Here is a 57,671-nt window from a genome sequence, read left to right on the forward strand (position 1 = left end):
AGTCATCGCGGCGAACAAGGTGCCGTTGATCGAGAAACCGATGGCGCGTACGTTCGAGGAATGCCAAGCGATACTGGATGCGGCCGAAGAGAAGGGCTTGCCGGTATTCGTCAGCTTCTACCGCCGAGCGCTCGGAAAATTCCAGAAAATAAAGGAACTGTTGGACGAAGGAGCCATTGGGCAACCGCAATTGGTGGAAATCCGCCAATACCAGCAGCCGGCGCCGGAAGACTTCATCAAGGACAATTTGCCTTGGCGTCTGTTGCCGGCCGCTGGAGGCGGAAAGGACTTGGATATCCAAGTGCATGTGCTGGATTACTTGGCTTATTATTTCGGTAATATCACCGCGATGACCGGCATCGTCGAGAACCGAGGCGGGCTCTATGAAGTGGAGGACACCGTCTCGGCATCCTTCCGCTTCAAAAACGGTGTGGTCGGATCGGCCGCCTGGTGCTATGTCGCGGCCTTCGATCTGGATGAGGTGACGATCATCGGTTCGGAAGGGTCTTTGGTCTTCGAAGGGACGAGCTTCGAATGGATCCGCCTCATCAAGGACGGGAAAACAACGACCTTCACTTTCGAAACGCCGGAGCATGTCGCCATGCCGTTTATCCAAACCGTCGTCGACGAATTGAACGGAAAAGGCAAGAGCCCCGCCGATGCCGCCAGCGCAGCGAACGGTATCCGGATGTTCGATGTGTTGCTGAAGGATTATCGCGAAAGATACGAGAGCTGACCTTCGTACCGGAAGCTGTTACGCTGAAAAGGATGCCGAAACGTAACGAACGGCACGTCCGCCGTGAGCTTCTTTCGATTGTGTGAAGCAATAAAAAGAATCGAATCCTGCCGCAATAGGGTAACGTTCCCTTCAAAGAAATACAAAAATAAGCTTCTTGGCCTATGTGCCGACGGCCCTCAGTAAGCTCTCAAATTGTGACAGAAACCGTACAATTCCAATCATGGGGGCAAGAGAACGGCCGTGGATTCATTGACACTGTATTTATTCGACCGTATGATAAGAATATTGAATCAGTACTGCTTTATCGATGCTGTTTTGTCCGCTTCTATGCGAGGGGACAAAACAGCTTCGCAGATAAGCCTTCTGATTTACGCAAAGAGAAATACTACTAACAGGAGGTTTTTATTGATGAAAGATCAAAATTGTGCTTATTGTATGGAAGGCGAACTAGTTGCAGCATTCGGCTACCCATGCTGCGAATTGGATTACAGCAAGGTCTATATCTTCAAGGAACAAAGCCACAAAGGCCGCGTCATCGTTGCCTACAAAGATCACGTGAGCGAATTGGTGAACATCACTGACGAAGAACGCAACGGCTACTTCGCAGACATCGCAAAAGTGGCGAACGCTTTGCACAAAGCTTTCAATCCTGAAAAAGTGAACTACGGTGCTTACGGAGACACTGGTAAACACCTTCACTTCCACCTTGTGCCGAAGTACAAAGAGGATGCCTTCGAATGGGGATCAACGTTCGACATGAACCCGGGCCGCGTGACATTGACGGACGCTGAATACGAAGCATTGGCTGAACAAATCCGCACAAACATGTAATACAAGCATTGCTGATCCTGATACAGGTGGAGCAACCCGCTGTATGAAAATCCACGCAGAAAATTGTAGAAAATATGAATAACAGAGAGTTTTCTTCGTCCAATCATGACTACCTTCAAAGGCGGCCGTGAGCGGACGGCGAAAGCTCTTTTTTGATGTCAGGAAATAGTTGCTGCATTATCGAGCGGTTAGGCAATAATCCATCCAAACTGACGGTGGCACGAATGATAAATCTGTAAAACATCTTTTGTGGCGGAATAAAGACGAATACCCGGAATGTTTACGATTGAATGCGCCTTCATTTGCAATATACGGAAATAATTGTAAAGAGTGTGTAATTATTGAGGTATTATCGATATTTTTGGTGCAAATTGCAATTTAATAGTGGTATCATTATAAAAGCTTTAAGATTTTTTTAATTCTTTGCAAATTTTAATATAAAAAAAAGAAATATGATTCGAAAATGCGCTGTGGAATAGCAAGAAACAGGAAATGTGATTGCTTTTTGTTTACGGATATTTCAAGCGTATGACGGTCTAAGCTGCTTATGTAAGAAGATAGGACTGCAGGAGCTTGTTACTTATTTCGTTTAAAGGGTTGTTCTAAATTGCTGAGGGGGCTGTGGGATGTACAAGGTCGCAACGAGTGCTTGGGTGAAACATTTTGATTTTACGGTTATTGATATTTTAAGTTTGGAATTGGCATTTATACTTTCATTTATATTGCGTTTTGGTTGGGTCTCGCCGTACTCAATCCAGATTTATGCAGTTCTGGGAGTCATTATGCCTATTTTGCATATCTTCATCGTCTTCTTCACGGAAGAGTATTCCGGCATCTTGAGAAGGGGCTATCTGAAGGAGTTCAAGGCCGTGCTGCAGCATAACTGCATCCTGTTGGCGTTGATCGTCTTCTATATGTTCATGACGCAGCGTTCGGGGGATTACTCCCGTAGTGTGCTGTTCACGATGTGGGGCTTGAATTGTATCCTGATGTGGGGCGCGCGGGTCTTGTTGAAGAAAGCCCTGTTCCGCGCCTATGCGCAGGAAAAGAATCAGTCGTACATGCTAGTCGTCACCTCACAGTCATCGGTTGAGAATACGATTGAACAACTACAGACGGCGACGTACAGCGATTATGTCGTGAAAGGCATAGCGGTCGTCGATGCCGACATGGAAAATGAAACGGTGAAGGGTGTCCCGGTGGTGGCCAGTCAGGCTACGCTAGCGGAGTATCTCCGGACCAACACCGTCGATGGCGTGTTCATCAATGCACGCCATTCGGATGAAGAAATCGAGCGGATCACAGACGTCTTAGTGGATATGGGCATCACCGTCCATATCTCCTTGGACCACATATCCAGCGACATGCCGAATAAAGTGGTGGAAGAAATCAACGGGTATACGGTGCTGACCACCAGCATCAAGATGGCGACGACGCGCCAGTTGTTCTTCAAAAGAGTGATCGACATCTTCGGCGGCTTGGTCGGCTGTCTGGCGATGATCGTAGCCTTCATCATCTTCGCGCCGGTCATCTACATCCAATCGCCCGGTCCGATCTTCTTCTCGCAGGAGAGGGTAGGCCGGAACGGCAGACGCTTCCGCATCTACAAATTCCGTTCCATGTATATGGATGCCGAAGAACGCAAGAAAGAACTGATGGCCCAAAACAAGATGGATGGCCTGATGTTCAAGATGGACAACGATCCACGGATTATGCCGATAGGAGCCTGCATCCGTCGCCTGTCGATTGACGAATTGCCGCAAAGCATCAATATCCTAAAAGGGGATATGAGTCTTGTCGGAACAAGACCACCGACAGTGGACGAATATGAAAACTATAAGCTGCATCATAAGCGCAGACTAGCAGCAAAACCGGGTCTAACGGGTATGTGGCAGGTGAGCGGCAGAAGTGATATCACAGACTTTGAGGAAGTCGTGAAACTGGATACAGAATATATCAGCAATTTTTCTTTGGGGTTATATCTGAAGATCCTATTTAAAACGGTGGGAGTTGTATTGGGCAGAAAAGGGTCTGTATAAAATAATATGTTTTATGACATTCATATGTGGTATAGAATACTTCATCAGGGGGCGGGATCCTTCATCCTTACGTTTAGCAAAACTTCCGCAACTGTTTAATGTACTGAAGAGTAATCTTGTAATTAAAAGATTACCCATGGTAGATAAGTATGTGAAACATAAGCTTCATCACGGGAAAAGTTTGGCAACAAGTCCTAGGCTGACAGAAATGTTAAGGGTGAGTGGCTGTAGTGATATAGGGACTATGAAAAGGTTGTATATTTAGATATCAAGTATCTCGAGGGATAGAATATTACCTCATTTATATAGAATAAATTGAATTTAGAGAGGGAGAGAATTTGTAATTATGGAAAACAAGAAATTAAAAATTGCTGTTGCTGGTACAGGCTATGTGGGTTTAAGCAATGCTATTCTGTTTGCGCAGCAAAACAAAGTATATGCAGTAGATATCATCCCGGAAAAGGTCGAGATGATTAATAATAAAAAATCTCCTATCGTGGACAAGGAAATAGAGGAATATCTAGCCACAAAAGACTTGGACTTAATTGCAACGCTGGATGCAATGGAAGCATACAGCGATGCTGATTTTGTTGTTATAGCTGCTCCTACGAACTACGACAGTAAGCGCAATTACTTTGACACATCTGCTGTTGAGACGGTAATTAGGCTGGTGATGGAGTATAACCCAAATGCGATTATGGTCATCAAGTCCACAATCCCAGTGGGTTACACACAATCAATTCGTGAGAAGACTGGGAGTAAGAACATCATCTTCAGTCCAGAGTTCCTGCGTGAGGGTAAGGCTCTATATGACAATCTGTATCCTTCTAGAATTATTGTCGGCACGGATATGGAAGATGAGCGTCTCATAGAATCTGCACATACATTTGCTGGTCTGTTGCAGGAAGGTGCTGTTAAGGAGAATATCGATACTCTATTTATGGGATTTACTGAAGCAGAGGCTGTGAAGTTGTTTGCAAACACATATCTCGCATTACGAGTTAGTTACTTCAATGAGTTGGATACCTACGCAGAGATAAAGGAATTGAATACCAAACAGATTATTGCTGGTGTTTGTCTTGATCCTCGTATTGGTAGTCACTACAATAATCCGTCTTTTGGCTACGGGGGCTACTGTTTGCCGAAAGACACAAAGCAACTGCTAGCTAACTATCAAGACGTTCCTGAGAATCTTATTGAGGCAATCGTTGAGGCAAACCGCACAAGAAAAAATTTTATTGCGGATCGTGTGCTACAAATGGCAGGATATTACGCTTACTGTGAGCACAACTCGTATGACAGTTCACAAGAGAAACCTGTGACGATTGGAGTATTTAGATTGACGATGAAGGCAGATAGTGATAATTTTCGTCAGAGTAGCATTCAAGGCGTTATGAAGCGTGTTAAGGCAAAAGGCGCGACAGTTATCGTGTATGAACCGAATTTGGAAAATGGTAGTACATTCTTTGGTAGCAAGGTAGTCAATGATTTGGAAGAATTCAAGAAAAAATCTGATGCCATTATTGCGAACCGTTATGATAGTGTTTTGGATGATATGGAAGATAAGGTTTATACGCGTGATTTGTTTAGGCGTGATTAATAATTAAGAAAGGAGTTTCATGTATGCGTGTAAAAACAAAAAAGAAAAAATTATGTCTTGCTGCGTCTTCTGGTGGACATTATGAACAGTTAATGATGTTAAAACCGTTGTTAGATGAATATGATGGTTTTGTACTGACAGAGAGAATGGCTTACGCGGCTGATGCCAAAGGAATAAGAACTTATCATATAATGCAAGTTAACCGAGAGGAAAAAAGCTGTATTTTTCGGATGACTATTAATGCATTTATGTCTTTGTACATATTTTTTAAGGAACGGCCAACTTTTGTGATTTGCACTGGTGTTTTGTCAATGATTCCAATGTGCTTACTAGTAAAACTGTTTGGTGGAAAACTGATTTATATTGAGTCGTTTGCAAAGGTGACATCGCCGACAAAAACAGGAAGATTGATGTATAGGTTTGCTGATCGCTTCTATATTCAATGGTCACAAATGAAAGAAGTCTATCCGGATGCTATTTATCTTGGAGGAATATATTGAGGTGTAAAAATGATTTTTGTTACGTTAGGTTCGCAGAAGTTTCAATTCAATCGTCTTTTAAAAAAGGTTGATGAGTTGATTGGGCAAGGTGAAATCACTGAGGAAGTATTTGCACAAATTGGTGCAAGCGATTATGAGCCGAAGAATTACGAGTACAAAGCTTTTTTGGATAGAAAAACGTTTGAGGAGATTATGAGTCGATGTGATATGGTGATTACACATGGAGGAACAGGTGCTATTATCGGCGCTGTTAAACAGGGAAAAAAAGTTGTAGCAATACCTAGGTTGAAAAGATTTAATGAACATGTCGATGATCATCAATTACAATTAATTACGCAGTTTAAAGAACTTAATTTGATTTGTGATTGTTTGGATGTAGAATGTCTCGGAAGTGCAATTAATGGGGCGAAATCCCTTGTATATAATGAATATGAATCAAATACTTTATGTTTTTTAGAGTCGTTGAAAGAATATATTAATTCCTAAAATTAAGGATGGATTGTTGTGAAAAAGATTGAAAAATATATAGAGTACGCCACAACAAAGGCTTTGCTAGCATTTAAACAAAAAACATTTGTTTCTTCCAAAAGAATAAATATAAGATATTTGTTTCAAGCAGATAAGTCCTCTGATGCGCTTACAGTTGTATTTAGCGCATGTACACGCGCAGGAATAAAAGCTAGATATAATTATGTTCGAACTCTAAAGGATACAAAAACAAATAAATTGTTCATTTTAGATGATTATAGTACCGATGGTAGAGGGAGCTATTATCTTGGTAATTGGCCAACCCTTGATGTGGAGGAGGCTATTAAAGAATTAATAGATTGTTTTTTGGTAAAACTTACTCCTAGAAAAGTGATTTTTTGTGGAACAAGTAAGGGAGCATATGCTTCACTTTATTATGGGCTACAATTCGATGATGTTAATATAGTGATTGGTTCTCCGCAATATTTTTTAGGTAATTATCTTGATTGCGAGGCAAATAAAGTTACCTTTGATTATATTCGAAATGGAACTGATAAACAGGAAATAAGAGAATTTTTGAATGAACTTTTACCTGAAACTATTAGAAAAAGCTTAAAGCCACGAAGAATATATCTACATTATTCGGATCTAGAGCATACTTACAAAGAACATATTCAATTTCTTATTCAAGATTTAAAGGAAAATAGATTTGAGATAGTTGAAGATGTAGCGCATTATACAGATCACTGGGATGTCAGCTATCATTTTCCAAAATTCTTAAAAGAAATATTAGGGAAGGAAATGATATGAAAGTTCTGATGATAGGAAATGATTCTTCTGTAAAAGGTGGAATTACAAGCGTAATAAATCAATTACGTGAGCATGATTGGAAAAATGAAAACGTGGAATTACATTTTATTCCGACGTATATTGAAACAAATGCAATAAATAAAATACTCTTTTTTGGAGTTGCTTATTTTAAGATTATTTGGGCGCTTTTAACTTTTGGTCCAGATGTGATACATATTCATATGTCTTATCGGGGTAGTTTTCAACGTACATATTTGATTCATAAGCTGTGTCTTATTTTTGGAGTGCAAGATGTCATTCATCTTCATGGATCTGAATTTAAAAAATGGTATGATGAATCAAAAAGTTATAAACAGAAAAAAATACGGAGTTTATTGCGCGAATGCAGTGCTATGATTGTGCTGGGTGATGAATGGAAACGCCGAATTAAAGAGATAGAGCCAAAAACAAATACGATTGTTGTCAGTAATACAGTTAGCATCCCCATTGAAATTGTAAAATGGAATGACTCTCGTTTTCAGGTGCTTTTCTTGGGAGTACTGATTAAGCGAAAAGGAGTTGATATCCTTCTTGAAGCAGTCTCTTTATTACATAGTAAAGGGAATTTGGATCATGTACAGTTTGTGATTGCTGGGACAGGGGAAGAAGAAATATTTTTAAAAGGAAAGAGTGCCTTATTAGGTTTGGAAGATAAAGTTCGTTTTCTGGGTTGGACAGAAGGCGAGGTCAAGCGTCAACTAATGAAGGAAAGCCAAATGTTGGTATTGCCTTCATACAATGAAGGACTGCCAATGGCGGTATTGGAAGCAATAAGTTACGGAGTACCTGTTGTTGCTACTGAAGTTGGTGATATGAAGGCTGCTATATTGGATGACCAAAATGGTTATCTAGTTCAACCGGGTGATGCAAAAATACTCGCAATTGCAATGGAGAAAATCTTTAGAAGTGATAAAAAAGCATGGGAAACTTATAGTTACCACTCTCGTAATATAGCGCAAACAAAATTTTCAGAGAAAAATTATTTTTGCACACTTTTAAACCTTTATCACTCAGTTGTTGATTCAAAAGTAAATTAATAAATCTATTAAAGCTTTAAGATATAATTTTGAAAATTTTACAAAGATTCCTAAAAGGTTTAATGTGATAAAATTTTGATAGCTATATCAGTAGGATTTTGTTCTAATTGAATGATAGTTAATCGTGTTTATAAAATGTATATCTGGTACAATGGTTAATCCCATCAGAAATATAATAGAATAGCTTATTCAATATACCGCTTCTAAAATAAAATTTATCAAGTAAATAAATCTGTTAATTTGTCGACAGTCACAAAGTATATAAATAGAGAGGTAAAGGTAAGGATGGACAAAATCAGTGTAATTATTCCAGTTTATAACGTTGAAGAATATTTGTCTGAATGTGTTAATAGTGTATTTAATCAAACATATTCGAATCTTGAAATTATCCTTGTGGATGATGGTTCTCCTGATAATTGTGGGAAAATCTGTGATGAATATGCCAAAAAAGATACTCGAATCAAGGTAGTCCACAAGAAGAATGGTGGTTTGGGGTATGCACGTAACACAGGCCTTAATATTGCTACCGGTGATTATGTGATGTTTTTAGATTCAGATGACAAGTTGGATACAAATGCCATTAAGGATTTGTATGATTCATTGAATAAGCATCAAGCCGACATTTCTCGGGGTAATTTTGTAAAATGGTTTCCAAAAGAACGAAAAATGGTGCATGAAGATATGATTAAGAAAGAACAATCTTTCGTAGGTGAAGAAAAAAATATTTTTTTATCAAAATTTATTTGTGGCAAAGCTGCTGATTCTAAAGATTATGAAATACGGGTGGGTGCAACTGCAAATTTATATTCTTTAGCATTGTTGAATCAATATGGTATACGGTTTGAATCTGAGAGAGAATATCTTTCTGAAGATATAATATTCAACTTATATGCATATTATCATGCAAAAAAAATAGTTCAAGTGCCGATAGGGTTGTACTATTATCGACATAATGATAATTCGCTGACGACAATATATAAGGATAGCCAATTAGATGGAGCTTGTAATCTATACCATAAGGTTCGATCGATTGAAGAAGAGCTAGGAATTAAAGACGTAGAATGGCGTGTGGAACGGCTTTTTCTGAGTAAAATTCGACAGGTTTCTCAATTGTTTGTTTTCAGTGATAATACCTTAGATCAGAAATCTGAATTCATGCGTAGTATTGTAAATAATGAAGATGTAGTCCGTATATTAAATTGTTATCCGATAAAAAAAATGCCCATCCATCAGGGAATTTCCGCACTATTGATGAAAAGAAAGTGGGCGGTTCTTGTTATCATATATTTAAAGCTCTATACGATTCTGAGAAAATCAATTTTTTGAATGATAATTATCTGTAAATAATCATTAACAAGAGCCACATCATTGATAGCAAGTGAATAAAAATGATTAATACAAAGAGAGATTTGCAAAAAAAAAATTGGAATTAGAAAAAGATATATCTATAGTAAACGTTACTTCAAAATTGGAAAATATTATATATTGTTCATTGATAGGATAATATTAAAAAATCTAGATACCGAGAAAAATATTAAACAAGATGAGTATATGTGATTGTGTCATTAAAATACTCCTATACGTTCTAATTGATGGTTATCTGTGAATGAAAAGTGTAACAATATCTTTTTCTCAATGAAATGTTACACTGGTAAGTGCTTATACGATCCATGAATATTGGACGAGAAAATCATGTTAGAAGCTGTTTAAAAGGATGCTGATTATATGAAAAATATTATTGTTCTGTTTAATTTTTGGAGATTGATATTTCCTGTGCTGTTGTATGCATTTTGTCTTGATGTAAGATTGACAGTCCGCCAGGATTTGAAGATGATTCTGTATTGTGTTCCTGGTAAAGGGGGAGTCTTAAGTTTATGCTATGCTTTGATTTGGAATAAACCGTTTCGAGGAGTATTCTACTATCGCATTAGAAAATATAAGGTTTTATTGGGTATCCAGCAAATCTTGCTTCCGAATAGCCGTGAAATTGAAATAAGTGGAAATATTAGTGGTGGATTAGTTATATATCATGGACAAGCAACTATTTTGCACTGTTTTTCAGCAGGTAAGAATTTGTCAGTTTATCAGTCTGTTACTATTGGAAAGAATAATGGCCATAAATTTGGTGATAGAGATAAGCCGATTATTGGAGATAATGTAAACATATATACAGGTGCAATTGTTGCTGGGGGGATTAAAATTGGGAATAATGTTGATATTGGGGCAGGCAGCGTAGTTTTGAAGGATGTACCGGATAATTGTGTGGTAACTGGAAATCCAGCTAAAATTGTAAAAGAAAATGGGTACAGAGTAAATCAACTGCTTTGATAGAGGAGTTTTGTAGTGAATATTGTTATTAAAAAAATACCATTAAGAGGCACATCAAAAATGGCATCATTGACCTTGATGGTTTTGTGGTGGTATATGCTAATTAGCCCAATCCTTATATATTGGATGCAAATGCCAAGAGTGTTGCTTTATATAGGTGATGTAATAAACTTTTTTGTGTTCCTCTTGGCTTTAGTATCCTACAATAAGATATCAGTAAAGAGATTTCATGCGGAAAAAATTCTACTTTTGATGTTGTTATTTTCGTTTGTTGGAATTTTAAGTGCAATAATAAATCAAATCAGTGTAATAACATTGATTTGGGGTATACGGAGCCAATTACGTTTTTTTGCATTTTTCTTTTCTTGTATAGTGTTTTTAAAAATGAAAGATGTGAACATCGTTTTAAATGTAGTAAAGTTGTTATTTTGGATTTCGCTACCTCTCACTATTATTGAAGCATACTTTGTTACATATCCAGCAGGAACAATCATTGGAGACATGGTCGGAGGGTTTTATTATAATTTTTCAGGAAGTAATTTGCCATTAAACGCTATTTTATTGGTAGAAGTTACCGGTGTAACTATAAAATATTTCACTAAGAATATAAAAATATCGACTTTTTTACTTACGTGTGCAGCAGCAATGGTTATGGCAACAATGGCAGAGTTAAAAGTGTATTTTATAGAATTTGCAGTAATAATCATCTTGTGTGCTATCTGGTCAAAAGTTTTATTAAAAGGTGTTATAACAATTGCTTTGAGTTTTGTAATCATAATAGTTACAGCTACAATGTTTACTACCTTTAATGGAAATGGATCATCTTCTTATAATGAAGTTATGACCGTACAAGGATTTATTGAATATGCAACAAGAGATAGTGGTTATGATGGAGTGGGAGATCTTAACCGTTTAACCGGAATACGGACTCTTCGAGAAAACTTGTTTAGAGATAGTGCAATTACAAGAGCAATCGGCATCGGCATGGGTGGAGGAGAATATACCAACTTCTTTGTAAGTGATTTTTACAAACAATATAATTGGTTACATTATCAATGGTTTCAAGCAATATGGACATATGTTGAAACTGGAACAGTTGGAATAGTTGTTTTTGTAATGATTTTTTTTGTTGCATTTCGAAAAAGCCGCAAGGATACAATGGATTTTTCGATTAGTAACTTTGTTTCTGTGATGATCATAGAGATGGTTGTATTATTTTTTTACAACACTTCTCTTCGTGCCGAAACAGCCGGTTTTTTACTTTACTTAATAATAGCTATACCATACATTTATGAGAAAGAGCAACAACCTAGTATAAATAAATTAACAAATAGCATTTTTTGATGTAGTAATTATTTAGAAAAAGTATCTAAGATATATTAAAAGAATTCATATTTTTAGTAGTGATTTAATATAAGTTTTAAGCAAGTCAAGTACAAGTACTACCATTAGTATCTACACTAGAGTTATTCTTTGAGAAATTGGTAATTGTAGAGAAGTTAGAATATTGCAAAATATTTAATTGAGGTTAAAATATGTTGAAAAGAATAAAAACAATAATCGGAAATGGTAGTATACTTAAAACGATATATTACAACTTTAAGTATTTACCATTAACAGAGGCATTAAAATTACCTATTTTAATTGCAGGTAATACAAGAATTGTGGGTAAAGGTAAAATAATATTGAATGGTCAAGAAGATTTAAAAGTATATATAGGACAAAAGGCACTCAATTGGTTGGACGAAAAAAAAGAAACTACGTTAATTCATCTCGAAGAAGGTGGGAGGTTAGTATTTTTAGGTAATGCTTTTTTGGGATTAGGTTCAAATATTGAAGTAGAAAAAAATGCAACGTTGACATTTGGAGATAATTTTAATATTACTGGGAAATCCCAAGTTATTTGTAGAAACGCCATTGTTTTCGGAAATGATAATTTGATCTCATGGGATACTTTATTCATGGATTCGGATGCACATACTGTTATTTATGAAAATGGAAAGACAAATAAAGATGGTGTCATTATTATCAAAAATCATGTATGGATTGGTTGTAGAACAACTATAAAAAAAAATACTATTATATCTAGTAATACGGTAATTTCCAGTAATAGTGTTGTTGCTGGAAAGTTTTTAGAAGAGAATATTATCATAGGCGGGAATATGGCTAAAGTGATTAAGAAAAAGATCAATTGGTCTATTGATCCCCCTAAAATTGAAAGTGAGGAGTAATGGTTATTTTAACCATGAAAAAAAATATGATCCCAAAAATTATTCATTATTGTTGGTTTGGTGGAAAAACAATTCCAGAGAAAGACAAAAATTGTATTGCAAGTTGGAAAAAATATTGTCCAGATTACGAGATAAAGGAATGGAATGAAAGTAATTATGATTTGAAAAAAAACAAATATATGTATCAAGCTTATCAAAATAATAAATGGGGCTTTGTACCCGATTATGCTCGGTTGGATATTATTTATAATAATGGTGGGATATATCTTGATACTGATGTCGAATTGAAGCGAAATCTAGATGAGTTGCTGATAAATCGTGCATTTTTTGGATTTGAGTCAAATGAGTATGTTAATTTAGGACAGGGATTCGGAGGAGAAAAAAACAACGTTTTAATCAAGTCACTGCGTGATATGTACGAAGATATAAACTTTTTCAATGAGGATGGAAGTTTTAATTTACTGCCTAGTCCGGCATATAGTACAAAAGGTTTGATAAATGCGGGATTTACTATGAATGGTAAGCAACAAACAATTAATGATCACGCTATATTTACGGCAGAATATTTTTGCCCGAAAAATTATTATACAGGAAAACTAAGAGTTACTGATAATACTTATAGCATTCATTGGTTTAATTCATCTTGGCAAACACCACATCAGAAGAGAATGTTAATGATTCGTAGAGTCATTGGTAAAAAAAGTTTTGACAGATTAGTTAATTTGAAGAATATGTTAATAAAACGAAAGTAGGAAATGATCTTGAGTGGAAATTCCAAAAGAATTTGCTTTTGTAGTGGCGCTATTTCTAGATCTGGCGGGACAGAAAGAGTTGGAACTATAATTGCGAACGAATTGTGTCAAAGAGGTTATGAAGTTTACATCTTAAGTTTCTGGGATCATGGAAAATCATATTTTGAAATCGATAAAAGAATAGAGATATCTTATTTATTGAAGCCGAGGGAGGGTAAATTATATAGAACATATATTTACCCAATTGTAAAGCTTCATAATTTTATTAAAAAAAAGAAGATAGACGTTTTTATTGACATAGATACTACGTTAACTGCATATTCAGCACATGCAGTTAAAGGTACGAGATGCAAATTAATTTCCTGGGAACACTTTAATTACTGGACAATGATGGAGGATCGTAAAAGAATAAAAGCTAAACTACTAGCTAAGAAATATGCTGATAAAATAGTGGTATTAACAAAAACTGATTTGCAAAAGCATACAGATTCAATGAATATTAGTAAGGATAAAATTTGTAATATATATAATCCAAGCCCATTTAAATTTAATTCAAATTATAACTATAACAGTAAACAATTCATTTCAGTTGGTAGATTGACCCATCAAAAAGGATATGATTTACTTTTGGAGGCCTGGAGTATATTTGAGAAAGAAAATAAACAGTGGCACTTAAATCTAGTCGGAAATGGAGAGGACGAAATTAAATTAAAGGAAAAATGTAAAGAATTAAGTCTTCAAAATTTTATATTTGTTGGTGAAACAAAAAATGTTAAAGAATATTATCAAAATTCTTCCTGTTACTTGTTATCTTCGAGATATGAAGGATTTCCAATGGTTATACTCGAAGCTCAATCGTTTGGTTTGCCAGTTATAGCATTTAACTGTAAAACAGGACCAGCTGAAATGATTGAGAATGAGGTCAATGGTTATCTAGTGGAGGAACTAAATGTAAACGAATTGGCGCGGAAAATGATCGACTTTGCAGAACAAAGAGAACGGGCAGAACGAATGTCTATTGAGGCAACAAAAAGCGTAGCTAACTTATCAATTGAAAAAATTGGTGTACAGTGGGAAGATTTGATTGAAAGTTTATTTGAATAGAGGAAAATGATATATGAGGATACAAAGAACAAAGAATGCAGGAAGAAATATTCTATTTGGAATTATTCTTAAAATTTATCAGGTTATCATGCCTTTTATAATGCGAACTGTTATGATTTATCATATGGGCATACTCTATGCGGGTTTAAATAGTTTATTTTCATCGGTGCTACAGGTCTTAAACCTTGCAGAGTTAGGTATTGGTGCTGCTATGATTTATAGTATGTATGAACCTATAGCTAATGATGATAAGGATAAGATATGCAAATTATTGAATTTATATAGGAAATTATTTCGGTACATAGGGATTGTCGTCTTATGTATTGGATTAGTTCTATTACCGTTTATTCCTAAAGTAATATCTGGTAAAATACCGGGTGAGTTAAATGTCTTTGTCCTTTATATGATGTATTTGGGAGTAACGATTTTATCATATTGGCTTTTTGCATATAAAAATAGTTTGTTATATGCGCATCAAAGGACGGACATCAGTAGCAAGGTAATACTGATTACAAATACTTTTCAGTATATACTGCAATTAATCACCTTACTCATTTTTAAAAATTATTATTATTATTTAGCTGTATCGATCATAACACAGGTTACGACTAATATGGCGACTGCAATAATAGTGAACAAGATGTATCCGGAATATAAGGCGAGAGGTAAGGTAGATAAGAGTACTTTACAGGAAATTAAAAAGAGTATTCAAGGGCTTGTAACAAATAAGATAGGCGGAACAATACTTAATTCTGCTGATACAATTGTTATATCTGCTTTTTTAGGACTTTCTGCTCTGGCAATTTATCAGAACTACTATTTTATAATATCGGCTGTTATTAGTATTGTATATATTATTTATCAGGCATCTTTGGCTGGGATTGGAAATAGCTTGATAATTGAAAACTCAGAAAAAAATTATGCGGATTTTAAAACTATGACCTTTATAATATTTTGGATTGTTAGTTTTTGTAGTAGTGCTATGTTGGTCTTACTTCAGCCTTTTATGAAGATATGGATGGGAGAGAAAAACTTAATAGATTATTCACTGGTAGTTTGTATGGTAATTTATTTTTTTGTATATGAAATTGATCAACTCATTGGTACATATAAAGATGCAGCGGGAATATGGTATAAAGATAGATATAGACCTTTGTTTACTGCGTTACTCAACTTATGCTTAAATCTAATATTAGTTCAATTTATAGGACTTTATGGTGTATTGTTTTCTACTATAATAAGTATGCTAGTTATAGGAATACCTTGGTTAATTAAGAATTTATTTAATTCTGTTTTTCAAAAAGAAAGCCCGTGGCTCTATACACTGATTATATTCAAATATGCAATTTTAGCAGTGCTAACAAATGCTACTACGTTTTTTATATGTTCAATTATAAGTGATGAAGGGATTTTATCGCTTTTGTCTAAATTAATATTATGCATTCTTATACACACAATTTTGAATCTTTGCATTTTTTACAAGAACCCAGAATTTAAAAGAACGTGTGTATTGATTAATAAGATGTCTGGTAACAGATTAAGCGTAAGCGCCAAGTGATCCGATATATACTACAATATGAATAGCCCTGCTACAATATGGATATCATATCGTAGTAGGGTTATTTACAGTTTGCTTTAATTTCTGGATTTCAGGGCAAATAATCCTGGAGAAGTTCTGGTTCCTCCTGCGCTGATTATGGATCCTGGCTTCTTAGCGAATGGTCGTTCATTGAATTTTTTTAGTTTCTTTCCAATTTCATGATTTAAATCTTCAATAGTAAAACGTAAGCCCGCATTCAAAAGACGCATATAAATGATCTGCACCTCCTGGTACGATAAGCGTATCAATTTAAGGAGGTGCTTTTGTCAGCGTCAAGTAGAATTGAACAGTGAACGCCAATTAATTTTGAACACTTTTGCTAATAAACATGCTCCGTCGATGCTTCATACGGTAGCTGGCTTCATTCATGTGAACGACTTCAGCTCGATGCAGAATACGGTCTAGGATGGCCATTGCGACACTCCCTCATCCCCCAATAACTCTCCCCATTGGTCGGGACTCTTATTTGAGGTCAAGATAATCGAACTCCGTTCATACAGATGATGGATCAAATGAAAAAACAGGGTAGCTTCCCTTTGGTCCATTGCCATATACATCAAATCATCAATGATTACTAAATCAGACGCTCGGATCCGATTGAGTTGGACCTGCGCTTTTCGCGTGAATTCTTCAGTTTTCAGGAGGGAGAGTAGTTCTCCCATTGTCACGAACGTCACCTGAAAACCCTTTTGGATGGCTTTCATGCCTAAGGTGTCAACACCGATTCAAAAATGTTGTTTTTCACCGGTTTAAAAAATGTCGTTTTTCAGCGGTAAGCTGATGTTGGATTTCACCGGCTTCAGCCGAAAAACAACGGGTTTATGTCTTTTTTCACCGGTCGATCAATGTGAATCGTCCGGTGTTTTTTTCTTGGAGCGCTGTTCGCGTTCAAGTTTGTAATCTTTCATGCGATAAGAGTTCCCGGTAATCTGGAATACTCTGGAGTGATGGATCAAGCGGTCAAGAATGGCCGCTGTCACCGCACTGTCCTGGAAGACATCTCCCCATTTGGAAAAGGGAATGTTGGTCGTCAGGATGGTAGAATGCACCTCGTGCCTTAGCCGGATCAGTTGGAAGAGGAGGCTGGCCTCTTGTTTGGCAATAGGCAGATAACCTATCTCATCGATGATGAGAAGTTCATAGTTCGCATACCGCTTCAAAACCCGTTCGAGTGTCCCTTTTTCATAAGCCGATTGGAGCTTTTGAATCAGTTCATGACAGTTGATGAAGATGGATTTAATGCCTTGATGGCATGCTTCCACGCCGAGGGCAGTCGCCAGATGTGTTTTCCCGACGCCCGAATTTCCGATGAATATAATATTTTCTGCTTTCTCAAGAAAACCCATGTGCTGAAGATCCAGAATTTCCTGTCGATTGATGCTTGGCTGAAAATAGAAATCAAAGTCTTTAAGTGATCGGGTAATCGGAAAGCGCGCATTTTCTATAGCACGTTCCACTTTGCGTTCGGATCGAAATGCCAACTCTCGATTGGTCAATTCCAGAAGGGCTTCAGTGAAGGGAATTGCTTCACGGTTCACTACTTCCTGGTAGTTGGGGAAGTATTCACGCATTCGAAGTAAGCCGAGTTTCTCAAAATTATTGAGGAGTTGGACATGGTTACTCATTGCAGCACCTCCTACACGTCATCATACTGCGCCAATGAATTTTCAATGAACGCATAGATTTCTTCGTCCTCTTTATGCTTAAACACATCAGACTTCAAGATTTCATAGGCGTCATTTGTATCGTAAGTATAGGAACGCTTTTTTTCACTAATCGGATGCGTTTGAATCATTTCTCCATTATAATAAATGTGTATGAATGCGGTAGTGAGTCGAATTTCGACTTCCTCACCGATATATTTAATGGGAACGGAGTACTTACTCGTTCGAAATTGGACCATGGATTCAGTGCTGACGATACGGCGAATATCGTCACAGCTGTATTCAGCTAACAGTTCAAAATCGAATGCCTGTAGGTGCTCTTTTTCTTGTTCCCATAGGTCGATAGGCCGTTGGCCCGTCGCTTGGGAAACCTCATAATTGAGTTCTTCGGCTAAGTCATGAACATAATGACTTAGCTCGAGTTCATCATCAAACTCGCCATTCATCACGCGCAACCGTTCGCAGGTTCTAGCCAAAGCCTCCACTTTTCCTTTGGTTTGGGGCCTGAACGGCCGGCAAGCGATAGGCTGGAAACTCGCATCTTTACTGAAGGCATAGAAAGTGTCGTGAAAGACGACTTTCTTGTATTGGGATTTGGCATGATTGACGACTGTTTTCATGTTGTCGAACCAGATTTCTCTTGGTACGCCGCCGGTTATATAAAAGGCATCGTTCAAGCACATGAACAGCGTATCTTGCTTTTTCTCGAAAGTCAGTTCCAAGTATTTCATGCGCGAATATCCTAACACATACAGAAAGATATTGAATGTGACGGGACGCCCAGAACGCGTGTAAAGGGTCATATTCTCCTTCCAGTCCACTTGCGCCGACAAACCAGGGTTCGTTTCGATCCGAATCGTGGCCTTCTTGGTTTTTATTTGTTTCAATGTGCGGCAATAATCACGTAGGATAGTGATTTTCCCTTCGTATCCTCGCCGTTTGAGGAGTGAATAAATCGCTGTAGCAGAACAGCCCTCAGAAACCTTTTCTTCAATCAGTGTCCGATAAGGATCTAATTTACTTGCCTTCTCCGGTACTGGTTTCCTGGGTTTGATCAGTTCGGGATTCTGTTGTTCCTCAAAGTTTTTTTTGATAGTGCGCGGATCACAGTCATATTGACGTGCCATCTGTGCGTAGTTTGGTTTGATGTCGTTCATAATATAGAACCTCACTCCTTCTCGAATATCTTTTCTCATGCTCATTACCTCCTTGTGTAGATGAGATGAAATAAGTATATTCAAAAAAATGTATGATTTCAGACATTTTTCAAACCGTTGTTTTCCTACATTTTACTACCGGCGTTAACACCTAAGGCAATGGATAAGTGCGTTTTCCCCACACCGTTCGGAACAAAAAGATGAGATTATACTGCTGTTCAAGCCAATTAAGCTCTTGGAGTTGGGTGAGCTGCCGTTTGCTCAGGGAAGTCTAATCCGATAGATTGAATTCCGTCAGTGTCTTGTGATAAGGAAATTTAGCCCATTTCAATCGTTTCTGAATACTTTTCTCCTCGCGCTTCCTTAATTCGAAACACACAATTTCCTGCACCAGTTCCCGGTAGGTCCATGAGGCTTGTTCAGCCTTGCGGAACAGTTCGGGCAACTCGCTGGCAGTTTCCACTGAATACGGCATCGGAAATGGTTCTTTCCTAAGTTAGTTGAAATGTTCAAACCGAGGTATAATAAAAGAAAAAGGAAAGCGTGATCATTATGCAATGGTTAGTTTCGATGCTAGACTCAGAATTGCTATACCTTTCCCATGAACTTACAGATACGGAAATTATTATTCAGGTACAGTCCAATCAAAACCATGCGACCTGTCCCTATTGCGGAACGAATTCAACGAAAATTCATTCCCAATATGAACGTGAATTTCATGATCTCTCTATTCGAGGCTTGCAGACAAAGATATGCTTACATAACAAGAAATTTTTCTGTATCAACCCAGCTTGTCTGAATATTGCAAATGAATAGGTTCTTCCGCAAAAAGACGTTTTTGATTGTGGAATCAATACATTGTTTTTATAATGAGATTGAATGATGACAGGAGATTATTGAAGAGAAGAGGTTATCATGATGACGTCTGTTGAACTCAACTTAGAATCGTTTTATCCGATGGACTCTCTGCAACTAATAACGGTGAATGAAGACGAACATGCCATCGTGATTCACTTAAAATCCATTACCTCTGCCTGTGGGTGCCCGAACTGTCAGATTGTGTCCACTAACTACCACGGTACACATCGACGAACGGTCCAAGATTTACCAATATTAGGTAAAAACGTCCAGCTGAAGATAACGACCCATGAGTATAGGTGCCTAAACTCCGCTTGTTTTGTCAGTACTTTTTAAGAAAACTTCGTGCACTTTTTAGATGCTCGCAGTCGGATGACCGAGCGTTGTCAATCCTTTATTTGCGCTTTAGCCCTTGAAACAAGTGCCGAAGGTTGCGCAAAAATTTGTCATCAAATGGGCCTCAGTATCAGTGGAGATGCCGTCATCCGGCTATTACTCAGCAAGTATAATGAGCAGGATACGGTTTTTTTTGGTGATACCTCGGAATTGATGACTTTGCTTTTAAGAAAGGCCATACCTATGGGACCATCCTAGTGGATGAGGCAACGCATATGCCGATTGACCTCTTAGTTGGCCGAGATGGCAGTACGTTGAAAGCGTGGCTCAAACAAAATCCTCATATTAAGACCGTCACACGTGATCGTGCGAGCGCTTATGCCAAAGTTCTCTCGGAAGAATTGCCTGATGTGATGCAGATCGTTTTCATCTTCACCAGAATCTATTAACTGCCGTTAAAAAAGCGTTAAACCATTCTGTTCCTGCTTCCATTAAAATCTCGCATGATCAGCCAGATGCCCCACCTGAATCTAACGTAAAAAAAAACGACTGAACTCATTGCACCTGACAAATTCATCCTCAATCCTAAACGCTATCACTTAATTCAACAGATTCAAGAAGCTTTAGCAGAGGGGTGTTCCAAACGTGAGGTGGCTCGCGGCGATTAGGTATTGGGCGAAGAACAGTTCTCAAATACGCCGAAGGCGACCCAAAGAGATTATCCGAAATTGGATTTCAATCAGGGACGCTCGGACAGTATTTGGCAGATTGTTTAATCTGCTTCAACCATGGTTTGTCTAAGAAAGAGACTATCCATTATATCAATCATAAAGGGTGCCACGCTCCTAAGCGAACGATTTATGATTATTTATCTAAAATCGAAACAGCAGCAGAGAGAAAGTTTGCCCTACACGGACATTATAAGCATCGAACAACTGAACTTCCCCATCGTCAAGGATCGAAAGGCAGTCAAGCAGACTATGTGACACGGGAGATGATTTTTCATTTTCTTTGGTTCGATGAACCATTAGAGGAAGCGCACCACGCGTACTTATTTCAACATTATCCGACGTTATACGAAATAAAATCATGTATTCAATCTTTTCGACAAATCTACGAATGTGGGAATATGCCTTTTTTGTATCTATTCATAGAGAACCACCTAGCCAGCGACATTGTATCATTCAAATCCTTTGCGAAAGGACTTTTAAAGGATATTGAAGCAGTTGAAAATTCAGTGGCTTCTCCCTTAAGCAACGGTTTTGTCGAAGGCGTAAATAACAAACTAAAGATGATTAAACGAATAATGTACGGTAGAGGAAGTCTCGAACTATTACGGGCTAAATTAATGTTGAAAATTTAAGGAAACGTCTTTTTGCGGAAGAACCATTCTGTTCGCAATACTCAGCTTGTCCAAAACGGACATTTGCGCAAAGATTTGCTTTTATTGCAGATAAAGCTAAAAAAACGACGCGGGTACAAGAAGAAATCTTGAAAGTTGCAATGGAAATAAGTTCCATCTCTGCCTCAAGCTATTTGCGAAATCATGATATTGAAGTTAGTAAATCCGTTATTTGTGAATTAGTAAAAAAAAACAACTCTTTCGATAAACTTTGAGGATGTAGCTTGCGTGTGCATTGATGATTTTGCACTGTGCAAGCGAATGGACTATGGGACGATTATGATTGACAGCCTTTCTCACAAAGTCATTGATCTGATCCATTCAAGGAGTACGGAAGACGTAGCCGAATGGTTGAAACTATTTCCCCATCTCATCTTGGTTTCTCGAGATGGGGCCACATTATACAAGAACGCTGTGACCGAAGCCAATCCAGACATTCATCAAATATCTGATCGGTTTCACTTGCTAAAAAATTTGACTGACTATGCCAAAAAAGCTATTCAAGCAGTGTGCTGCCATCAAAGGTTATCTTGGCACCACCAGGAAACGCTATTGAAGTGCCTGTTGATAAAGCAATTGAACATTACACAGCTTCCGATAAACAAAAAATGATACGGGTGGAAGAAGTTCGGGAGCTAGCGCGTCAGGGCATGTCTCAACGACAAATTTCCCGCTATTGCCATATAAGCCGCCCAGCGGTGAAGAAATATCTAGATCCCACTCTTACCATCAAACAACCGTCACAACGGCATGTGCGCCTTCTCGACCCCTTTCGGACAAAAGTCTATGAGGGCATCAAGGAGGGGCATACCATTGCTCAAATCAATGACGAATTAAAAAAGCATGGTTACAACGGGAGTCAACGAACCGTTGGTGAATACGTTCGAAAACTGAAAGAAGAACAAATTCAGCAAAAAGATAGCTACTCTGTATCTCGGCATGCGTTTATTCAGCTTTTATATCAGAAAGAAAGCAAAATTAGCTCAGATAATTTGGCAATTATCTTTGAACTCTATCCGAAATTGCCAGTAATCATAGAAACCGTTAAGCAATTTTCTTTTTGTTTATTAAAGGGACATTCTATTTCCCTGTGTTACTGGCTTTCAGAGGTTAAAAATTACGGGATTCCTCAGTTTAATAGTTTTATTAAAGGTGTATTGAAGGATCTGACCGCTGTCTTAAATAGTACCATCTATCCTTACAATATCGGCCTGGCCGAAGGCCACATCAACAAATTGAAACTTATCAAACGGATCATGTATGGTAGAGCCAACTTTGAAACACTAAAAAATAAAGTGCTCTGAAATTCTTTCAACTAACTCAGGAAAGAACCATTTTCGATGCCGTATTCACAAAAAAGGTAAATGTGCTTAACCCTAGTGTAATCAACAATCATCCGTTACAGCTCCTTCAACAAAGCTTACAGTATATATTTTTCAATACCTTGATATGCTGAAACCGTTCGGTTTCGATCTGTATCCTTTATTTCAAAAGCAAGTTGCGGCTGGTGTGGCGTTGGATCAAAAATATTTTGGTTGTCTAACTGAATAGGAACAATATCGGGCTATCTTTCCATTTGGGTACCTCCGTTATCTATGATAACTGAAGTATAAACGGAAAGACTTCTACTTGAAATCTACCTGATTATTTGGCGCTTACTTTTGAAAGACAAAGAAAGCCTTTAAAATTAATTGTATTTCTTTTTAACGAAATATATATACAAATAACAATTTTATAAAAAGTGTTGCGATTTATATCAAATATGTGTTATTATATCTTTAGAATCCACACAATATTTGACTTGGAAATAGCATATATGATATTCAATATTTACTCTATCATTAATGTGATATGGAAAGATAGCCATCCTATTTTCTTTGGTACGCCGGCGTTTTATCAACAGATTTATAGGATATGTCTATATGGGGACTTAATGTCAGCTGCAATGGACGAGTATTTTACTTGCAATGTTATGTATGCGTTTTCTGTGAAAAAACAGGGTTCTAAAAATATATTTTACTTGGGGGAAAAACACATGGAAATAGTTACAAAATATCTTGGCATCCATAAAGAAGAGAGTACTGTGGCATTACATTACTTAAATTCGGATGAGTTGGCAAGGGAGTATATTTTTGTGAACGAAAAGGATGCAGAAGACTTCTACAATACGTGCAAGAATTTGGATGAGTTTATGGATCAGGTTCCAGAAGAAAAACGTGAAATTTATCATAACGAATTGCTTGCAAATTTATTTAAAGAGAAAGAGTATGAATTAAACATATATAATGCTCTGCCCGAAGAAGATTCGAATGAAGAGTTGCATAAAGAGATATAGAATTCACTTTCTAAAATGATGAATATTTGCGAATACGGCTGCTACCAAACGGTAGTGGCTTTTTTTGTAAAACGTTTTCGCAGAATGCGGTTAAAAATAATGATAGTGATTTCAAATGAGATATAGTAAAATTATAGTTAACAAAAAAATCTTGACAGCTACGCAATAGTTAGCGATTTTAATACAATAGCTTTTACGTGAAATAGCAATTTTTTCATTTTCTATAACGTAATCCAGAATTTAATAGATCATAAAAAAGGGAGTTCTTAATCAATGAAAAAAGTCAGAAAAGCAGTCATCCCAGCAGCCGGATTCGGCACGCGTTTTTTGCCGGCTACCAAGGCGATGGCGAAGGAAATGTTGCCGATCGTCGATAAGCCGACCATTCAATTCATCGTGGAGGAGGCCATCGCATCCGGCATAGAGGAAATTTTGATTGTGACCGGGAAAAGCAAACGGGCGATCGAGGATCATTTCGATTCCAACATCGAATTGGAGATGAATTTGCGCGAGAAGGGCAAGGACGATCTGTTGGCGCTTGTCCAGGAGACGACAGGCGTGCGCATCCATTTCGTGCGCCAATCCTATCCGTTGGGATTGGGCCATGCCGTCCTGCAGGCGAAGGCTTTCGTCGGTGACGAACCCTTTGTCGTCATGCTTGGGGATGATCTGATGCAGGACGAGGTTCCGTTGACCAAACAGTTGATGAACGCCTACGAGAGCACACATGCCTCGAACATCGCCGTCATGGAAGTTCCCTATGAGGAGACGTCGAAATACGGTATCATCGATCCGGAGCAAGAACTGGAGCCGGGACTGTTCAACGTCAAACGCTTTGTGGAGAAACCGAAACCTGAGGATGCGCCGAGCAATTTGGCCATCATCGGCCGCTACCTGTTGACACCGGAAATCTTCGAAATTCTTGAGAACCAGAACCCTGGTGCCGGCGGCGAAATCCAATTGACGGACGCCATCGACACGCTGAATCAGACGCAGCGCGTATTCGCGAAGCGCTTCGAAGGAACCCGCTATGACGTCGGCGACAAGTTCGGTTTCCTGACGACCACCATCAGCTACGGTCTGGAGCATCCGCAAGTCAAAGACCAATTGAAGGACTTCATCATCGCGTTGGGCAAGGAACTTTCCGCAGCCGAATAGCCACGCCTAAGGTGTGCCTGCCAACTACCCGGTGAGGCGTTCCTCACCGGGTAGTAAACATGCTGGCCTCTATTCTTCTCGGCGAAGCCGCCCCCACCGGTAATATGCCCTTAGTGGCAACCGGATTTCCCGATGGGGCTTCGTTCACCGAGAAAACCAAAGGAAATGATACCCAGATTTCCGGCTTCGCCGGGAATCATAAAAAGAAAGACCAAAGAATGCCAACTACCCGGTGAGGCGTCCCTCACCGGATAATAAACATGCGGCACCTCCATAATTCTCGGCGAAGCCGCCCCCACCGGTAATCTGCCCTTAGCGGCAACGAAATTTCCCGACGGGGCTTCGTTCACCGACAATACCAAAGGAAAAGATACCGGGATTCCCGGCGAAGCCGGAAATCACAAAAGGAAAGACCAAAGAATGCCAACTACCCGGTGAGACGGTCCTCACCGGATAATAAACATGCGGCACCTCCATAATTCTCGGCGAAGCCGCCCCCACCGGTAATCTGCCCTTAGCGGCAACGAAATTTCCCGACGGGGCTTCGTTCGCCGACAATATCAAAGAAAAGGACACCGGGATTCCCGGTGAAGCCGGAAATCACAAAATGAAAGACCAAATAAAGCCGTTTTCACAAACTCCAGAAGAGACTCTCTCTTTTGGGGTTGTTCTTTTTAAGTACAAACAAATAGGTTGTGAAAGCAGAAGGAGAGATTTATGAAAGAGAAAGGACGTAAGATCGCAATTTGGTCAGTAGTGGTGCTATGGATGATCGTCATTTTCAAGTTGTCCTCGCAATCAGGCGAACAATCGAATGACCTGAGTCTGGGCGTTAGTGGACTGATCGCCGCTCTGATTGAGAAAATCAGTCCATCCAGTGATGCGTTGGCATTCAACCATATCATCCGGAAATGCGCGCATTTCTTTGCCTATCTGGTGCTGGGGATGGTTGTGCTGTTTGCGATGCGCAAGATGGGAATATCCGACACGAAAGGGATTCTATTGACGATGGCGGTTTGTGTCGTCTACGCCATCAGCGATGAATGGCATCAAGGCTTCATCCCCGGCAGGACTCCGAAGCGGCTGGATATCCTCATCGACAGTTGCGGATCTCTGCTTGGGACTATCCTGTACAGTCGCATATTGGAGAAAAAATGGGAACTATTCAGGCCATCAAAACAGGAACAATAACTAACGGAAGGAAGGATACGATGGAGAATCAGCGTTGGATCGCATTTTATGTCTCGTCCCACGGCTTCGGTCATATGACGAGATGCTTGGCAATCATGGAAGAACTTTTGGAGACAACCGATCATACGATCTATCTGGCGAGCGGCGCCTATCAAAACAGCTTCGCCCGCGTTTACCTGGCCCGCTTCGGCGATCGCGTGACCTACAAAGACATCCGCACCGAAGTCGGCCTCGTCAACCAGCCGAACAGCCTACAGGTCGACATCCCGCGCCTGGAGCAGGAACTGACCGATTTCATGGCCAGCTGGGACACCGTCATCGCGGAAGAAATCGCCTTTTTGCAAACCAAACCGGTCGCCTGCGTCATCAGTGACATCAGCATTATCGGCATCCTCGTGGGTGAAAAATTGGGTGTGCGCAACATCGGCATCGCAAACTTCACTTGGTGCGAGCAGTACGAGCATCTCGGCCTTTCCGAAACCCTAATCGCCCGCTTCAGGGAAGTCTACGCCAAACTGGACCTCCTGATCGAATACGACCTGATGCTGCCGACACATGATCTGGATGTCCCAAGAAAACAGATCGGCTTCCTGGCCCGTAAATTCGATCCAGACAGAATCGCAGCCATTAAAAACCAATACGGCCCAAGCATCTTCATCACCTGCGGCAAATCCGCCGACTTAAACAACATCCAAGTCGACAACTACACCGGTACCATTTTCACAACTAGCGGCATCAACATCACCGTAAACACAAATGCAAAAGTCGTCCAACTCCCAGTCGAAACCTTCGACACCCACAACTACCTCGCCGCCAGCGACATCATCATCGCCAAAGCTGGTTGGGGCACCATATCGGAAGCACTGCTTTCCAAACGAAACCTAGTGCTGATCGAAAGGGAAGGCGTCCTGGAAGACACCGAAAACATCGAAGAACTGAAACGCAGAGGCGTCGCAGTTTCGATCAAGGAAACCGACTTGGCGCGGATCGATTTGCATGCGATCAAGGAGTTGATTGCAGATAATATTGTCAGAGAGAATCTGGACGCATACCAAGACGCGGTGGGGGATATCATTCGTGCTCTAAAAATCTGAGCAACGCCAAAGGTGTGCCTACCTCCGATTAGACAAACCTTAACCGAAGCAAAGTATCCGCATAATAAGCTCAACTTCGACTAGCAAACGCTGTCCGGAGTTGAGCTCTTTTTTCGGAGGCCGAACTCCGGCGAACCACCCCCTAGTCGGAGCAAAACGAAATATCGGAACGCGGGTTTATTTGCATAAAGTATGAATCTACAAAAAGTTCAAATGGGCAAATGCGTATATTATCAGTGAAGAGGATAGCACGGGCGTAATTATCGATAAGAAGCGATGTCCATTTGATGCTCACCCGAACACGAGGAAACAAAAACGATTACGCTGTCACCGAAAATTGGTGTCTTTTTTCATATCCAATGGCTTGTGCTCAAAAGAATAAAAAGTGATTATTGAATAAAGTTATCATATATGATAACATGTAACCAAAGGAAGTATTAGTCTTGGGGTGAATAGATTGGCATACGATGTTGAATTTTACCAAAAAGAGAATGGGGAAGTACCAGTACGCGATTTCCTCGAATCCTTACCGCCCAAATTAAGAGCTAAGACTTTTCGAGAAATTGAACTATTAAAAGATCATGGACCTGACCTTAGAGAACCGCATACCAAATCGATAAAAGGGAAAGAAAACAAAGGGATTTATGAATTGCGAGTGAAGTTCTCGACAGATATCTCCAGAGTATTTTATTTTGCTTATACAGGCAGTACCTTTGTTTTGCTCCATGGCTTTGTGAAAAAAACGAATAAGACTCCCTCAAGAGAAATAGAGAGAGCAAGGAAATATAAAGAGGATTATGAAAGAAGGTGTAATGATGAGTAAATTGGATGTTAAAAAAAAATCTGCAGGAGTAAAGTTTGACGACATTAAAGCGCAACTAATGGAAGATGCGACATTTGAAGATGAATACAACAAGCTACAGCCAAGATACGAATTGATTTCACAGATTATCGAAGCAAGGAAAAGTATGAAGATGACTCAAGAAGAGCTTGCTAAAAGAGCCGGAACTAGAAAGTCTAATATTTCTAGGCTTGAAAGTGGTTCTTACAATCCTTCATTAGACTTCCTTATCAAAATCGCTAAGAGCTTAGGAAAAGACGTGCACATCGAAATACGTTGACGATTGCTCTTGAGAATGAAACTGAGGGCATCCTAGCAACGCCAAAGTGTTCCTATCTCCGATGAGGCCTACCCAACCGGAGCAAAACATTCGCATAACAAGCTCAACTCCGGCCAGCGTTTGCTAGTCGGAGTTGAGCTCTTTTTTCAAAGATAGAACTCCGGCGAAGCCGTCGCAGAGGTCGTCCAGCTACAAACCCCAACAAATCACGCCTAAGGTGTACCAGATCATCAAATCCCCGGTGAGCCGTCCCTCACTGGGAATTTTATTTAGTTTCACTCCCAACAACCGACATAACAGATAACTGTCGTTTGTTCGACTAATTTTCCGTCCCAACGATCAACATAACAGACAACAGTCGTTCATTCGGCATATTTTCCTCACTCAACAACCGACATAACAGGTTTGTCGGTCATTCGACATATATGCCCTTAGCAGTAACTAGCTTTCCCGACGAGGCTTTGTTCACCGATAATACCAAGGAAATAGATACCGGGATTCCCAACGAAGCCGCCTTGAACGGTAATATGCCCTTAGTGGTGACTGATTTTTCCGATGAGGCCCCATTCGCCGGGAATCACAAAGTGAAAGAAATCTAGAATGCCAAATACCCGGTGGGGTGAGTATTGCGATCAGATTGAGCCAGCGAGTGCGAGAAATAGAGCCGCCTAATGCGGAAAGGGAAAGCCACTGATTTATCCATTTCGGGATAAATCAGTGGCTTCTATGAATTTAACGCTAAAAATTTTGTATCAGCTCCGTAGCAATTTCAAGCAGTCAGGAATTTTGAAAGTATGTAACATGACTTTTATTATTATCGTGTTAAACGCCTAGCTTTTCTTTCAACGCTTCTGTAAGCGTCAGAGAAAAATTAATGCCTTTTTCATTGCCGAGTTCATTTAAGTATTTCGGGATTGTGAGTGTTTTTTTGACAACTTTATTGTCATGCTGAGATTTATATTTTTTGAAGTTGATGTCGACGAGTGTCTTTATTTGATTTTCATGCTGAACATATTCAATTTTATCAGGCAATGGCAGTGGTTCGCCATGCTGCAATTTATCGATAACAGCAAAACCGATATAATCTCTGGCCATTGTGATGGCTTCCGCCAAATCTTTTCCTTGCGTAAATCCATCTATGTCGGGTATTTCAACAAAATAGGGATATTCTTCATTTGGATCCACAGTAATATAGATAGGATAAATATAAATTTTGTCTTCAATCATTTTTTGTGCCTCCTTTTATGATAGGACAGGGGGATTATTTAACGAAATCCGAAAGAAGTCTCCCACTTCTAAACGTTTCGGTGCATAGCACCAGTGAAAGTGGGAGATGAATTTCGGTTCACCATCGGTGAACATTACTTCTCAGTAAGCCGTGCATTTTCTTTGGACAGAACTGGCGTTCGTTGTATAATGGATGCGAAAAGAACCGAGCGGAAAAACTCCGCCGGAAAGGAAGAGTTTTTATGTACCACGGAAAACGATTGCTGATTCGCAATCAGACGAAGCTGAAGCCAACGTTGGATGCTTGCAATAAAGCATCCGCCGAAGTGTGGAACCTGTGTCTGCAGAAAGCCAAAGACCATCATCTCGCCACCGGCAAGTGGATAGGCAAGACGCAGCTACAGACCGAAACAAAACAAATAGTCGCACTGCACAGCCAGAGCATCCAAGCCGTCGCCCACAAATACCTGAATGCACGCTTATCCGCAAAAGAAGCCAAAACCGCCGGACGCAAGGATGTCCGTTACCCATACAAGGAAAAGTTTTTCTTCAACACCAAGTGGGTAGGACAAGCCTTCTCCATTGAAGGCAACGTCGTCACCCTGTCGATGGGTATCCAAAACGGCAAACGCCAAACGCCACTGAAACTGCAGGTGTCCGGATTGGATGGCATCGCAGTCGAAACCATCAAGGAAGTGGAACTATGCCATGATACCCATTATTATTTGTCCGTCACCTACGACGATGGGATGGAAAATCCGCCCTTGAAACAGCAGCAAGCAGCCTCCGTTGACTTAGGCGAAATCCACAGTATCGCCTCCTTTGCGGAAGACGGCGCTTCCGTCCTGATTAGCGGACGCAAGGTGCGCAGCATACACCAATTACGCAATAAGAAACTGGCCGAACTGCAACGGCTGCAGTCGAAGTGTAAAAAAGGCTCCCGCCAATGGCGAAAATACCAAAAAGCCAAAAACTTCGTCCGCACCAAGAGCGCCCGCCAACTGCAGGATGCCTTGCACAAGACAACCAAAAACTTTGTTGACTGGTGTGCCGCACAGCAGGTTTCGACGGTTTACGTCGGTGATGTGGAAGGCGTCGAACGCAACACCAAAGGGAAGAAGCGCAAAAAAGTGACGCAAAAGCTATCCAATTGGAGCTTTGGCAAACTGATGGCCTATTTGACTTACAAAGCCAAGGCCAAAGGCATCGATATCCAAAAGGTAGACGAAGCCTACAGCACGCAAACATGTCCTGTTTGCCACAACCGCAAGAAACACACCGGCCGCAATGTCCGTTGTGCGTGCGGATACAAGAGCCACCGCGACATCCACGGTGCCAAAAACATCCTCAGCAAGACGCTGTACGGCGATTTCCTGCCGTGGGCGATTGAGGAGCAAACAAAGTATCTACGACCTTGTTAGTGAGTAGTAGATGGCGCGTCACCGCCCACAAGCAGCGGAAGCTGTTTGCGTTGCTTTTTGTGGAGGAGCCAAGCAGTCATTTCCCGTTGGGAAAGGCATCGGCAACCGCCGAGCCTGGCCGCAACGGTCCTTTAGACAAAAAGAAACCCCCACTTCAAAATCCGTCAGGATTTAAGTGGGGGAGTGTTCATGCCCATGCTTTCTGATTAGTGCTTTTGCAAGACGCTCGTTGGTTTCTTTATGCCGCACAATCTGTTCTTTGACTTTTCCGTTCGTATAAATATCATGGTTTCCGCCATGGTTTACAAACCACCAACCATTATCTTCGAAAAGCTTTATTAAATCTCGAGTTTTCACATCCCTAACTGATTTTCTCAATATGATTATACGTGTTTTGTACGTGTTCATCACATTTGGCATGAATAACTGAATTAAGCAGCACTTCTAAAGGCGAACGTAACACCTGAATAGATTATACAACTGAAGATAACCGTTCACGCCTAAGGTGTGCCAGATTCATCATATACTATTACCGCTCGCTGTTATAACCAGCGACTACTATTTACTATTGGGAGTCCAAAATAGGCATCAACTTCTAGTTTCGATAGAAGTTGATGCCTATTTCTTCCGGAAAAATCATAGCGACCAATAAACGTAATAGCAAAATAACGATAAAACTAAATATTTTGTGAATGTTTTTAAAAAAAGTATATCAAATTATCATAAACAAGAATATTATATAAGGTATATGTCATAATAATGCGTAATTACAGATATGTGGGTGGTTGTTTTGTGCATGTATCAGAAACTGAAACAATAATGACACCACTGCAGAATTGTCCTCTTGTTTTCAAGAAAGCATGAATAACATTTAAGATGAATTGTTACTGAAAAAGAGTTTGATCAAAACAAACAAAATGCTAAGGAACATAATAACAGGAGGTCATTATATGTCAGGGAAAACAAAAAGAAAATACGATCATGAGTCAATGCTAATTGCAAAATCCATAACACAATCATTAAAAAAAATTTCTGAAATACTTCCACAGTATTATACTAAACAAGATTTAATTAACGAATACAAAAAATATTATCCTTTTGACTGGCAAAGATTAGTAGAAAGGCAACAAAATTATCAGGAAAAAGATGTATTTCTTATCTCAAAGAGAATAAAGAAGAGGTATTATGCAAAAACTGCAGATGAATTTTTCTTCTCATTACCCAAGGTAAAGCATATGTTATCAGAAGGAATGAGAATTAAGTACTCTAATAATTTTGAAATTGAGCTTGTATTAACCAAAATAAAAGAACTTGAGAGTAAGAGGACTATTGCTAATGAAAAAATCACTTCTCGAATAAGGGAATCAAAATTAAATGCCCAAAATGTTACGCCATCGTATCTGGATTATTATATAAAAGATTACCATAAGAAGGGCATTACAACTGAAGAAAAACTAATAATTGCAACAGAATTAGCTAAGTTTGATACTGATGAAGTCACAATATTCTTTAGGAAACTGAATGATTCAGAAAAAAATGACATGATCAGAAGGCTTAGTTATGATCATCTTATTGATTTTGGGCATTATGCAAAATTAAGGAAAGGATTCAAAGGTAAGAAAAAAAACTATCAGACAGAGAGAGTAAGCTTGGAGGATGTGAGACCTCAAGATTTATACACAAGGCTGCAATCACACGCTGTCAATAGTAAGCAACGGTATGATTATTTTATTTCTCATAGTAGCATGGATAAAAAACGAGTTAGGGATATTACTAATGAGCTCAATTTAAAGGGGAATTTATGTTACTGTGACTGGTCGATAGATGATATTTTTTTGAAACGCGAATATGTGAGTGAGTACACTAAAGAAGTATTAAAAGTACGAATGGAACAATCAAATAAATTGCTATTTATTAGAACTAAAAATTCTATGAAGTCCGATTGGGTAGAATTCGAATTGAAATATTTTGAACAATTGGGAAAACCGATATATGAGATTAATCATTTAGAAAACACAAAATCACTATACTCACAGTTTGACATTGAAAAAGTTAAAAGGAAGGTCAGATAGTATGGCTATGATAACGCATATATTTTACATTTTAATAATCATATTACTTTTATTGATCAGAGAAAAGATTAGTTTTAAATCTGGTTTAATTGATTTATTTTTATTGGGAGCGCTAGTATTAATGGTTGTATATTTGTTTAATTACTATGAAATTACGAAGAATATTCAGGTTACCCAATTTTTTGATTCACTAAAACTAATATTGCAGATAATTTTATTATTAATAGGTGTTATTATTTTTCTGCTTGCAATCATAGGATTTTGGGGAAAAAGATATACACTTAGAGTGGACAATTTCAATATTGGTGGTATTAATGTACTTTTTGATAGATCTAATGAAATATTTATTAGGGCAGTAGGCGGATTATTGGAAACTAAAAGGAGTATATTTAAATTTGATAAAAGAGTCGATAATATTTATGAGGTGTTCAATTCATATTACGAAATATACAAGTATCTAAGAGATAATATAGAATTGTTAGATTCGGAAAAAGATATAGAGTTGTATTCACTTACTTTAGGGATGATAAGTCAACTAAATCGGTTTTTAACTAAGCATCAAAATGATTATCGAAGGTGGTATGATAAAGTTTCCTCAGATGATAGGGTATGCATATATGATAAGAATCAAAACAAGTATACTGAGGAAATAATCATATTTCATGGAACAACTATTCAAAAAATCCAAGAACAATATTATAGATATGATGAATTAGTTAAAGACTTTGAGACTTTAAATAGATCATTTTCTGATAATAGAATCGCTACTGCTTTTAAATTAAAGAATCATTACTGGGAGGAGAATATAGATGCATAAAACTTTTATAAGTTATCACCACGCAAATGAACAAGACTTAAAAGATGACATAGTTAAAAAAGGAGTAACTGGTGGTGAATTCCTTGATAAATCTGTTGAAGACGGAGATATCGAAATAGATTTATCAGAGGATACAATAATGAAGAAAATAAAAAAAGATTTTCTGGAGGATGCAAGTGTTGTTATTGTTCTAATAGGAGAAGAGACTGCCAACAGGCCATATGTTAATTCTGAAATTCAAACTGCTTTGTGGGGAGATAACAGATGTGGATTAATAGGCGTTGTGAGAGATGAAGTTTATGATAAAATTTATGAAACAACTGTTTGTAAACATAGCGAATGTAATTGTGGAATATATTTAAACTCACCAACCAATACTTTTGAAGATAAAATTCCTTATTTGATTAATAAAAATCATTTCATTTTAGGAGATGGAGAATCTACTGCACCACATTTCAATAATTCTGAAGCATATTGTAGCATATATAAATATACAACCTTCTTTAATAATATGGAAATGTATATTGATGAAGCGTTTAATAAAAAAGATAAAAATTTTCCAGTGATTAAAAGAAATAGTGCCGACACAGCTACGATTTAATATTATATGAGGCGTAGTAACTTGCATCCTTGAGGAGACATCAATTGGGCATTTGTTAGTTAGGATAATACGAACGAGAATGGAGGATTATGATGGGAGTTTTTGATTCATTCAAAGAAGTTATCATGCAAAAACCGGTACATTTGAAGAAGCCGGATTTTTATAAGGCAGAAAGTGATGCAAAGAACCAATTGGAGCGGTTGGAGCAGCTTTACGCCACTGCCCCGGATAAGGTGAAGCCGCAGATAGAGCGGGATATCAAGCTGCTTTCCTATGGCATTGCCGGGGAGGAGCAGGTTGCGTTTGAGCTGAACAACAGCTACCTGCCAATCATCGTCCTGCACGATCTGCGCCTCGAGCACGAGGGATTTTCGGTGCAGATAGACTACCTCATTATCACCACGAAGTTTTGCCTGATCGTCGAATGCAAAAACCTCTTCGGCAACCTCGAAGTGAACAGCAGAGGCGAGTTCATCCGCGAACTGGACTTCAACGGAAAACGCAAAAAAGAAGGCATCTACAGCCCCGTAACCCAAAATGTTCGGCATATGGAAATGATCAAACAGCTGCGGTTGGCAAATAAAAAGAATCCCCTGATGCGCGCAGCGTTAGAGAAATCTTTTGGCGATTTTCACCGCTCCGTCATCGTCCTGGCTAATCCCAAAACTGTTATTAACCTAAAACAAGCGCCCAAAGCAATCAAAGACCAAATCATCCGCAGCGACCAACTGATCGCACACATCAAAAGATTGCTGCGCGAAAGCAAAGATTTGTCATCTTCCGAAAAAGAGATGTATGAGATGGCGGACTTTTTCCTGAATTTGCATACAGAAAATACCGTCGACTACACAAAGAAATATTTCCAGGAGGCGGATTCTGAAGCGGCATCAGAGACTGAAGCGAGCGGCCGATCTGAAATAAGTATTGAGGAATCACCGTTATATCAGGCACTCAAACAATACCGCTATGTGACGAGCAAAGCGGAAGGAATCAAGGCCTTTCAGATTTTCAGCAATGCGCAGCTGGAGGCGCTGATTACTGCGATGCCCCAAAATTTGGAGGACATTAAGAAGATTTCTGGGTTTGGTGATGTTAAGTGCGAGAAATATGGGGAAGGGATTATTGAGATAGTGAGTAAGTATAGAGAAGCCGGAAGTCATTAAGACCAAAGGGTGCATGTGGACAATCGCATGCTGATCCACCTGAATATCGACTATGGATTTCACCTTGATAACATCAACTTACAGTCATGATATTGCTGGAATAGACGGAATATTCAAACCCATCAGCGCGGCTTTTTTATTTATCCGGGCCAGAACGAGCTGGGTAGAGAATATTTAAATTAGCATAATGCAATGTGATGGAATAGATGTTCGGTTCAGTATTCATTTTAAGCTGGTCAACACAGAGTGCGTGTTCTAACAAAAAGCAATTCATTCACTGGTAAAGGAGCTACCCGATATGGGAGTATTGATATTCATCATTTTGTTGGCAGCTATGGTAATAATCCCGCCACAGCAAGGCCATTTCAAGTCATCCGGATACAAAGATGCGAGCGGCCACAGTTTTTTTGAAACAGTAACGGATCGCGGGCGCAATGGAGAGTATTTGACCTATTCCTATTTGGAACGTTTCGGCGAGGAGCACAAATTATTGACCAACGTTTATTTGCCAAAGGAAGACGGAACAACTACCGAAATCGACCTGATCATGATTACGGCAACTGGTATCTATGTGTTCGAGTCAAAGAATTACAGCGGCTGGATTTTTGGGGACGAGAACACCAAATTCTGGACGCAATCACTGAAGGGCGGAAAAAAGTATCGCTTTTACAACCCCATTTGGCAGAACAAGAAGCACATTAGCGCGTTGAGGAAGCACCTTAAACTGGGTAACGACGTGTTTCGCTCCTACATCATCTTCAGCGAACGCTGCGAATTGAAGAAAATGTTCGTCCATTCTCCGGAAGTCAAGGTCATGAACCGGAATGTGTTATTCAGAGAGGTCGAGGATGACATGACTTATCTGCCGGATCGTTTGAGTGTCTTGGAGATCAATCAGATCTACAGCGAATTATCGCGGTATGCCCTGGCGGATGCTGCCACGAAACAGGCGCATATCGATGCTATGACATGGCGAAAGTAGTCATTGGAATTCCAAAAGGCAAAATGAATGAAAAATAGAAAATGCACTAAATTACCCGCACTGATATAGTGAATGCGGGTAATTTAGTGCATTTTTTATACAACAATATTTGAAGATCTCTTGCAAGGGCCGACATCACAGGCAGTTGTCGGTTGCTCGGCATATTTATCTCTCTCAACATCCGTGTCAGTCAAAAAAAAACGGCTGATGGCGGTATGAAACCCACAATAGTGAAATAATTTCCATGCTGTACGCCGCTTCTTTGATTATTTGCGTATATTGTTTATGTGGACCGGAGGATACCTCGGCACAATACCAACAAAGCCAATTTTCAGGGGATGATCATAGCCGCATTACTGTTGCAAATGATTCATTTTATGGGTGCCTAGCTTCGATGGTATTGTGTGAAAGCCACTAAAACGTGCACACAAAGGAGCTGCTGATTTGGAAACATTCCTATTTTGTCTCTTCCTGGTCTGCTTTATTGCGCTACTGCCTAAAAAGAAATTCAAGAAATCCGGTTATCAAACCGCGAGCGGAAATAGTTATTCCGAAATCATGATGGGGATAGGCATTTACGGAGAATTCCTGACCTATTCCATCCTGGAAGATTTAGGTGATGAGAACAAATTACTGACAAACGTGTATTTGTCCAAGGTAGATGGCTCCACCATCGAAATCGATATCATCATGATTGCGCCGACCGGCATCTATGTCTTCGAGTCGAAGAATTACAGCGGCTGGATATTCGGCGATGAACATAACAAATACTGGATGCAGATGTTCCCAAACCAGCAAAAATATCAGTTCTACAACCCGATTTGGCAAAATAAAAGGCATATCAGCGTGCTTAAGGAGCATTTGGGATTGGACGATGAGGTGTTCCGTTCCTATATTGTTTTCAGTGAGCGCTGTACGCTGAAGAAAATGATCGTCCATTCCCCGAAAGTGAAGGTGATGAACCGGGATGAGCTGGCCTGTGAGATTGTTGAGGACATGGCGCAGCTGCCGGAACTTTTGAGCCTCTGGGAAATCGAGCAAATCTACAATGAATTGGCTAACTATTCGTTTGCGGACGACGCGACGAAGCAAGCCCATATCGATGCGATCGGAGGTAGAGACTAAATAAGAGTGGACAGCGCAACTATTACGAAATAAACGGCATATACCCGGTGAGATACTACTCGGCGGGTATATTTAATGGATATGGAACCCGAATTACCGGCGAAACAATCCACACTGGTAAATCTGCCCTTGGAGGAGACCGGAAATCTCTGTGAGGCCCTGCTCACCGAGAAGTCACAACTAAAAGCTACCGAAATCCCCGGCGAAGCCCACATTCATCTTATTTTTTTCGTAGAACAAGAACTGCTGGCAAAAGCCATTGATTTATCGCTTTCCGGATAAATCAATGGCTTTTTTAATTTTTAGGGTTACACATTTCATTCGCCCGACGTCTTTTCATATAGAGACTACGAACGGGGCCGGAGATTACCGCATCGTTCAGTCCTACACTATCAAACGAAAGCAGGGCGATGAGAATGGATAAAATGATGAACGGAATAGACATATTGGCGATGGGTTACGGGTTCATCCCGAAAATGGTGATGAGGGATAAGCAGCTGACGGTCGAGGCGAAGGCGATCTATTCTTACATAGCGTCTTTCGCCGGCAATGGAAATACGGCATACCCGTCGGTCGATCTGATCTGCGATGAGCTGCAGATCGGCAAGGACCGTTTCCAGAAGCACAAAAAATATTTATTGGAAAAAGGCTACCTCGTCATCCAACGCGGCGCTGCGACCAACGGAAAATTCGGCAACAACCTTTATGTGATCCGACAGGCGGCAGCCAACGAATCGGAAGCAAGTGAAAACGAAGAGGCAACGGAAAAGGAGAATCCGTTGCCTACTTTTACGGCTGAGGCGGACAAGTCAACGGCAACTGAGACGCAGGTCAATCATGTCACTAATAATAACAAGAGCAATAATAACAATCTTATAAATAACAAAACCAAAGATCTTTATGAAGAAGATGAAGACGACACTGAAATCATAACAAAAGAAAAAAAGACCCCGGACAGCTTCGCCTACTGGCAAGAAAAATGGACTGAGCACTTCGGTGAGCAAACGCCATACACCCGGATGATTCACCAAGGGCTGCAGCAGTGGGCAACTTGCTTTGGCGATGAGGAGGTTGTGCTGCACGCCTTCGTCCGGGCCGGCCGTTACGGCGGGAAATCCTATGCCTATCTGGACAGCATCCTGCGCAACTGGTGGGACGAAGGCATCCGCTCCATCGAGGAGATCTATGACCGGGAGATTGCGGAACGGTATTGAGGCTAGCGGATGGTATCGGGAAAGATGGATGGATCTCCGACCAGGAGTACGTTGGCCGGAGAAGATATATTTCGGGACGGCCGAACTCCGGCGAAGCCTAGCCGACCGGAGGAGACATTTTTTTGGAGTCTCTTCTCCGGCGAAGGTATTGTTCAGCGGAGGAGAGTGGTGAACTCCGATGAAGGGCGTTCTGGATGGAGCAGGGAGACTTTGGCGGTACTCAGCTCCGGCGAGAGAATGTTGGCCGCAGCAGATTTATTTCCGGTCGGCCGAACCCCGGCGAAGCCTAGCCGCCCGGAGGTGACATTTTTGTGTGGTCTCTTCTCCGGCCAGGGTGGAGTTCACCGGAGGAGAGTGGTGAACTCCGATGAAGGTAGTGCTGGCCGGAGAAGGGAGTCTTTCGTGGTACTCAGCTCCGGCGAGGGAACGTTGGCCGGAGCAGATTTATTTCGAGGCGGCCGAACCCCGGCGAAGCCTAGCTTACCGGAGGTGACATTTTTGTGGGATTCTGTTCTCCGGCAAAGCTATTGTTCACGTAATTAACCTATTTAAATTGTGAACATTCACAAATGGTGATATACTTATATGTGAATAAAGGAGGAGATTACCGATGAGAAGTGATGAGAATACATTAATGAATGTAAAGAACTGGTTAGTAGAGAATCATCGTACTCAGGTATGGTTAGCAGGTCGAATGGGTGTTGCTCCGTCATTGGTTAGCCAATTGTTTAGTGGTGAAAGAAAACTTCAACCTGTCCATATTGGAAAAATGGCAGAAATTACTGGTAAATCGATTGCTGAATTGGCAAACTCCGAAGATAAAAAAGCGAACGAATTCGTTTATTCACTGCGTGGGAAAATTTCTACTGAAGATGGCGAACATAGTCTTGCGCAATTATTGCTTGACGTAGAACATTTTGTTCAATTAACTGTGAAGTAGAGGTAGCTATGATGGTGAATAATAGACAAATTTCTGAAACTGCGGCGGAGCAGTATGCAACTGAATTTTTGAATGATTCTTTTGGAGGCGAACTCTTTTTAGGCAGTGATATCGAACAGCTATTGTCAGAAAAGGCCTCTGTCGTATACCAAATCGTGGAGGATTCCAAATATTATGGAGCGGCGGTACAATTTTTTGATAAGCATTTTATTGCAATCAACACCAATCAAGCATTACGTTTGAGGTATTATAGCGCAGCTCACGAGCTATGGCATTTGCAGTATGAGTCAGGCAAAATCCCGCTCGCGGATATTCCAGATTTTGACCATGAACGAGCGGCGGATCGTTTCGCAGCAGCGGTCATGCTTCCTAAGCGGTTGGTCCAAAACTTGATGCAAAAATTGGAAGAAAATAATGATGTATTAGTTATCAGGATTGCGGATATTTCCTCTATGCCCTATGAAGCCGTGGTCAGAAGATTACAAGAGCTGGGGAAAAGATTTTCGCGAGCCATTTCCCAAAGAACAGAAGCTGATTGGATAATGGTCCGTGAAGAACTGGGTATCTCTCCTAGTGCCTTAGATAAGCATGACCCATTTGTTCAATTTAGCGCTTTGTCCAAAGAAGTAGCCGAATTGTTGAAGAACAGAGAAATCACTTTAGAGGTGGCGGCAAACATACTAAAACATACAGATCCTAAACAATCAGAGGCCTACTGGCAGGAACGACAGAAGCTGATGGAAGAACTGGATTTTGACGATGAGTGATCGTTCCGATAAAGTTTTTATCGACTCGAATATGATTATTTTTGCCGCCGATTTTCAAAAAGCTAATGTATTTGAGTGGATCAATGAACTTTATCAGAATATTTATATACATAAAGAGGTATACAATGAGTTGCTATTTCCTCAAGTTAAAAATACTGTTGACGGGTTAATTGCCAGTGGAGATTGGATCCTGTTTGATCCGAAAAGCGCCACTTCATTGTCACCGATCGAACAGGAGATTTATCAGCAACGCTTCAATGATGTTAAGGATGCCTTCCATCGTATGAATTTGCAAAGGATTGCATTAGGTAAACGTCCTAAAACGGTATCGAATTTAGGAGAAATTGCGACTATTGCAGCCTGTTTGATGATAAATGCAGGAATTATTTGCAGTAATGATTTCGATATACGAACGGTTGTGAAAACGGAAGATTATCGGATTTCTTTAGCTGATAAAGACGAATTGATTAAACAAGATTCAGCAGAAGACTTTTGTATCTACTGTTTGCAACAAAATATAGTCAGTCGCAAATTAGTACGTAATTTTTACAAGACGATTATTGTGGAAGATGTGAATCGTAGTCGAAAACTAACACAATTGAATGAACGTTTAGATGAAGTCGAGGGGTAATAATCCTCGGCTTTTTTTGATTTGGAAAATATGTGATGGTAGAATTCCCGGCGAACCCTCGCTGACCGGTAACACGCCCTTAAAGGGGACTGGAATTCTCGATGAGACTCCACTCGCCGAGAAAACATTGTTGGATTTCCAACGAAACTGCTTCTCTTCAACACGCCGAATCCATCAACGTGCTTTTTAAATCGATTCTTCCACGGCACCCAAAAAGAGCTGTATAATGAATAATTGCACACATGCACTAAGCATTTGTAACAAATTTGAGTGTGATCGAAAATCCCGTCACACCCGCACAAAGTTCACCAACAAGACCACCGCTGAACAAAAATTAGAGGCGATCAGGACAAAAGTTGGTATGAAAACGTGTACAAAAATACTGGATTCAATCATATAATGAGAAATGTCAGGAGGGGACAACATGTTTTTGGATAAACGCAGTTTGGAAATCATTAAAATCCTTTTGAAATATCCTCACTTGAAAAGTAAAGATTTGGAAGAAAAATTGAGTTTGTCAAGGAGGCAGATAACCTATTCAATCGAGAAAGCAAACGGATGGCTGGAAGCGAACGGTTTGCCGGTCATTCAAAGGAACAACGCAGGAACTTTTCTCTTAACACAGAAAGTTCAGAATTATTTTGCGGAGCAAATGCAATGGACCTGTTGGGAGAGCGAAACCGATTATATTCCCACTGAGCAGGAGCGCAGTCTGATGATTGTTTTGTATTTGATTGACACGAGCGAAGAAGTTTCCTTGGCGCATTTGATGGATTTGTTGAAGGTGAGCAAAAATACGGCGTTGAGCGACGTTAAGCTGGCGATGAAATATATCGAACCTTTCAAGCTTGCCATCACCTATTCACGCATGAGGGGATACTGCATATCAGGCGAGGAAATCGCAGCGCGTAGACTTATTCGAAAGTTAGTTATGGATCTCCTGGAAATGTATCACGGATCGGATTTCATGGATGAGTTGCTTGGCGAGCGCCGGGAAGGAACGTTTGCACTTGTGCGGGAAATGGAACAATTACTCAATATCAAGTATACCGATCAGAGTCTGGACGTTTTATCTTATGTAATCGCGTTCAATCTATCGCGTGCACAAAATAATCATCAACTGTCAAAGAAATCAATGACACTTCATACGGATATTAAGGATACGCGGGAGTATAGGACAGTACAACAGATTCTAGAGGCGCATATGAGTCTGTCCGATTTGGAACGGAACTGGCTCATCTTGCAGTTTTTGATGGCGAATATCCAACAATCTGCGATACACGACTTTGAAGAAACCCGACTGAAGGAAGCCGTCGAGCTAGTCATTTCCCTTTTTGAAGATAAGGTGTTCATCAAAGTGAGCGATCGGAGAATACTGATGGAAAGGCTGTTCATGCATCTTCGGCCAGCTTATTACCGAAGTAGATACCATTTGAACCTGGAAGTCGACTCGTACGAGGCTTTCATACGCGGAGACGATAACTTGCTGATTTTGTTCAATATCATTCAGGAAATCATCTATCCGATTGAAGAATCGCTGCATGTGAGATTCCCTCAGAACGAACTGGCTTTGCTGACATTCTTGTTCGGAACAGAATTAGTAAACCAAGGGATTTCATTGAAGAACAAGACCATTGCGGTGGTTGTCTGTCCGAACGGATTGACTATTTCGCGGTTACTGAAGCATACGTTGAAGGATCTTTTTCCGGACTTTGTCTTCACGGAGACGTTGTCCTCGAGAGAATTCAGCAACTATCCCAGCAGATATGATATTGCCTTCACATCCGTTCCAGTTACTACAGATAAGTTATCCTTTTTGGTTGAACCGTTGATGTCGGACAGCGAAAAAATCGGATTGAAGAGGCAAGTCTATCAGAAACTTGGATTGTATGATGACGAAGCTGTGCAACGCATCATGGAGGTCGTCAAGCAGTATACTCAGGTGACAGATGAGGAGAGTCTGGAGCAGGCATTGCATCAAGTGGTCTTGGCAAACAAATCGGAAACGAAAGCCGTAACTGACCAAAATACCCTGCCTGATCTGAATAGCTATTTTCCTCAGGATGCTATCCAAATGATTGACAGCGCTGAAGATTGGAAGGAAGCACTGGCCTTGGCATGTTCGCCATTGCTGAAACGGGGCATCATCACTGAAAACTACATCGATGCTTTGATTGCGGAAAATGATACCGAAGAATCCTATAGCTTTTTGGGTGACTGCATGGCTATTCCGCATTCCTCGGTCGAGAAGGGTGTTCTCTCCGACGGCTTTGCATTGTTGATCTTGAAAAAGCCGGTACAATTCCGCAATCGTAAGCAAATCCGAATCATTACGCCGTTGGCAATCCTGAATCAATCCGTTCATCTGAAAGCAATCATCCAATTGAACCAGTTGGCAGAAGATGAGGTTGCAATCAATAGTATGTTGGCGGCAGTTGAGCCTACTGTCATAAGGGAAATCATCAAAGAAGCATCTAAAAAAAAGGTGTGATGTAAAAAAGAAAGGGAGGCAGAAAGAATGGAATTGACTAAATTTCCTAAAGTAACCATCATTTTGCGCGGCTATAACTATAACCAAGTGAGAACGGTGATGGAAGCTCTCGAAGGACAGGAAGAACAATATGCGTTGGAGATAACATTAAATTCTCCTGATGTTTTTGAAACAATCCGCAAAACAACAGAGGAATACGGCGACCGCTTTCTGATCGGAGCTGGGACAGTGTTGAATCTGGAGGATGCCCGAAAAGCAGTCGATGCAGGTGCTGCCTTCATCCTGTCACCAGTTGTATTGAGCGAAGAAGTTATTTCATTCTGTAAGAACAAAGGTGTTTTGACAGTGCCTGCAGCGATGACGCCATCAGAAGTGCATGCGTTGAAAGAAGCCGGGGCGGATATCATCAAAATATTTCCGGCCACATCCGTGGATATCAGCCATTTCAACGCGCTGATGGGCCCTCTGGGAGTCACACCGTTCATGGCCGTTGGTGGCGTTAATCAAGACAATGCTCATACATTTCTGGAGAACGGTGCCCAGTTTGTGGGTATTGGTTCGGGCATCTTCGAAAAAGAAGATATTCAAGCGTGTAATGTAAATAATTTAAAAAAATCATTAGCAGCTTTTCATGAAAAGCTGAATAGTTAAGGTGGGAAGCAGATGAGTCTGGACTTGAAAATCAATGATGAACTAGTATTTTTGAATTTGAAATGCGACAAGAATGAAGAAGTATTGGGATTGTTGTCCGAACAACTATATAAGTTGGGGTACGTCAAAGAAGGTTATCGTGAAGCGGTGCTGGAAAGGGAAAAAATTTATCCGACCGGTTTACCATCCTTGGGCCATAAGATTGCGATTCCGCATGCTGACTATAATTTGGTGAACAAAACGACCATCGCGATTGGCGTATTGGATGAAACGGTGACATTCCAATCCATGGAAAACGTGGAACAGCCACTAGACATCAAAATAGTCATTATGCTGGCCATCAGCGAACCGCATGGGCAAATCGAGATGCTGCAGAAGATTGTCTCCATTATCCAGGATGAGAGCTTAACGGAAAGAATCGCCACTTCGAAGTCGAAAGATGAAATCATGAACGTACTTGAATATATATTATAAGAAAGTAGGAGATCAGATATGAAAAGAGTATTAGTAGCTTGTGGAAACGGAATTGCAACGTCAACAGTAGTGGCTTCAAAAATTAGAGAATATGCAGAAAATGCAGGAGTAATCATCAAAACGGAACAATGTAAATTAATGGAGGTTCCTGGAAAAGGGGATGATTATGATTTAGTTGTCACTACAGGCCAATTTGGCGGACAAGTTAATACTCCTGTCGTGGGCGCTTTATCATTGTTAACTGGTATCGGTAAAGAAGCTACTCTTAAAGAGATTTTGAGTTATCTAAAATAAAAAACAGATTTAGGAGGAAAAAATATGTGGGATGCAATTATGTCAGGATTTAATTGGCTTATTGGCGCTGGGCCAACAGTGATGTTGCCCATTATTATAACCATTATTGGTTTAGTATTTGGCTTGAAATTAGGAAAAGCATTTAAATCTGGTTTAACCTTAGGTATTGGTTTTGCTGGAATCAGGTTATTGCTGGATTATATGTCCTCAAACTTAGGACCTGCAGCTAAAGCGATGGTTGAAAACATCGGGATTAATTTAGATGTCCTTGATGTTGGCTGGGGATCCATTGCAGCGATAACGTGGTCTTCTCCAATTATTGTATTTATTGTTTTTGCAATATTTGCAGTAAATATTATCATGTTATTAACCAAAATGACTAATACATTAGATGTTGATATTTGGAATTATCACCATATGGCCATTGTGGGTATTATGGTGCACTATGTCACAAAAAATATTTGGCTTGGCATTGGAGCTTCCGTTGTCATGGCCATGACAACCTTTAAGATAGCCGATTGGTCTCAACCATTAATTGAAAAATTCTTTGGCATTCCTGGAGTTTCACTACCAACAGTCTCGGCAACCTCTACATTGCTGCTTGCTTGGCCTTTAAATTGGTTGCTGGATAGGATTCCTGGCATTAATAAAATTAATATAACTCTTAAAGATGTTCAAAAATACCTTGGTTTTTTTGGAGATCAAATGATATTAGGTTTGATATTAGGTTCAGCTATTGGTTTATTAGGCGGGTACAGTATTACAGCTTCCTTGCAATTAGGTGTAAGTATGTCTGCAGTATTAGTTATTATTCCTAAAATGACTTCTTTATTTGTTGAAGGATTAATGCCTATTTCAGAAGCAGCACAGAACTGGTCTCAAAGAAAATTCAAAAATAGAAAACTGTTTATCGGTTTAGATGCAGCGATTGTAGTAGGAAACCAAGATGTAATCACTACTGCATTGATTTTAATTCCTTTAACTATTGGACTTGCGTTTATATTACCCGGGAATAGAATGCTTCCTTTTGCTGACCTAGCAATCATCCCCTTTAGAATTGCCTTTGTTGTTGCACTCACACGTGGAAACTTCTTCAAAAACATCATTATTGGACTAGCAACTACAACAGCTATTTTATACGCCGGTTCCATTACAGCACCTATTCTTACTGAGCTTGCATCTTCGATAGGTATTCAAGTGGCGGTTGTTGGTGGAGCTCTATTCATCTCATCATTTTCAGCAACCAGCTTATCGCATAGTTTCTTAGTATTCTTTGCCTTTGTTGGTCCATTACTAATAACGATGCCTATTATGATTGCCGTTATTGCAATATGCTGGTATTACTTTGAAGTTATCAAGCCTAAATCTAAAAAGGTTAAAGAAGAAATGGAAGTAGAAATAGTAAGTGCAGAGCAATCTTATTGATTAATTGTATAATGGAGGATGAATAATGAAAATTACTGAAATAAAAGTATATAAAGTCAAACCAAGATGGATTTTCATCAAAATCAGCACCGATGAAGGTATCGATGGCTGGGGGGAAATGATTTCTGGTACGAAAACCGAAACGGTCGTTGCGGGCGCCTATGAAATGGGTAACCGGATCATCGGCCGGAATCCAATGGAAATCGAAAGAATTTGGCAAGAACTGCACCGCTCGTTCTTTAGAGGTGGTCCAATCAACGGCACAATCATTTCCGGGATTGAGATGGCGCTTTGGGACATCAAAGGCAAGTACTACAATGCACCGGTTTATGAATTGCTGGGCGGTGCTGTTCGCGACAACATCATGGTGTACTCTTGGATCGGCGGCGACCGGCCGGACGAAGTCGTGGAAAGTGCCTTGGATAGGCTGGACCGAGGATTTAAAGCCATTAAGATGAATGCCACCGAGGAGCTTCACTATATCGACTCCTTCAAAAAAGTTCAGGAGGTCGTGGACAGAGTCGCTTCAATCCGGAACAAAGTCGGTTATGATTTGGAAATCGGCGTCGATTTCCACGGACGCGTCCACAAACCGATGGCAAAAGTCTTGGCAAAGGAATTGGAACCGTACAAGCCTATGTTTTTGGAGGAAGTCGTTCTGCCTGAGAATGAGGAGCACTTTGCCGAAATCGCGCAGCATGTATCGACTCCACTGGCAACTGGGGAAAGACTGTACACAAGATGGCAATTCAAAAACATCTTCAAACAAGGTGCCATCGATATCATCCAGCCGGATGTCGCTCTTGTCGGCGGTATCCTGGAAACGAAGAAAATAGCTGCGATGGCCGAAGCCTACGACATGGCGGTTGCACCACATGCTCCATACGGCCCGATTGCCTTAGCTGCGACTTTACAAGTCGATGCCTGCACGCCGAACGTCTTCATCCAAGAACAAAGCCTCGGTATCCATTACAACAAAGGCTTCGACCTCTTGGATTTTGTGAAGAACAAGGAAATGTTCCAATACAAGGACGGCTTCGTCGAACTCCCAACCAAGCCGGGTTTGGGTATCGAAATGAACGAAGAATTCGTAGAGGAAATCGCGCAGGAAGGCCTGATCTGGACCAACCCAATGTGGAAAAACTACGATGGTACGATAGCTGAATGGTGATTCAGCGGTTGTTATGATAATACATTTGAAGCATGCCCCGGATTGTCGCCTTGTTGCGACGGCCCGGGGCATGCTTTTTGCGCGTCGGGAACGGCGGAATAACCCGCCAATCATGCTGCGGCGGTTTAAATTCAGATGCGACAGCGCCGAATAATCCGCCGAGCACATTCCGGAGGGTTATTACATCTCAGGCCGGTTTCCATAAACCCGCCGCTCCTTTTCCGGCGGGTTATTCCCTGATAAATCGAATCAATATAACCCGCCGAACTTATGCCTGAGCTACCCATCAGATCCCCAACAACATTTATGAATGTAAAAACAATCATAGAGTAGAGCCTCCGCGTATACTATGTTTGACAACTGAATTGGGGGTGATCTCTATCGCATACAAGGAACGGACGAAGTCGACGCTTATGAACATTTATGAGATATTGTCTTCGCGTACGCATCTGGAAAATGATGACTATTATTACTATCTCAATTTGAAAAAGGGGTTCGAAGGAGAAAGGCGCTTTGATGAATACACCGAAAAATTCAATGAATATTGCCTCATCCTGAATGATCTGCAATTGGAAATCAAGCGTGCGTCCTTTCAAGTCGATGCCTTACTGATATGCGCCGACAGAATTTTGTTGTATGAAATAAAAAACTATGAAGGCGTACATCTGTGGGGGAGTGAAAAATTTACGAAACGGAACGGGATCGCAATGGAAAATCCCGCTATGCAATTACAGAAGACGCGGGTTCGGCTTGAATTGCTCCTTCTGGAATTGGGCTGCCAAATGGAGGTAGAAGCTTTTGTAGTCTACATCAATCCGGAATTTACATTGCTGGGTGCTCCAAACGAAGATGGATTCATACTTCCAAGCCAGATTTCCGGATATTTTCGGAATCTGCGGATGACCATACCGCCTACTGCCGAGCAGAGGAAATTGGCAGAATCACTGACAAAACTCCACAATCCTGATTACCCAAGCAAAATGCCGGTATATCGTTACGATCAATTAAGCAAAGGCATCCCGTGCACCGCATGCGGTTCGCTGTTTGAAACATTCAAGAGCCGTTACCAACAATGCGCAAACTGCGGAAAAAGAATAAATGTCAAAACCGCAATCAAAACCAGCATTTCGGATTTCCGCATTTTGTTTCCGCAAGAAAAAGTGACGTCCGTTCGTATGATGGATTGGTGCGGGGTCGGTCGGAGGGATCGCATCTTTCGGATTCTGAAGGAGGACTGCCTGTCTAGAGGCAGTGGGAATAATCGCTACTATCTTTGACAATGATGCGGGGTATATGTAATGGTGGGTAGCCAGATCTGGAAAGGATATTTTACGGACGTAGCCCCACATTCATGGTCTTACTATGAATGTTTTTCAAAGACAATCGAATACACGAGAATCGGACCAGGAGATACAGCTGGTCCGATTTTGTTGGTGCTGTGGTTATTGAGGGGGTAATTTCAAAGTAATATGGTCGGAAAAACCCGCCGAAATATAGCCGGAAGGTTAATCCCGCAATAATGTGATCGAATTAACCCGCCATACTCCACTCGGCGGGCGGTTCGCGAGAAATAGTTATTAGAAAAACCCACCGAGTTCCGTTCGACCGTTTCATTCCGAGACCAGTTGACAAGGAAAACCCGCCGGCCACATCCGTCCGACATCATCTAGCCGGATATTAAATAATATCGTAATGAAGGCTGATATTTTTTTTGATTGCGAGGCACTAAGAGTGTAAGAAAGAAAGAAAATATGGTAGAATTCAAATATATATATCGACGTAAGTTCCCCTCTCTGGACCCACTAAGATAATAGATTTAGTATCCTAACCATCCTAAGCATTCCCTCTTGATAGATTGTTTGCCAATCGTAACGAACTCAATAATGAAAGCGTTGTCTTTTGTGAGTGTTTATACTTCCTCGATTTGGATTACCCACAACGATTTTGCAAAGAAAAGTCATTTTACACCTCGTAAAATGTCGCAAAATACTATGAGCGACTCCCCCAAAAAAAGCAACTTCCAATAGCAGCTCTCATTTGTTTCCTTCTATATAATAGCAACAAAAAGAACGCCTTAAAAATATTTATGATAAAAACCGGAATCTATTGTTTCAAGTGGAAGCCATTGATCCGTCATCATGAATTTCTTTAGCAGGCACCGAACTGCCTTCAGTAAGGGATGGCAGGAAAGTGGAACACCGTTTATTTCAATAAGGCAGAATCGTCAAAAAGAGGTGAGAACATGGAAGCATTTCGTAACCGCCCCCTCTTTCCCATCAAGCGCGATGCTTATGAAACAGATGCGCAGAGACCCATTGTTCCTGTAGGATTATGGGAAAAATGCCCTCAGTGCCAAACGATCATTTACAGCAAATCCTTGGGAAAGGCAAAAGTATGTCCGCACTGTGGCTACAATTTCCGGATTACGGCCTATGATCGGCTGAACTTGATCATTGATGAAGGCACTTTTTACGAATGGAACGCGGTCATGCCTGCAGAAAATCCGTTAGATTTTCCGGGCTATGATGAAAAATTATTGGATGCCAAAGGAAGAACCGGTCTGGATGAGGCTGTCATAACCGGAACGGCTGCCATCGATAGGAAGAGGATCGCGTTATGCGTGATGGATTCCAATTTCATCATGGCAAGCGTGGGGAAAGTCGTCGGCGAGAAGATCACGCAGGCATTTGAGCGTGCGACCGAAGAACAGCTGCCGATCATCGTCTTCACGGCTTCCGGCGGGGCCAGAATGCAGGAAGGCATCATGTCCCTGATGCAGATGGCCAAAGTGAGCATAGCGGTATCCAACCATAGCCATGCGGGCCTCCTGTATATCGCCGTACTGACGGACCCGACGACGGGTGGGGTGACGGCAAGTTTTGCGACGCAAGGGGATATTATTCTGGCTGAAGCAAGCTCTACGGTGGGGTTTGCCGGGAAAAGGGTCATCGAACAGACCATCAAAGCAAAACTGCCGGAAGGCTTTCAGACGGCGGAAAAAGTAATGCAGAATGGCTTCATCGATAAAATTGTTATCAGGAAAGACTTAAGGAAGACATTGCAACATATATTGGCGTTACATGATCCAGAAGAGATGGGTGATGAAAAGTGAATGATGTGCAGAAAATCATACAGGCAGCAAGGAGCATTTCACGCTTAACAGCATTGGAGGTAATCGATGGCATTTTTGATGGGTTCATCGAATTCCACGGGGATCGGCGCTTCGGCGATGATCCAGCAGTTGTGGGCGGCATCGCCAGCTTGGAAGGCATGCCGGTTACCGTCATCGGAACCCAGAAGGGGCATGATGTCACTGAGAATGTCTATCGTAATTTCGGATCGCCGCATCCAGAAGGGTATCGAAAAGCAACCCGGCTGATGCGGCAAGCAGATAAGTTCAACCGCCCAATCATCACCTTCATCAACACGGCGGGCGCCTTCTGCGATGTGGAATCGGAAGAGCGGGGAATCGGCGACGCCATCTCCGAATCGTTGCTGGTCATGAGCCAGGTGAAAGTGCCGTTGATCGCCATCTTCATCGGTGAAGGGGGGAGCGGCGGGGCCTTGGCTTTGGCGATGGGCAATGAAGTGTGGATGCTGGAGAACAGCATGTATTCCGTCCTTTCGCCGGAAGGGTTCGCTTCGATCTTATGGAAGGAAAGCTCCCGCTCGGAGGAAGCCGCACTCGTCATGAAGTTGACGCCGGATGATCTGCTGAAGCTGGATATCATCGACAGAATCATACCGGAAAGAAGGCCGGATGAGCTGTTGCCTGATCTGAAGACGGAGCTGATACGGTCGTTGACGAAATGGAGACGCTTGAGCCCGGTCGAAATTGTTGCGCAAAGGCAAGAGCGTTTCCGGAAATTTTGATGCGGTCAGGTTGTTCAACCGATATTCTGAAAGGTTCAAGTTCGTTATGGGGGAATCTGATGTGGATAAAAAAATAGGAATTGTAACAATCGTTGATTATAACAATTATGGAAACAGACTGCAGAACTACGCTACGCAACAAGTGCTGAAAAAGGTTGGCTACGAAGCGGTGACCCTCAAAAATGAAGTGGTCCCTTCCAGACAGGATAAAAGCTTATTTGAAAAAATTCGGGACAAAAAAGTAACGAAGCTGCCTGCCGCCGTCATCAAGAAAATCCAGTATGAGAAGAACAAGGAGATACATGATTTGCGGCGGGAATGTTTTATCGGCTTCACCAATAAAAACATCGCAGAGAGCGACTATGTGATCTCTGAAAACCGGATGCCGGCTGATTTGTCGGATCGCTTCGCTTATTTTGTAACGGGAAGCGATCAGGTCTGGAACCCAAGGTATCGCTACGGGTCTTCGATTGATTTTTTGACTTTTGCCGACAAAGAAAAAAGAGTGGCGCTTTCGCCCAGCTTTGGCATTTCCGAAATACCCGTGAAGTTTCAACCGCGTTATATAGAATGGCTTTCTGCATTCAAGGCCTTATCGGTAAGGGAAGAAGCCGGGGCAAACATCATCAAGGAGCTTACGGGAAGGGATGCAGAAGTGCTCGTTGATCCAACCTTATTATTGGACAAACAGGAGTGGCTTGAAATAGCGCATGAAGCAAAAGGGAAACCGAAAGGGAAGTATCTCCTGACTTATTTTTTAGGGAATATCAGTAAAACGGACCGAAACTGGATCGGCCAAGTTGCGAAAGAAAATCATCTGGAAGTGGTGCATTTAGCGGACCCGAAGGATAAAAAAAGCTTCATTACCGGCCCTAGCGAGTTCATCGACTACATCTCTTCCGCAAGTTTGGTCTGCACAGACTCCTTCCACGGTTCCATCTTTTCCATCTTAATGGAGACGCCGTTTGTCGTTTTTGAGCGGACGGAAAACAGTAAAATACAGATAGGCTCCCGGATGGTCACCTTATTGAAAACGATGCATCTGGAGGGCCGCCATTTCAATGAAGTGAGCAAGCAAGCGGATATTTTTCAAATGGATTTTGCTCATACCGGCGAGATTCTTTCCAGAGAAAAAAAGCGAGTGGATGATTATCTCACCAAAGCTTTCCAATGAGTGAACAAAGAAGTGCCGTTGTTCAGCAACGAAGCGGAATATTTCAATTTGCCAAGATGACAAGAGGCGTATGGATATGGAAAATGATCAGGAAGAGCTTTATCAAACAGTCATTGCCAACAAGTATTGCATCGGTTGCGGGGTGTGTGCCGCATCTGAGGATTCGCCTTTTGACATGGCATTCAATGAAAAAGGGCAATATCAGCCTGTGATGAAAGAGCGACAGGCAGCTGAGGCTTACGTGGGCAATCTTTGTGCTACCTGCCCCTTCTCGGACCAGTGCCGAAATGAAACGGAAATAGCGGCAAGCCTGTTTGGCGGATCAGCCGGGATCACCTTTAATGACTATACCGGCTATTACTTGAACACGTATGGAGCCTACGTAAAGGGCGATGCATTCAGGGAAAAAGGCAGTTCCGGCGGGATGGGGAACTGGATTGCGGCAAAATTATTGGAGGATGACTTGGTTGACGCCATCATCCATGTGAAAGAGGCGAAGGATGGCAGCGGCAGGCTGTTCAGCTATCAAGTTTCCACTACTGTCCCCGAGCTTTTGGACGGGGCCAAATCAAAGTATTATCCGATCGAATTATCAGCTGTCATCAAACAGGTCATGGCCAATCCGGGGCGCTATGCCATCTTCGGGATCCCCTGCTTCATAAAGTCGGTCAGACTGCTTGCTGAGAAAAACAGGATTTTTGATGAACGAATCATCTTTACGATCGGCTTGGTGTGCGGCCATTTAAAGAGTGACCAATTTGCAAAATCCATCGGTTGGCAAATGGGGATTGAGCCCGATAAGCTAACGGAAATTGATTTCCGACAGAAAATCCCGGGCAGAAAATCTTCGGATTATGGTGTTGAAGTAAGCGGCGAGGTCGCTGGCCAGGCTGTCACGAAGACTGCTTTGACAAGGGATCTGTATACGACCCATTGGGGGGACGGCTTATTCAAATACACTGCCTGCGATTATTGCGATGATGTTTTGGCAGAAACGGCCGATGTGACGATAGGGGATGCCTGGCTGCCGGAATATGAAAAAGACAGCAACGGAACGAATATTGTCGTCGTCAGGAATCAAATCATACAGGATGTCATCGACAGACATCGGGAAGAGTTGTTCCTTGAAGCGTTGAGCATGGACAAGGTGTACCAATCACAGGCTGGCGGTTTCCGTCACAGAAGGCAAGGGCTTGCCTATCGCTTATATCTCAAGGATAAAAAGGGCGAATGGCGGCCGCAAAAAAGGGTTCAAGCCAGTGCTGATGCTACAGCCAAACGGAAAAAAATATATGTGAAGCGGATGGCTTTGGTTGAGGAAAGCTATCGCGCCTATGAGGCAGCGGTTAAGGCCGGCGATTTTCAGTACTTCATCACGTACATGAACCCGATCTTAAAAGATTACCAAAAGGTAAATGATCGGCCATTCGTCATCCGGGCACTGGGGAAAGTGAAGCGGATATTCCTGGATCCCCTGCGGAAATAAGGAATGCCAGAGTCGTTCAGCTGCTGTTTTCGCAGGATGAATAACATCTGAAAAGTCAGGGTATTCCGTGAGTCGATTGTTGAAAGGAGGGGATAAGGTGAATGCATACAAAAAATTATTGAGTAACTCCTTCCTTTTTGCAATCGGCAACTTGGGGAGTAAAATCATCTTATTTATCCTTGTCCCCTTGTATACGTACTATTTGACGACTGCTGAATACGGATTCGTGGATATCGTTACGACAACCACCAACTTATTGTTGCCGATCCTATCGGCCAATGTGTTTGAAGCAGTCTTGCGGTTCGCGATGGATAAAGAGGAATCGCAAAGCGAAGTTCTGTCCAACAGCTTACTGGTGGGGGGATTGGGAGCGCTCGTGGCTGTTTTGCTTTATCCGCTCCTGGCGCTGCTGAAGGTCGACCAGGAAATGCTGAATTATATCTATGTCATTTTGATATTGCAGGTGTTTCAAAATATTTTTTCACAATTCGCCAGAGCGCTTGGGGAAATAAAGGTTTTCGCCATCAATGGCATTTGGATGACGCTCGTTATGAGTATTGCCAATGTGGTTCTGTTGACGCGCTATCATATGGGGATCGCCGGCTATTTGCTCAGCATTGTCATCGCGAATATAGCTTCCATCCTATACTTGATTGTGGCTGTGAAAATATGGAAATACATGAGTCTCTCCAGTTTAAACAAACCGCTTGTAAAAAAAATGTTGGCCTATGCGGTGCCGATCATCCCCAACAGCATCATGTGGTGGTTGATCAATGCTTCGAACCGGTATTTTATTCTGGGGTTCTTGACCGCCAGCGCGAACGGCATCTATGCGGTGTCCAATAAAATCCCCGGCATCTTGAGCATCGTAACCTCCATTTTTACCCAATCTTGGCAATTGTCCGCGATCGAAGAATATGAGAGCGAATATAAATCGGAGTTTTATTCCAAAGTATTTAACTACTATTCCTCCTTGCTGTTTCTAGGGACGAGCGGCATCTTGGTTATCTTGAAATTTTTCATGGCGCACTTCATTGCGCCGGAATACTATGAAGCCTGGCAATCGGTTCCCTTCCTGTTGCTGAGTGTCGTCTTTTCGAGCTTCTCCTCTTTCCTTGGCACCAATTATTTAGCCGCAAAAGAGACGCGTGGGGTATTCCGGACTTCTGTTTACGGCGGCTTAGCGAGTCTGGGGTTTAATTTTTTGTTGATTCCCTTTTTTGGCCTGATCGGCGCTGCTGTGGCAAGCATGCTAAGTTTTGCAATCATGTGGGTTCTGAGGATCTTTGACACGAAAAGATACATAGATACGGCCATCGATGCAAAAAACATGATCATCAACCTCGCGCTGACAGGAATTCAAATCGGCATCTTGTTTTTGAATCTGAAATATGAAGTCCTGATGGAAATGACACTGTTTATTTTCCAGTTCATCAACAATAGAACGTTACTGTCACCGTTGAAGGGAATAACCAAAAAAATGAATAAAAACAAGGAATGATCAGGGGCAGAAGCTAGCATCTGATACGTCCTGTTTCAAGTCTCCCTTGCTGCTGCACGCGCCAACTACCGACGGAACGAATCCAACAAACGGTTTATTGGGGCAAACTACAGTCTGTCGCCAGCCAAATAGAAACCTGTTAGGGAATGAAAGACGATGTTGTCTGGGCATCCCTTTAGCCAACGTTTTGGCTCCGAAGGAGGGCTTGAGATGAAATTAAAAATGATTGCGCTGGTTCCTTACATACTAATGCTTCTTATGTACGGCAAGCTGCCAGATATGGCACAAACGCTGAAAGCAGATATCGCCCTTCTCAACAGCAACAAGGACGTAACGGTAACGGAAATATCAAATTCCGGCAACACAGAGTCGGCAAAAAAGGAAATAAGCATTGACTCTTTCCCGAAATGGGAAACGGATAAGGATGACACAGAACGCATCCAAAGGGCGGTCGATTATTGCTTGGCGAATGGCAAGGATCTGTTCTTCCCAAGCGGCGGTTCTTATGTCCTGCGCTCAGTGGATGTTGATGCGGGGCTGAGGCTCGTCGGCTATGGTGCGACCTTCACATTGGCCGACAATCAACCCAAGTTCACAAGGATGTTCACAACCGAGAACAGAGCATGGAAATCGGCGAAGGCCTCCGATTATCTGATCTTTGAAGGGATGACCTTCGACGGGAACTGTTGGAATCAAGGCCCGTTCCTGAACTATGAAATGGAGCAGCAATTCGGCATCATGTATATGGGGTCGACCGACGGGACGGGCATGCTGCGCGGGAAAGTGATCAGTTGCCGCTTCCAAAACTGGGCCGCCGACGGGGTGCACATCTATACGAACGCGGACGTTGAAGTCACCGGAAGTTCTTCCATCAACTGCTTCAGGGGCGGAATTGTTGCCAGCGGGAGCCCATCCAACATCCGAGTGACCGATTTTGTCGCGGAAAAAGGCGAATTTGGGAAAGCGATGGACTTCGAAATCGATACCGCGGCCAAAATGAATCTCACCGTCGATTCGGTTCGGGCTTATCGGGGCGTCGACATTGAACTCTCCGAAGGCTCAACGGCTAAGGTAGAGGGATTGACTGTCGTTGACAGCTTAACAACCGTATATGGATTTAAGGATGAAATCACCATCAACAATTCCAGCCTGGGGCACCTCGAAGTCATCAATGCCACAAATACAACCATCAATAACAGCACCATCACCGCAACGCCAAGCACCACCGAAGACGTCGACGGAGCCTATGTATGGGTAGTGGATAGCTTTGACGCGTTGCCCAAGGAAGATTACTATACGGTATTCAATAACTGCACCTTTGTACGCTCGGACAAAGATAACCTAGTCGAAACGGGGAAAGAAATAAATGCAGTGAAGGGCTATTTCGGGAAAATTGCGCTGAATGATTGCACGATTGGAAAAGGTTTCACAAAAGGCTACTACGGGTTTGGCGTGGCATATTCCTATCTCACCAATGTCTTCTTTGACAGCGATACGGCAGTAGCCATGCAGCCGCTATCCTGGGCAAGAACCTACCAAGTGGTGCTCGACAATGTGCAATATGGGGAGAACAACAGCGTTCCGTATCTTTTTTTAGACTATATGGAGACGGCGCCTTATACGATTGTGGCGTTTAAAAATATGACAGTGGACAGCACCAAAGCAGGATACGCCGGCGCTGAAGCAATCGGCACCACCAAAATAGAGAGCAGCCGCATCATCTCCGTCGTTGCTGATCCCACTACCACCAGCGTTCCCGGTTTTATCGGCGACACCG

At 41.3% G+C, this 57,671-nt stretch carries 59 protein-coding genes (2 of these 59 cut by a window edge); 52 read left to right on the forward strand and 7 right to left on the reverse strand.

Annotated elements, in window-relative coordinates; all coding sequences use genetic code 11:
- The 15 genes from BM101_RS03910 to BM101_RS03980 all read left to right on the forward strand — a co-directional run.
- On the forward strand, positions 1-736 hold the 3' portion of the coding sequence (locus BM101_RS03910; RefSeq protein WP_087033575.1) for a Gfo/Idh/MocA family protein. It extends 254 nt beyond the left edge of the window; the window shows 736 of its 990 coding nt (coding positions 255-990); the start codon falls outside the window, past its left edge; the stop codon is at positions 734-736.
- A gap of 411 nt (positions 737-1,147) precedes the next feature.
- Positions 1,148-1,570: an HIT family protein gene (locus tag BM101_RS03915; protein ID WP_087033576.1), complete on the forward strand. Its 423-nt coding sequence runs from the start codon at positions 1,148-1,150 to the stop codon at positions 1,568-1,570.
- A gap of 626 nt (positions 1,571-2,196) precedes the next feature.
- Positions 2,197-3,609: a sugar transferase gene (locus BM101_RS03920; RefSeq protein WP_087033577.1), complete on the forward strand. Its 1,413-nt coding sequence runs from the start codon at positions 2,197-2,199 to the stop codon at positions 3,607-3,609.
- 346 nt (positions 3,610-3,955) lie between these two features.
- Entirely contained in the window at positions 3,956-5,209 is a 1,254-nt protein-coding gene (locus tag BM101_RS03925; protein ID WP_177194361.1) for a nucleotide sugar dehydrogenase, read from the forward strand.
- A gap of 23 nt (positions 5,210-5,232) precedes the next feature.
- The gene (gene pssD / locus BM101_RS03930; protein ID WP_093399832.1) at positions 5,233-5,709 is read left to right on the forward strand and encodes a PssD/Cps14F family polysaccharide biosynthesis glycosyltransferase; all 477 of its coding nucleotides are present in this window, start codon (positions 5,233-5,235) and stop codon (positions 5,707-5,709) included.
- Positions 5,710-5,718: 9 nt separating this feature from the next.
- The gene (gene pssE, locus BM101_RS03935) at positions 5,719-6,195 is read left to right on the forward strand and encodes a PssE/Cps14G family polysaccharide biosynthesis glycosyltransferase (RefSeq protein ID WP_087033579.1); all 477 of its coding nucleotides are present in this window, start codon (positions 5,719-5,721) and stop codon (positions 6,193-6,195) included.
- Positions 6,196-6,213: 18 nt separating this feature from the next.
- The gene (locus BM101_RS03940; RefSeq protein ID WP_087033580.1) at positions 6,214-6,987 is read left to right on the forward strand and encodes an accessory Sec system protein Asp2; all 774 of its coding nucleotides are present in this window, start codon (positions 6,214-6,216) and stop codon (positions 6,985-6,987) included.
- Positions 6,984-8,063 (forward strand): glycosyltransferase family 4 protein, encoded by a 1,080-nt coding sequence (locus tag BM101_RS03945; protein WP_087033581.1) that lies wholly within the window; start codon positions 6,984-6,986, stop codon positions 8,061-8,063. Before BM101_RS03940 ends, BM101_RS03945 begins: the two co-directional genes overlap by 4 nt.
- 285 nt (positions 8,064-8,348) lie before the next feature.
- Entirely contained in the window at positions 8,349-9,389 is a 1,041-nt protein-coding gene (locus BM101_RS03950; RefSeq protein ID WP_087033582.1) for a glycosyltransferase family 2 protein, read from the forward strand.
- 399 nt (positions 9,390-9,788) lie between these two features.
- The gene (locus tag BM101_RS03955; RefSeq protein WP_143084418.1) at positions 9,789-10,391 is read left to right on the forward strand and encodes a serine O-acetyltransferase; all 603 of its coding nucleotides are present in this window, start codon (positions 9,789-9,791) and stop codon (positions 10,389-10,391) included.
- A 15-nt stretch (positions 10,392-10,406) separates the two neighbouring features.
- On the forward strand, positions 10,407-11,735 hold the full coding sequence (locus BM101_RS03960) for a 3-phosphoshikimate 1-carboxyvinyltransferase (RefSeq protein WP_143084419.1): 1,329 nt from the start codon (positions 10,407-10,409) through the stop codon (positions 11,733-11,735).
- A gap of 191 nt (positions 11,736-11,926) precedes the next feature.
- The gene (locus BM101_RS03965) at positions 11,927-12,622 is read left to right on the forward strand and encodes an acyltransferase (RefSeq protein ID WP_087033584.1); all 696 of its coding nucleotides are present in this window, start codon (positions 11,927-11,929) and stop codon (positions 12,620-12,622) included.
- Complete coding sequence (locus BM101_RS03970; protein WP_245825785.1) at positions 12,622-13,374, forward strand: glycosyltransferase family 32 protein; 753 nt, start codon at positions 12,622-12,624, stop codon at positions 13,372-13,374. Before BM101_RS03965 ends, BM101_RS03970 begins: the two co-directional genes overlap by 1 nt.
- Before the next feature lie 9 nt (positions 13,375-13,383).
- Complete coding sequence (locus tag BM101_RS03975; protein WP_245825787.1) at positions 13,384-14,478, forward strand: glycosyltransferase family 4 protein; 1,095 nt, start codon at positions 13,384-13,386, stop codon at positions 14,476-14,478.
- A gap of 13 nt (positions 14,479-14,491) precedes the next feature.
- On the forward strand, positions 14,492-16,036 hold the full coding sequence (locus BM101_RS03980) for a lipopolysaccharide biosynthesis protein (RefSeq protein ID WP_177194362.1): 1,545 nt from the start codon (positions 14,492-14,494) through the stop codon (positions 16,034-16,036).
- A 342-nt stretch (positions 16,037-16,378) separates the two neighbouring features.
- Here BM101_RS03980 and BM101_RS14475 read toward each other — a convergent pair whose 3' ends face one another.
- The 5 genes from BM101_RS14475 to BM101_RS14045 all read right to left on the reverse strand — a co-directional run bounded on the left by BM101_RS14475 (position 16,379) and on the right by BM101_RS14045 (position 19,374).
- On the reverse strand, positions 16,379-16,492 hold the full coding sequence (locus tag BM101_RS14475) for an ATP-binding protein (protein ID WP_281251101.1): 114 nt from the start codon (positions 16,490-16,492) through the stop codon (positions 16,379-16,381).
- Complete coding sequence (locus BM101_RS14480) at positions 16,480-16,782, reverse strand: ATP-binding protein (RefSeq protein ID WP_322787172.1); 303 nt, start codon at positions 16,780-16,782, stop codon at positions 16,480-16,482. Before BM101_RS14480 ends, BM101_RS14475 begins: the two co-directional genes overlap by 13 nt.
- Positions 16,783-16,920: 138 nt before the next feature.
- Positions 16,921-17,703, reverse strand: coding sequence for an IS21-like element helper ATPase IstB (istB, locus tag BM101_RS03990; protein WP_087033586.1), 783 nt, complete (start codon positions 17,701-17,703; stop codon positions 16,921-16,923).
- Between the two features lie 11 nt (positions 17,704-17,714).
- Complete coding sequence (gene istA, locus BM101_RS03995; RefSeq protein ID WP_087033690.1) at positions 17,715-18,938, reverse strand: IS21 family transposase; 1,224 nt, start codon at positions 18,936-18,938, stop codon at positions 17,715-17,717.
- Between the two features lie 232 nt (positions 18,939-19,170).
- Positions 19,171-19,374, reverse strand: coding sequence for an ATP-binding protein (locus tag BM101_RS14045; RefSeq protein ID WP_177194354.1), 204 nt, complete (start codon positions 19,372-19,374; stop codon positions 19,171-19,173).
- Between the two features lie 95 nt (positions 19,375-19,469).
- Here BM101_RS14045 and BM101_RS14540 point away from each other — a divergent pair, with 95 nt between their 5' ends.
- The 12 genes from BM101_RS14540 to BM101_RS04050 all read left to right on the forward strand — a co-directional run bounded on the left by BM101_RS14540 (position 19,470) and on the right by BM101_RS04050 (position 28,394).
- Complete coding sequence (locus BM101_RS14540) at positions 19,470-19,715, forward strand: transposase family protein (protein WP_409373492.1); 246 nt, start codon at positions 19,470-19,472, stop codon at positions 19,713-19,715.
- 141 nt (positions 19,716-19,856) lie between these two features.
- On the forward strand, positions 19,857-20,093 hold the full coding sequence (locus BM101_RS14545; RefSeq protein WP_409373493.1) for a transposase family protein: 237 nt from the start codon (positions 19,857-19,859) through the stop codon (positions 20,091-20,093).
- 209 nt (positions 20,094-20,302) lie between these two features.
- Entirely contained in the window at positions 20,303-20,542 is a 240-nt protein-coding gene (locus BM101_RS14230) for a transposase (protein ID WP_218149879.1), read from the forward strand.
- 311 nt (positions 20,543-20,853) lie between these two features.
- Positions 20,854-21,456, forward strand: coding sequence for a transposase (locus BM101_RS04010; RefSeq protein ID WP_087033588.1), 603 nt, complete (start codon positions 20,854-20,856; stop codon positions 21,454-21,456).
- A 267-nt stretch (positions 21,457-21,723) separates the two neighbouring features.
- Positions 21,724-22,107, forward strand: coding sequence for a transposase (locus BM101_RS14550; protein WP_087033589.1), 384 nt, complete (start codon positions 21,724-21,726; stop codon positions 22,105-22,107).
- Positions 22,026-22,799 (forward strand): transposase, encoded by a 774-nt coding sequence (locus BM101_RS04020; protein ID WP_245825791.1) that lies wholly within the window; start codon positions 22,026-22,028, stop codon positions 22,797-22,799. The genes BM101_RS14550 and BM101_RS04020 overlap by 82 nt, the downstream gene beginning before the upstream one ends.
- Before the next feature lie 731 nt (positions 22,800-23,530).
- The gene (locus BM101_RS13875) at positions 23,531-23,830 is read left to right on the forward strand and encodes a hypothetical protein (RefSeq protein ID WP_143084420.1); all 300 of its coding nucleotides are present in this window, start codon (positions 23,531-23,533) and stop codon (positions 23,828-23,830) included.
- Positions 23,831-24,103: 273 nt separating this feature from the next.
- Positions 24,104-24,988: a UTP--glucose-1-phosphate uridylyltransferase GalU gene (gene galU / locus BM101_RS04030; protein WP_087033592.1), complete on the forward strand. Its 885-nt coding sequence runs from the start codon at positions 24,104-24,106 to the stop codon at positions 24,986-24,988.
- 717 nt (positions 24,989-25,705) lie between these two features.
- Entirely contained in the window at positions 25,706-26,179 is a 474-nt protein-coding gene (locus tag BM101_RS04035) for a VanZ family protein (protein ID WP_087033593.1), read from the forward strand.
- Between the two features lie 20 nt (positions 26,180-26,199).
- A complete protein-coding gene (locus BM101_RS04040; protein WP_087033594.1) occupies positions 26,200-27,273 on the forward strand; it encodes a glycosyltransferase in 1,074 nt (357 codons plus the stop codon).
- 457 nt (positions 27,274-27,730) lie between these two features.
- The gene (locus BM101_RS04045; protein ID WP_087033691.1) at positions 27,731-28,096 is read left to right on the forward strand and encodes a type II toxin-antitoxin system RelE/ParE family toxin; all 366 of its coding nucleotides are present in this window, start codon (positions 27,731-27,733) and stop codon (positions 28,094-28,096) included.
- On the forward strand, positions 28,089-28,394 hold the full coding sequence (locus BM101_RS04050) for a helix-turn-helix transcriptional regulator (RefSeq protein ID WP_087033595.1): 306 nt from the start codon (positions 28,089-28,091) through the stop codon (positions 28,392-28,394). The genes BM101_RS04045 and BM101_RS04050 overlap by 8 nt, the downstream gene beginning before the upstream one ends.
- Positions 28,395-29,216: 822 nt before the next feature.
- Here the strand turns inward: BM101_RS04050 and BM101_RS04055 are convergent.
- The gene (locus BM101_RS04055; RefSeq protein ID WP_087033596.1) at positions 29,217-29,621 is read right to left on the reverse strand and encodes a type II toxin-antitoxin system HicB family antitoxin; all 405 of its coding nucleotides are present in this window, start codon (positions 29,619-29,621) and stop codon (positions 29,217-29,219) included.
- Positions 29,622-29,863: 242 nt separating this feature from the next.
- Here BM101_RS04055 and BM101_RS04060 point away from each other — a divergent pair, with 242 nt between their 5' ends.
- On the forward strand, positions 29,864-31,042 hold the full coding sequence (locus tag BM101_RS04060; RefSeq protein WP_087033597.1) for an RNA-guided endonuclease InsQ/TnpB family protein: 1,179 nt from the start codon (positions 29,864-29,866) through the stop codon (positions 31,040-31,042).
- Positions 31,043-31,213: 171 nt separating this feature from the next.
- Here the strand turns inward: BM101_RS04060 and BM101_RS14555 are convergent, their stop codons facing one another.
- Positions 31,214-31,462 carry a type II toxin-antitoxin system HicA family toxin gene (locus BM101_RS14555; RefSeq protein ID WP_342746174.1) on the reverse strand — a complete coding sequence of 83 codons (249 nt, stop codon included), beginning with the start codon at positions 31,460-31,462 and terminating at the stop codon, positions 31,214-31,216.
- A gap of 530 nt (positions 31,463-31,992) precedes the next feature.
- Here BM101_RS14555 and BM101_RS04070 point away from each other — a divergent pair.
- The 24 genes from BM101_RS04070 to BM101_RS04190 all read left to right on the forward strand — a co-directional run.
- Entirely contained in the window at positions 31,993-33,114 is a 1,122-nt protein-coding gene (locus BM101_RS04070) for a TIR domain-containing protein (RefSeq protein WP_218149875.1), read from the forward strand.
- A gap of 1 nt (position 33,115) precedes the next feature.
- Positions 33,116-33,931 carry a hypothetical protein gene (locus tag BM101_RS04075; RefSeq protein WP_087033598.1) on the forward strand — a complete coding sequence of 272 codons (816 nt, stop codon included), beginning with the start codon at positions 33,116-33,118 and terminating at the stop codon, positions 33,929-33,931.
- Complete coding sequence (locus BM101_RS04080) at positions 33,924-34,532, forward strand: TIR domain-containing protein (protein ID WP_087033599.1); 609 nt, start codon at positions 33,924-33,926, stop codon at positions 34,530-34,532. The genes BM101_RS04075 and BM101_RS04080 overlap by 8 nt, the downstream gene beginning before the upstream one ends.
- Before the next feature lie 92 nt (positions 34,533-34,624).
- Positions 34,625-35,695, forward strand: a complete 1,071-nt coding sequence (locus tag BM101_RS04085) for an NERD domain-containing protein (protein ID WP_177194366.1) — start codon at positions 34,625-34,627, stop codon at positions 35,693-35,695.
- A 298-nt stretch (positions 35,696-35,993) separates the two neighbouring features.
- Positions 35,994-36,677: a nuclease-related domain-containing protein gene (locus BM101_RS04090; protein ID WP_087033601.1), complete on the forward strand. Its 684-nt coding sequence runs from the start codon at positions 35,994-35,996 to the stop codon at positions 36,675-36,677.
- A 444-nt stretch (positions 36,678-37,121) separates the two neighbouring features.
- Entirely contained in the window at positions 37,122-37,802 is a 681-nt protein-coding gene (locus BM101_RS04095) for a nuclease-related domain-containing protein (RefSeq protein ID WP_087033602.1), read from the forward strand.
- Positions 37,803-37,877: 75 nt separating this feature from the next.
- Positions 37,878-38,084: a hypothetical protein gene (locus BM101_RS04100; protein WP_087033603.1), complete on the forward strand. Its 207-nt coding sequence runs from the start codon at positions 37,878-37,880 to the stop codon at positions 38,082-38,084.
- Between the two features lie 134 nt (positions 38,085-38,218).
- Positions 38,219-39,016, forward strand: a complete 798-nt coding sequence (locus BM101_RS04105; protein ID WP_177194367.1) for a helix-turn-helix domain-containing protein — start codon at positions 38,219-38,221, stop codon at positions 39,014-39,016.
- A 610-nt stretch (positions 39,017-39,626) separates the two neighbouring features.
- Complete coding sequence (locus BM101_RS04115) at positions 39,627-39,956, forward strand: helix-turn-helix domain-containing protein (RefSeq protein ID WP_087033606.1); 330 nt, start codon at positions 39,627-39,629, stop codon at positions 39,954-39,956.
- Between the two features lie 8 nt (positions 39,957-39,964).
- On the forward strand, positions 39,965-40,723 hold the full coding sequence (locus BM101_RS04120) for an ImmA/IrrE family metallo-endopeptidase (protein ID WP_087033607.1): 759 nt from the start codon (positions 39,965-39,967) through the stop codon (positions 40,721-40,723).
- Entirely contained in the window at positions 40,710-41,354 is a 645-nt protein-coding gene (locus BM101_RS04125; protein WP_087033608.1) for a hypothetical protein, read from the forward strand. Before BM101_RS04120 ends, BM101_RS04125 begins: the two co-directional genes overlap by 14 nt.
- 424 nt (positions 41,355-41,778) lie before the next feature.
- On the forward strand, positions 41,779-43,845 hold the full coding sequence (locus tag BM101_RS04130; protein WP_177194370.1) for a BglG family transcription antiterminator: 2,067 nt from the start codon (positions 41,779-41,781) through the stop codon (positions 43,843-43,845).
- A gap of 27 nt (positions 43,846-43,872) precedes the next feature.
- Complete coding sequence (locus BM101_RS04135) at positions 43,873-44,496, forward strand: bifunctional 4-hydroxy-2-oxoglutarate aldolase/2-dehydro-3-deoxy-phosphogluconate aldolase (RefSeq protein ID WP_218149876.1); 624 nt, start codon at positions 43,873-43,875, stop codon at positions 44,494-44,496.
- An 18-nt stretch (positions 44,497-44,514) separates the two neighbouring features.
- On the forward strand, positions 44,515-44,970 hold the full coding sequence (locus BM101_RS04140; protein ID WP_087033695.1) for a PTS sugar transporter subunit IIA: 456 nt from the start codon (positions 44,515-44,517) through the stop codon (positions 44,968-44,970).
- A gap of 18 nt (positions 44,971-44,988) precedes the next feature.
- Positions 44,989-45,264: a PTS sugar transporter subunit IIB gene (locus BM101_RS04145; RefSeq protein ID WP_087033610.1), complete on the forward strand. Its 276-nt coding sequence runs from the start codon at positions 44,989-44,991 to the stop codon at positions 45,262-45,264.
- A 24-nt stretch (positions 45,265-45,288) separates the two neighbouring features.
- A complete protein-coding gene (locus BM101_RS04150) occupies positions 45,289-46,689 on the forward strand; it encodes a PTS galactitol transporter subunit IIC (protein WP_245825793.1) in 1,401 nt (466 codons plus the stop codon).
- A gap of 25 nt (positions 46,690-46,714) precedes the next feature.
- Complete coding sequence (dgoD, locus tag BM101_RS04155) at positions 46,715-47,860, forward strand: galactonate dehydratase (RefSeq protein ID WP_087033611.1); 1,146 nt, start codon at positions 46,715-46,717, stop codon at positions 47,858-47,860.
- Between the two features lie 413 nt (positions 47,861-48,273).
- The gene (locus BM101_RS04160) at positions 48,274-49,137 is read left to right on the forward strand and encodes a nuclease-related domain-containing protein (RefSeq protein WP_087033612.1); all 864 of its coding nucleotides are present in this window, start codon (positions 48,274-48,276) and stop codon (positions 49,135-49,137) included.
- Between the two features lie 965 nt (positions 49,138-50,102).
- A complete protein-coding gene (gene accD, locus BM101_RS04165; protein WP_087033613.1) occupies positions 50,103-50,972 on the forward strand; it encodes an acetyl-CoA carboxylase, carboxyltransferase subunit beta in 870 nt (289 codons plus the stop codon).
- Positions 50,969-51,733, forward strand: coding sequence for a carboxyltransferase subunit alpha (accA, locus tag BM101_RS04170; protein WP_087033614.1), 765 nt, complete (start codon positions 50,969-50,971; stop codon positions 51,731-51,733). The genes accD and accA overlap by 4 nt, the downstream gene beginning before the upstream one ends.
- Positions 51,734-51,794: 61 nt before the next feature.
- A complete protein-coding gene (locus tag BM101_RS04175; protein ID WP_218149877.1) occupies positions 51,795-52,907 on the forward strand; it encodes a polysaccharide pyruvyl transferase family protein in 1,113 nt (370 codons plus the stop codon).
- 76 nt (positions 52,908-52,983) lie between these two features.
- On the forward strand, positions 52,984-54,393 hold the full coding sequence (locus BM101_RS04180; RefSeq protein ID WP_087033615.1) for a Coenzyme F420 hydrogenase/dehydrogenase, beta subunit C-terminal domain: 1,410 nt from the start codon (positions 52,984-52,986) through the stop codon (positions 54,391-54,393).
- A gap of 97 nt (positions 54,394-54,490) precedes the next feature.
- The gene (locus BM101_RS04185; RefSeq protein WP_143084422.1) at positions 54,491-55,894 is read left to right on the forward strand and encodes an oligosaccharide flippase family protein; all 1,404 of its coding nucleotides are present in this window, start codon (positions 54,491-54,493) and stop codon (positions 55,892-55,894) included.
- Between the two features lie 210 nt (positions 55,895-56,104).
- Positions 56,105-57,671, forward strand: the 5' portion of a protein-coding gene (locus tag BM101_RS04190) for a hypothetical protein (RefSeq protein WP_087033617.1). The gene runs 95 nt beyond the window's last position; only the first 1,567 of its 1,662 coding nucleotides appear in the window; it begins with the start codon at positions 56,105-56,107; its stop codon lies off the right edge, out of view.

This window comes from Trichococcus palustris, assembly GCF_900114465.1.
In the GTDB taxonomy this organism is placed as follows: Bacteria; Bacillota; Bacilli; order Lactobacillales; family Aerococcaceae; genus Trichococcus; species Trichococcus palustris.

Coding starts and splice junctions, on each gene's coding strand:
- istA (WP_087033690.1), bottom strand. CDS start 18,938: ATGAGAAAAGATATTCGAGAAGGAGTGAGGTTCTATATTATGAACGAC.
- BM101_RS03965 (WP_087033584.1), top strand. CDS start 11,927: ATGTTGAAAAGAATAAAAACAATAATCGGAAATGGTAGTATACTTAAA.
- BM101_RS04120 (WP_087033607.1), top strand. CDS start 39,965: ATGATGGTGAATAATAGACAAATTTCTGAAACTGCGGCGGAGCAGTAT.
- BM101_RS04035 (WP_087033593.1), top strand. CDS start 25,706: ATGAAAGAGAAAGGACGTAAGATCGCAATTTGGTCAGTAGTGGTGCTA.
- pssD (WP_093399832.1), top strand. CDS start 5,233: ATGCGTGTAAAAACAAAAAAGAAAAAATTATGTCTTGCTGCGTCTTCT.
- BM101_RS14475 (WP_281251101.1), bottom strand. CDS start 16,492: ATGGCCATCCTAGACCGTATTCTGCATCGAGCTGAAGTCGTTCACATG.
- BM101_RS04080 (WP_087033599.1), top strand. CDS start 33,924: ATGCATAAAACTTTTATAAGTTATCACCACGCAAATGAACAAGACTTA.
- BM101_RS03970 (WP_245825785.1), top strand. CDS start 12,622: ATGGTTATTTTAACCATGAAAAAAAATATGATCCCAAAAATTATTCAT.
- BM101_RS04055 (WP_087033596.1), bottom strand. CDS start 29,621: ATGATTGAAGACAAAATTTATATTTATCCTATCTATATTACTGTGGAT.
- BM101_RS03955 (WP_143084418.1), top strand. CDS start 9,789: ATGAAAAATATTATTGTTCTGTTTAATTTTTGGAGATTGATATTTCCT.
- BM101_RS04070 (WP_218149875.1), top strand. CDS start 31,993: ATGTCAGGGAAAACAAAAAGAAAATACGATCATGAGTCAATGCTAATT.
- BM101_RS04090 (WP_087033601.1), top strand. CDS start 35,994: ATGGGAGTATTGATATTCATCATTTTGTTGGCAGCTATGGTAATAATC.
- BM101_RS04060 (WP_087033597.1), top strand. CDS start 29,864: ATGTACCACGGAAAACGATTGCTGATTCGCAATCAGACGAAGCTGAAG.
- BM101_RS04040 (WP_087033594.1), top strand. CDS start 26,200: ATGGAGAATCAGCGTTGGATCGCATTTTATGTCTCGTCCCACGGCTTC.
- BM101_RS14480 (WP_322787172.1), bottom strand. CDS start 16,782: ATGAAAGCCATCCAAAAGGGTTTTCAGGTGACGTTCGTGACAATGGGA.
- BM101_RS04130 (WP_177194370.1), top strand. CDS start 41,779: ATGTTTTTGGATAAACGCAGTTTGGAAATCATTAAAATCCTTTTGAAA.
- accD (WP_087033613.1), top strand. CDS start 50,103: ATGGAAGCATTTCGTAACCGCCCCCTCTTTCCCATCAAGCGCGATGCT.
- BM101_RS04100 (WP_087033603.1), top strand. CDS start 37,878: ATGGATATGGAACCCGAATTACCGGCGAAACAATCCACACTGGTAAAT.
- BM101_RS03920 (WP_087033577.1), top strand. CDS start 2,197: ATGTACAAGGTCGCAACGAGTGCTTGGGTGAAACATTTTGATTTTACG.
- BM101_RS14545 (WP_409373493.1), top strand. CDS start 19,857: ATGGACTCTCTGCAACTAATAACGGTGAATGAAGACGAACATGCCATC.
- BM101_RS03950 (WP_087033582.1), top strand. CDS start 8,349: ATGGACAAAATCAGTGTAATTATTCCAGTTTATAACGTTGAAGAATAT.
- istB (WP_087033586.1), bottom strand. CDS start 17,703: ATGAGTAACCATGTCCAACTCCTCAATAATTTTGAGAAACTCGGCTTA.
- BM101_RS03925 (WP_177194361.1), top strand. CDS start 3,956: ATGGAAAACAAGAAATTAAAAATTGCTGTTGCTGGTACAGGCTATGTG.
- BM101_RS14045 (WP_177194354.1), bottom strand. CDS start 19,374: ATGCCGTATTCAGTGGAAACTGCCAGCGAGTTGCCCGAACTGTTCCGC.
- BM101_RS04150 (WP_245825793.1), top strand. CDS start 45,289: ATGTGGGATGCAATTATGTCAGGATTTAATTGGCTTATTGGCGCTGGG.
- BM101_RS14555 (WP_342746174.1), bottom strand. CDS start 31,462: ATGCCAAATGTGATGAACACGTACAAAACACGTATAATCATATTGAGA.
- BM101_RS03945 (WP_087033581.1), top strand. CDS start 6,984: ATGAAAGTTCTGATGATAGGAAATGATTCTTCTGTAAAAGGTGGAATT.
- BM101_RS04085 (WP_177194366.1), top strand. CDS start 34,625: ATGGGAGTTTTTGATTCATTCAAAGAAGTTATCATGCAAAAACCGGTA.
- BM101_RS13875 (WP_143084420.1), top strand. CDS start 23,531: ATGGAAATAGTTACAAAATATCTTGGCATCCATAAAGAAGAGAGTACT.
- BM101_RS04160 (WP_087033612.1), top strand. CDS start 48,274: ATGAACATTTATGAGATATTGTCTTCGCGTACGCATCTGGAAAATGAT.
- BM101_RS14540 (WP_409373492.1), top strand. CDS start 19,470: ATGCTAGACTCAGAATTGCTATACCTTTCCCATGAACTTACAGATACG.
- BM101_RS04050 (WP_087033595.1), top strand. CDS start 28,089: ATGAGTAAATTGGATGTTAAAAAAAAATCTGCAGGAGTAAAGTTTGAC.
- BM101_RS04135 (WP_218149876.1), top strand. CDS start 43,873: ATGGAATTGACTAAATTTCCTAAAGTAACCATCATTTTGCGCGGCTAT.
- BM101_RS04115 (WP_087033606.1), top strand. CDS start 39,627: ATGAGAAGTGATGAGAATACATTAATGAATGTAAAGAACTGGTTAGTA.
- BM101_RS04180 (WP_087033615.1), top strand. CDS start 52,984: ATGGAAAATGATCAGGAAGAGCTTTATCAAACAGTCATTGCCAACAAG.
- BM101_RS03980 (WP_177194362.1), top strand. CDS start 14,492: ATGAGGATACAAAGAACAAAGAATGCAGGAAGAAATATTCTATTTGGA.
- dgoD (WP_087033611.1), top strand. CDS start 46,715: ATGAAAATTACTGAAATAAAAGTATATAAAGTCAAACCAAGATGGATT.
- pssE (WP_087033579.1), top strand. CDS start 5,719: ATGATTTTTGTTACGTTAGGTTCGCAGAAGTTTCAATTCAATCGTCTT.
- galU (WP_087033592.1), top strand. CDS start 24,104: ATGAAAAAAGTCAGAAAAGCAGTCATCCCAGCAGCCGGATTCGGCACG.
- BM101_RS04145 (WP_087033610.1), top strand. CDS start 44,989: ATGAAAAGAGTATTAGTAGCTTGTGGAAACGGAATTGCAACGTCAACA.
- BM101_RS04105 (WP_177194367.1), top strand. CDS start 38,219: ATGGATAAAATGATGAACGGAATAGACATATTGGCGATGGGTTACGGG.
- BM101_RS04075 (WP_087033598.1), top strand. CDS start 33,116: ATGGCTATGATAACGCATATATTTTACATTTTAATAATCATATTACTT.
- BM101_RS03915 (WP_087033576.1), top strand. CDS start 1,148: ATGAAAGATCAAAATTGTGCTTATTGTATGGAAGGCGAACTAGTTGCA.